We start from the raw sequence: 42,530 nt of genomic DNA on the forward strand, positions 1-42,530 counted from the left end.
GTAATGCATTTGGCGAATGTGGAGAAGGATTCATAAGAGCGTGTTATGCTTCATCTATGGATAACATAATTGAAGCTCTTAAGAGAATTGAAAGATTCATTAATACTTTAAAAAACAAAAATTCCTAAAATATTGAATTGAAACTTATAAATTTGAAACAGTTGTTACTAATGTAGCAGCTGTTTTATTTTTATAACCATATGCTGAACATTCTATAATTCATCAATGCAGTTTAAGGAAAGGTTTAATACTGGATTTTTATGAAAATTGATGAAAGTATTTAAGCTATATTTGGTTTATTTAAAAAATATATTTTATATGTGATATACTATTTAACTAAAATATTTAAAAATCATACTATTTTATCATGACAAAATACATCAATAGTTGACAATTTACATTAGCGTATATTACAATTGGGAGGTAATGATGCTTTCGCGTAAAGCGCATAAAATCTAAAATACAGTAAAATTAGTATGAAATACAAGAATATAGAAGTAGAACCGATTCGACAGAAAATTCTGTGAAATTTTTTCTATTTTTATATTATATGAGGAGAAATGTATATTAATGATATACATATTTTAATGAAAAATTCTAATACTAAGAGAGATATATTAAAATATTATAATGTTTTAAAATCAGGATTAAGTTCTATGATTTTATATATTACTAAAAGATAAAATTATAATTCTATAGGGGGAATTTGTAGTGAAAAAGAAATTACTATCATTATTAGCCGTTTCAGCAGTTACATTAAGTTTATTTGCTGGATGTGGAAGTTCATCAAATGCTGGAGATGCTGGAAGCAATGATGAAGCTATAAAAGTAGGTATGGTTACTGACTCAGGAACTATAGATGATAAGTCATTTAATCAAGGAACATGGGAAGGAATTCAAAAAGCTCAAAAGGATTTTGACCTTAAGGAACCTAAATATTCAAAGCCGACTGGTGAAACAAAAGCAGATTATTTGAAGGAAATTGGAAATCTTTATGATGCAGGTTACAGATTAATAGCTACTCCAGGCTATAAATTTGAAACAGCAATTTATGAAGCACAAGATAAATATAAAGATGCTAAATTCGTTATAATTGATGGTACTCCAAATGATGGAAACGAAAGTGATCCCAAAACAAAAGTATCAGATAATGCAGTTTCAATATTATTTGCAGAACAACAAGCAGGATTTACTGCTGGTGTAGCAGCTTCTGTTGAATTAAAAGAGGGAAGCTTAGGATTTATAGGTGGTATGAAAATTCCAGCAGTTCAAAAGTTTAACTGGGGATTCCAACAAGGTGTAGCTTATGCTAATGAAAACTTAGGAACTAAGATGACATTAGATGCGGAAAATGTAATATATCAAGGAACATTTAATGATGTAGCAGCAGGAACTCAACTTGCAAATGCAATGTATGACAGAGGTGTTAAAGCTATTTTCTGTGCAGCAGGTGGAGTTGGTAATGGTGTTATAACAGCAGCTAAGACTCAAGTTGATGCAGGAAAGAATGTATGGATGATTGGTGTTGACAGAGACCAATATGATGATGGGATATATGCAGATGGTAAATCAGTAGTTCTTACTTCAGCTATAAAGAAAGTTGATGCAGCAAGTTATGAAATGGTTAAAGAAGCATTAGATGGAAATTTCCCAGGTGGTAAGACATTAACATTTGATATAACTAAGGATGCAGTTGGTATTCCAAATGAAAATCCAAACTTAAGTGATGAAACAATGAAAGTTGTAGATGATATTTATGCAAAAATTAAAGATGGTTCAATCACAATAAAAGATAATAATAATGATGGTTCATTATTTGAATAATAAAAGATAATTAAATGTTATTAACAATGGGGCTAAATAGTTTATAGGCATTTATACATGCTTATAAACTATACTTCATTGTTAATTTTATAATGAAGAGAATAAAAACAAGGATTGACAATTGACAATGAACAACACAGACCATTATGAATAAGACATTATTGTGTTTATTGTCAATTGGCAATAAACATTGTTAATTAATAAAGGAGGACACTATTATATGGAATATGTAGTTGAGATGCTGAATATTCGTAAGGAATTTGCAGGTAATGTTGCTAATGACAATATAACCTTAAGATTAAAAAAAGGTGAAGTTCATGCATTGTTAGGCGAAAATGGAGCTGGAAAGTCTACTTTAATGTCAGTACTTTTTGGTATGTATCAGCCAGAAGCTGGAACAATAAAAGTACGTGGCAAAGAAGTTAAAATTTCTAATCCTAATGTTGCTAATGATTTAGGTATAGGTATGGTGCATCAGCACTTTAAATTGGTGCATAATTTCACAGTAACAGAAAATATAATTTTAGGATGTGAACCTAAAAAAGGACTTGTTGTAGATGTAAAAAGTGCAGCAAAGAAGGTTGAAGAATTATCAAAAAGGTATGGATTGAATGTAGACCCATATGCAAAGATTGAAGATATATCAGTTGGTATGCAGCAGAGGGTGGAAATATTAAAAATGCTTTATAGAGATGCTGAAGTTTTGATTCTTGATGAACCTACAGCTGTTCTTACACCTCAGGAAATTGATGAACTTATGAAGATAATAAAAAATTTAATAAGTGAAGGAAAATCAATAATAATAATTACTCATAAGTTAAAAGAAATTAAAGCAGTAGCTGATCAGTGTACAGTTATAAGAAGAGGTAAATATATTGGTACTATTAACGTAAAGGAAACAAGTGAAGCTAAAATGGCAGAAATGATGGTTGGAAGACCAGTAAACTTTAAAGTTGAAAAGAAGCCTAAAGAAGCTGGAGATGTAGTATTAAAAGTAGAAAATCTTTCTGTATTAAATAATAAAAAAGTACTTGGATTAAAGAATTTTTCAATCGAAGTAAAAAAAGGTGAAATACTTGGTATTGCAGGGGTAGAAGGTAATGGACAGACAGAGCTTATTGAAGCAATTACAGGTATTAGACCAGTGAAAGAAGGAAAAATAAGCCTAAAAGGTGACGATATAACTAATATGTCGATTCGCAGACGTATTGATTCTGGTATTGGTCATATTCCAGAAGATCGTCAGAAGAGAGGACTTGTACTAGATTATACACTTGAAGATAATATAGTTCTTCAGAGATACAATAAAAAGCCATTTTCTAAGATGGGATTATTACAGAGGAATGCTATACATGATTATGCTGAAAATATAATAAAGGAATTTGATGTAAGATCAGGTCATGGTGGTGCATCAATTACAAGAACAATGTCTGGTGGTAATCAACAGAAGGCTATTATAGGACGTGAAATTGGACTTGATCCAGATTTATTGATTGCAGTTCAGCCTACAAGAGGTCTTGATGTAGGATCAATTGAATACATACATAAGAGATTAGTGCAGGAAAGAGATTCTGATAAGGCTGTATTGCTTGTATCATTGGAATTAAGTGAAGTTATGAACTTGGCTGATAGAATTGCTATAGTTAATGGCGGTGAATTAATTGGTGTTGTTAATGCAGCAGACACTAATGAAAATGAAATCGGATTAATGATGGCAGGTGTTCATAAAGGAGGAACAAAGCATGACTAAAAAAGAAGCTTTAAATTCTGTTATTGCTGTTGCTTTAGGTTTGATTGCCGGAGCAATTTTAATGTTGATTATTGGAGACAATCCGGTTGATGGATATACTTATCTTTTCAAAGGCGGATTAATGAATATACAGAGAACTGGTGATACACTAGCTACAGCTACACCATTAATATTTACAGGTCTTTCAGTTGCTTTTGCATTTAAAACTGGTTTGTTTAATATAGGAACACCTGGACAAATGCTTTTTGGAGGATTCTGTGCCACAAGTGTAGCATTATTATATGGTAATAGTATGCCAAGATTCTTATTATTAATACTTATAGTTCTTGTTGGAGCTTTAGCAGGAGCATTGTGGGCATTTGTTCCTGGAATCTTAAAAGCTAAATTCAATGTTAATGAAGTTGTATCATCAATAATGATGAACTGGACAGCATACTGGATAATTTATTATGCAGTACCAGCATATTTTAAAGGTTCTACAGAAACTGAATCAAGAAATATTCCAGAAGTAGCATCTTTAAAGACTGAATGGCTTACTAAACTTTTTGATGGATCATATATAAATTTGGGATTAATAATAGCAATAATAGTAGTAATTTTAATATGGTTTATATTAAGTAAAACAGTTTTAGGATATGAATTAAAGGCAGTTGGTTTTAACAGGGATGCAGCGGAATATGCTGGTATGTCAGTTAACAAGAATATTGCATTATCAATGATGATAGCAGGAGCATTATCAGGTCTTGCAGGTGTTGCCCAATATATAGGTAATGCATCTAATATGCAGATAGGAATAATGCCTTCTCAAGGATTTGATGGTATTGCAGTATCACTTCTTGGAGCTAACAATCCATTTGGAGTTTTAGTTTCAGCAATATTCTTTGGATTGTTATATTCTGGTAAAGGATTCATGAACGTTAATACAAGTATTCCTCCAGAAATAGCTGATACAATAATTGCAATTATAATTTATTTTGCAGCTATAAGTGCAGCAGTACCTATGATTGTAAATAAATTTAAACACAGAAAAGCTGCTAAAGCTGGAGAAAGTGGCAGTGGAATTCTGCCTGATGAAAAAGATAAGAAGATAGATAAGGAGGAAAAATAATATGTGGTCAACAATAACAAATATATTTCCATATGCTATTGAATATACAATTCCTCTACTTATAACTGCACTTGGAGCACTTTATTGTGAAAGAAGTGGTGTTATTAACATAGGATTAGAAGGTTTCATGATAATCGGTTCCTTTTCAGGAGCATTGACAATATCAAAACTACAGGAAAGTATGCCAGGAAGTTCTCTTCCTTTATGGATAGGTCTTATAGTAGCTTTTATTGTTGGAGTATTGTTTTCATTATTACATGCATTTGCAAGTATAAACTTAAATGCGGATCAGACAATAAGTGGTACAGCAATTAATATGATAGCAAGTGCACTTACTATATTTTTAGCAAGAACAGTAGCAGGAAGCGGACGTATAAGAATACAGACTGGATTTTATCCTAAGGATATTCCTGGTTTGAGCAAAATTCCTGTAATAGGGCCATTATTCTTTACAAAAACTTATGTAACAACTTGGCTTGTTCTTTTAATTCTTGTTTTAAGCATATTTTTATTATATAAAACAAGTTTTGGGTTAAGACTTAGAGCATGTGGTGAGCATCCACAAGCAGCAGATGCAGCTGGTATTAATGTATTTAAGATGAGATACTTTGGAGTATTGTTATCAGGTGGACTTTCATCATTAGGAGGAGCTATAATACTCGTTACATACTCAGGAGAATTTAATGGAAGTGTTGCAGGTATCGGATTCCTTGCATTAGCAGCATTGATATTTGGTCAATGGAAACCTCTTGGAATACTTGCAGCTACAATCTTCTTTGGATTTGCTACAACAGTTGCAAATGTATCACAGGTAATTCCTTCATTAGGATCAATACCACCAGTTATATTAAAGGTATTCCCTTATGTTGTAACTTTAATTGCATTAATACTGTTCTCAAAATCTTCTCAGGCTCCAAAAGCATCTGGAGAACCATTTGATGCGGGAAAGAGATAGTAACCAAATTAAGAATAGGATTACTGTAAAATAAGCTATTACAAAAACTGTAGCAGTTTATTTACAGGAAAAATAATATTAAGAGCGAAAAAGTGAGATATAATATATAATATATAATAGATAGTAACTAATAATATATAGTGTATATATTTTGAGGGTGTAAAGATTTCATTAAGGAATGACAGTATTAAAAAAATAGGTTAATAACTTTTGTTGAAGGCAGCTAATTTATAAAAAACTGCTATAGAATGAAATGAATAAGAAGAGAGGAGAGAAGTTTATGGATTACAAAGGTATTATAAAAAAGGCAATGGAGTATAGAAAAAGAGCATATGTGCCATACTCAAAATTTCATGTAGGAGCAGCAGTTCTTTTTGAAAGTGGGAATGTTTATGGCGGATGCAATATTGAAAATGCTTCATTTGGTGCAACTAACTGTGCAGAAAGAACTGCTATATTTACAGGCATTGCAAATGGAGAGACTAAAATAAAGGCAATAGCTATAATTGGAAGTGCTGAAGAAAATACTTATCCATGTGGAATATGTCGTCAGGTTTTAAGTGAATTTGCAGATGGTGATGCAGTGGTAATTTTAGCAAAGAATGAAGATGAATATATAGTGAAAACAATGGATGAAATACTGCCAGGGGCTTTTAGAAAAGAAAATATAAGATAATAAATATTTAATATATGGAGGTTAGAAAATGAGTGTTCATATTAATGCAAAAAAGGGAGATATAGCAGAAAGCGTATTATTACCAGGAGATCCATTAAGAGCTAAGTTTATAGCTGAAACATTTCTAGAAGATGTAGTATGCTACAATGAAGTAAGAGGAATGTATGGATTTACAGGAACATATAAAGGTAAAAGAATTTCAGTTCAAGGAACAGGAATGGGAATACCTTCAATTTCAATATATGCTAATGAATTGATAACTGAATATGGTGTTAAAAATCTTATAAGAGTTGGTACTTGTGGTGGATATCATGAAGATGTTAAAGTAAGAGATTTAATAATTGCAATGTCAGCTTGCACAGATTCAAATCTTAATTTGACAAGATTCCAAGGAAGAACTTATGCTCCAACAGCTAATTTTGAGTTATTAAAGAAAGCTTATGATGTTGCAGTTGAAAAAGGAATAGAACCTAAAGTTGGACCAATATACAGTTCAGATGTTTTTTATGGAGATGATAATGAAGACTGGAAGAAATGGGCTGCATTTGGATGTTTAGGTGTTGAAATGGAAGCTGCAGGTCTTTATACAGTAGCAGCAAAGTATCATGTTAAGGCATTGGCTATAATGACAGTAAGTGATCACTTCATAACAGGAGAAGTCACAAGTTCAGAAGAAAGACAAAAGACTTTCACTGATATGATGAAAGTGGCTCTAGACACAATTGTAGGGTTAGATGCATAACTAAAAATCCAGCGTATTTCCAAGTCACTGAAAAAAGAAATTGAAAGCAGAATAAGTACTGAGGATTTAAAAGGAAAAAACTATAACAAAAGCATAATACCCAACAATGTAAATAGTAATTTTTTTTACGAGGAATAAATATGCTGTATCTTCTAATACTAAGACTATACAAAATAAAAAGGAGATGAACTGTTATGGCAAAAGCAGGTATGAAAAGACCAGACCCTAAAGATCCTCATGGAACAGAAAGCAATCACAAACAGCATTATAAAAAGAATGATGTAAGGGATATTCCTACAGAAATACAAGGAAAAGCTAAGACTGGAAATGCAAAAGCAGGAACAATAATATAAACAAAGCATTAAATCTTAGTTGAAATTCTAATAAAGGATGAAATTTATAAAAATTTCATCCTTTATTTTTAATTATTATGATATTATAAAATGAGGAAATCTATTTATATAAAGATTTATAAATAAAAATATGCAGATAAGAAGGAGAAGAGTTTATAATGTACATTATTAATTTTATAAGGGGATTCTGTATGGCACTTGCAGATAGCGTTCCAGGAGTTTCAGGAGGAACTATCGCATTTCTGCTTGGATTTTATGATAAATTTATAGGATCTCTTGATGCTCTTGTTGCAGGGAAAAAAGAAGAAAAAATAGAAGGATTGAAATTTTTAATAAAGATTGGAATTGGATGGATTGTAGGATTTATTTTATCAATGTTGTTTTTGGGATCAGTTTTTGAAAAACAGATATATAATATAAGTTCTCTGTTTTTAGGGTTCATAATTTTTGCCATACCAATAATAATAATGGAAGAAAAAGATAGTATATATGGAAAATATAAAAATATATTATTCTTATTAATAGGAATTGCCATTGTATCAGCTATAACATATTTTAATCCTGCTTCAAAAGGCGGAATGGATGTATCTATTGACAGTTTATCTTTAGGTCTTGGAATATATGTATTTGTTGCAGGAATGATTGCAATTTCAGCAATGGTTCTTCCAGGAATATCAGGTTCTACATTATTACTTATTTTTGGACTTTATGTTCCAATAGTATCAGCAATAAAAGAAGTTTTAACTTTTAATTTTGAATACCTGCCTATACTAATTATATTTGGATTTGGAGTTCTTGCAGGTATTTTTGCGACAATAAGAGGAGTAAAAGCAATGTTGAAAAACTATAGGTCTCAGACTATATATATGATATTGGGATTAATGATAGGATCATTATATGCAGTAATTATGGGGCCAGCTTCATTAAAAATACCTAAAGAGCCTATGAGTATGAACAATTTTAATATTTTGTTTTTCATAATTGGAGGAGTGTTAATTATAGGTTTGCAAAAAATGAAAAACTTTTTTGACAAAAGACGATAAATATAGAATAATATACATAAATAGAGAAAAATAGTAATAAAATATACTATAGTAAAAATATAATTCAATGGTTGGGGTGAATAATATGGGGAATAAAACATTAAATATAACATTTGCTGAATTAAAAGAGGGAATGAAGATAGCTAAAGATGTGAGTCATAATGGGAGAGTATTATTAAAAAAAGGTACAATAGTAAATAAGGATTTTGTGCAGAGAGTGCAAAAATTACTATTAGTTGGAAACTTAGAAATATATGCACCTGATGATTCGCCAAAGCAATTAACTCAGGAAGAAAAAAAATTAGAAGAATTTAATAAGATAGAAGATGATTTTAAAGAAATATCAACCAAACTTCAAAAGACATTCATAAACATAAAGAATGAAGATGGAAAGTACATAAAAGAACTTAGAGAATTTTCTCAGAAACTTCAAGAAGAATTGAAACCAACCAGCCTTATAATAAAAAATATAATTCTCCATGGAAGTGGAACGGATTCAATTTATAGACATGGTGTTAATGTTGCAGCATTAAGCGCATTGATTGGAAAATGGATTGGATATGATGAAAAACAGCTTAATCTTCTTGTATATTCAGCTATGCTTCATGATTTTGGAAAAACTAAAATAAGCAGAAAGATATTAGAGAAGAAAGAACCTTTGACTAAAGCAGAAAGCGATTTAATAAAAACACATCCAACTGAAGGATACAAGATAATTAAAGAGATACCTTTTCTTGATAAATCTGTAAGCTATGGAGTGCTTATGCATCATGAAAGAGAAGATGGTTCTGGATATCCATTGGGCTTAAAAGGAAATGCAATACATGAATTTGGGAAAATAATTGCAATTGCAGATGTGTTTGATGCTATAAATTCAAACAGAGGATATAAAAATAAAAAAGCTCCTTTTGAAGCTCTTCAGATAGTAAAAAACGAATCATTAGGAAAACTTAACTATGAATATGTAAAAATATTTTTAGAGCACATTGTCAATTATTATCTTGGAGAAGAAGTAATTTTAAATACAGGAGAAAAATGTAAGATATTACAAATGAATATAAATGATTTAGAAAAGCCATTAATTTTTAAAGATGGGGAATTTATAGATTTAGACAAGCAGAAAGAACTATATATTAAAGAGATAGTGTTATAAAACTCTTTAATATGCATTGAGAGGTGATATTATGAATGGAAGCAGCATATTGTTGAATGTATCTGAATTAAAGCCGGGAATGGTTATTTCAAAGGATGTTATGAAAAATACCAGCGTTTTATTAAAAGAAGGAACTGTAATAAATGAAGAAATAATTGCAAGATTGAATAAAGCGTATTTTTTAGAAAAGATTGAAGTAAATGTTTCTAGTGAAGTTTTAGAAAAGAACAATAAAGAAGCAGAAATAAGAAATGTTGAGGAAAGTTTTAAAAAGGTATCTAACGAATTAAAAGAAATGTTTGCAAAAATGAATACATTAAGAAAAACAGATACAGATGATTTGCGTGTGTTTGCAGAAAAAATTCAAAATCAGCTGAAATCAACAGAAGTTGTAGTGAGCAATGTTGTATTTAAAGGAAGCGGTAATGATAATATCTATAGACATGGAGTAAATGTTGCAGTTTTGAGCGCGCTTATTGGAAAGTGGCTTGGACTTAGTGAATCTAAGAGGAATCTTTTAATATATTCTGCTCTTTTACATGATTTTGGAATTACTAAACTTGAACCTAAGTATCAGAGAAAGCCTGATATTATTATGGCAAAAAATTATCCAGAAGTTAAAGAACATGCTACTATTGCATACAGATATGTAGAAGGTATTCCTTATTTAGATAAATCAGTAAGCTATGGAGTGCTTATGCATCATGAAAGAGAAGATGGCTCAGGATTTCCATTAGGAATAAAGGGAGATAAAATTCATTATTTCGCAAAGATAATAGCGATTGCAGATGAACTTGATGTGTTGAATTCATATAAAGATGATGATGGAAAAAACAGAGGACCTTTTGAAGTTCTTGAGACATTAAAAGAAAAAAGTCTTACTAAACTTGATTATGAATATACAAAAATTTTATTAGAGCATGTTTCTAATTATTATATGGGCGAAAATGTTCTATTGAGTACAGGTGAAATTGCAAAGATAATTCAAGTTGATTCAAACAACTTATCAAGACCACTTCTTTTAAAAGATGGTGAATTTCTAGACTTAAATAAAAATAAGGATATTTATATAAAAGAACTGTTATAAAGATTAATATAAAAACAGACTGTCTAAAAAAGGCAGTCTGTTTTTATAAGAATAAAAAATGTTATAGAAGAAATAATAAATGATATTTATAATATATATATTAACAATGTACAATTTGAAATTTATGATAAAAGAAGTATATTAAAATATAAAGATTTATTTTATAGGAGTATGGAATGAAATATTTGAAATTTAAAAGAAGTTACATTGATAAATCTGAGTATAATGGCTGTATATTTGAAAAATATATTTCATCTGAAAATTATATTGAAGATATGAGTAAGAAAACAGAACCATTTTTAAATAACTTTAGAGAATCTGGATATATTTTAGGAATGAATAATATAAGGCTTTATTATGAAAAATTTATATTAGAAAATGATAAGGGAAGCATAGTAATATGTCATGGAATTGGAGAATATACAGAAAAATATAATGAATTGATTTATTATTTTCTTAATTCTGGATATTCAGTTTTTATATTAGAGCATAGGGGAAATGGTCGTTCTGGCAGAATAGGAAGTGATTCAGGGCAGGTGAGTATTGAAAATTTCAATTATTATATTGATGATTTCAAGAAGTTTATTGATGAAATAGTCGTTCCTAGTAGTCATAATAATCTTTTATTGTTTGCACATTCTATGGGAGGAGGAATAGGAACATTATTTTTGGAAAGGTATCCTGAATATTTTCACAAAGCGGTTTTAAGTTCTCCAATGCATCAAGTACACACAGGAAAAACACCTCCTTTTATAGCTGATATTATATCTGCAATATTGATGTGCTTAGGCAGGAAAGGTGAATATATGATAAGCCAGAAGCCTTATAGTGGCAGAAGGAAATTTCCAGGCAGAACAACGAGTTGTAAGCAGCGTTATGAATACCAATATAATAAAATATTAAATAACCAATGTTTTCAAACAGGAGGTGCCTCTATAAAATGGTATTTTGAAACTGCAAAAGCAACGCGATATCTCAGAAATAAAAGGAATATTTCAAAAGTAAAAATACCTGTACTGCTGTTTCAAGCTGAGTATGATACACATGTTACATCAGAAGCACAATATAAGTTTGCAAAATATGCAGACAATTGTGAAATTGTTGTGGTAAAAGGAGGTAAGCATGAGACTTTTGCAGAAACTGATGAAATAGCAAAACAGGTAATAAAAAAGATAATTGATTTCTTTTGGAAATAATTATATTATAATCGCTTAAGTTGATGTTTATCTGAATATAGTATAAGATAACTAAGGAATAATTAATCAACAAATGAAATTATTTATAAGAGGTGAATATTTTGAAAGAGTTATTTGATCTTTTTTGGACCTTTGCTAAAATTGGCTCTATTACTTTTGGTGGTGGATATGCAATGCTTCCAATAATACAAAGAGAGATTGTCGAAAAGAAAAAATGGGCGACTGAAGAAGAAGTCATGGATTATTATGCAGTAGGACAATGTACCCCTGGAGTAATTGCTGTTAATACTGCAACATTTATAGGTTATAAGTTAAGAGGAATTTTTGGTGGAATATTTGCTACACTGGGAGTTGTGTTTCCATCACTAGTTATTATAATGGTTATAGCTGCATTCTTGAAAAATTTTGCAGAGTTTGAAATTGTAAAACATGCATTTGGAGGAATAAGGGTTGCTGTAGTTGCACTCATAATAAGTTCAGTAATAAAGCTTTGGAAGAGTTCAGTAAAAAATTCAATAGGATTATTTCTTGCAGCAGCAGCATTTGTTCTAGGTGCATTATTAAAATTATCACCTATATATGTTGTAATAGGTGCTGCAATAGTTGGAGTATTAACAAAGAACAAAGGAGGAGAAAAATAAAATGCTTAATTTATATTTTATGCTGTTTTTTGAATTCTTTAAGACAGGATTGTTTGCAGTAGGAGGCGGTCTTGCCACATTGCCTTTCCTGATTAACATGACATATAAATATGACTGGTTTGATCAAAGTATGCTGGCTGACATGATAGCCGTATCTGAATCGACTCCTGGTCCTATGGGAGTTAATATAGCTACATATGCAGGATTTAACTCAGGAAGTGTTTTAGGCGGAATAATTGCTACATTAGGATTGGTTACTCCATCAATAATAGTAATAATAATAATTGCTAAATTTTTAGAAAAGTTTAAGACCAATAAATATGTAGATGCGGTTTTTCAAGGTTTAAGACCTGCAAGTGTAGGACTTATTGCTGTGGCTGCTTTTGAAGTAATAAAAATTGCATTAATAAATATAGATGCTTATCTTGCAACAAAGAATATATTAGATTTAATAAATATAAAAAGCTGTATATTTTTTGCAGTTATATTTTTTGCAGTTATGAAATATAAAAAACATCCTGTAGTTTATATAGCCATAGCAGCTGTTGTTGGAGTGGTATTTAAATTATAATAAAAAGATAAAAAATATTTGTTTTTGAGGATTTTTCATGTCAGTATAGATTCAAAAATAAATCAATTCATAGTCTCTGAATATCTGTATTCAAGAAATTCAATATAGTTTCCAAAAATAAGATGTATGAAGTTTTATAAAAATAAATTTCATACATCTTTGTTTCACATTATCTTAAAAATTGTTTAAGTATATCAGCAGCACTTGTTTTATCCTTGCCTTCAATAATACATTTATAATCTTTGAATTTTTTTTCTTCTTCTTCAGAAAGTTTTGTTCCTTTATCTTTCTTATCCATTATGCATTTGAAATCTTTATATTTTTCATCACCTAATTTACCTTTGATGATGCAGTCAATCATTATTGTAATGGATTTTTTCTGATCTTCATTTAAAGGAGTACCTTTATCTTTGCATTGTCTACATTCATCCAATGTTTTTTTCTGATCAGAAGAAAGGAATTTGCAATTTTCTTCTGTAAAGATATCAAAAGATTTTTCACTATTATTTTTACATTTATCTTTATCTTTATCTTTATCTTTGTGTTTATCCTTGCACTTACAATCATCTTTTGACTTATCTTTTTCTTCATCTTTACACTTATCTTTTTTATCTTTATGAGCAATGTAAGATGAACTTTCTACAGAAAAACTAGAAGCATCAGCCATTGCCTTTTGAGGAATAAAAGACATACAGCTTAATACTGCTAAAGATGCTGCTATATAATTTATTTTTTTTCTTTTCATATTTTTACCTCCGCAAATATTAAGTTTCAGTAATAGTATGTGAATAATAAAAATTTTTATTAAAATTTTTATTATTTGGTTTATTATAAAAAATTCTCATATAACAATTTACAATACAAAAAAACTAAGCAATTTCAAATAAAAAGCCGCTGTAAATTTAAAAAAAGAACTTACAGCAGCTTTTTAAATATAATCATGAAATAGATTTTTAATGTTATTGATTCTTTGAAGAATCAGAATTATTATTTTCTAAGGATTGTGAATTATTGCTATCAGTGAGATTAGTTTCACTATTATTATTGGTATCAGTATTGTTGTCAGTGTTTTTTTCAGATGAAACACTGCTTGAATCTGATGAGGATTTATTGCTTGATTTAGTATCTTCATTTTTATCAGAAGAACTAAATAGATCTGAGAACCAGTTTTTTACTCTGCTCCAGAAACCTTCATCAGTAACTAGGTTTTTGATTGCTTCTGCATCTGTTGCATCTATTTTAACATCATTACCAAGGACACTATCATTAGTATTTTCTAGTATACCTAAATCTTTGCTTCCAGAGAATAAATCTTTAAACCAGTTTCCTATTGAAGTAAAAAATCCTTCTGAACGTTTTACATCTATTCCTGCATTTTCAAGGTTTTTATCAACAGCATCAGAAACATTTTTGAAAGTATTTTTTAATTTACTGTAATCATAATCTTGTTCTGATATTTTTTTCATCAAGTCAGCTATTTGCTGCTGCTGTTCAGAAGATAGATTTATATTATAATTGTTTGTTACATTGTTTATAGTATTAGCAATCTGAGTTTCATCAGATGTTCCATTTTTGATTACATCTGCTTTGATGTCATTCATTATACCAGCTGCTTCATCTTGTCCTATTTCGTCACCTAAATCGCTGGTAGTTATTAATTCTTCAGAGGCAATTTCTTTCTTGTCTTCATCAAGCTTTTCTCCAGTTGCATCTTCAAAGGCTTTCATGACACCTGTTAAGGCACCTGTACCAGAAACACCGCCAGTAAGAGGAGTCATAGCGATGACATTTGCATCTTCAACTCCACATGTAGCAAGTGTGCTGGCAATCATTGAGGAAGTTACATAAGTAAGATTTGCAGTTTTTACATTTATTCCATTACCTTTTTTGGCAGGTTCAACGTAAGCACAAGAAAATGTTTTTGTTCCAAGCTGAGCTTCGCTGGCAATGCCTTGTAAATATTTTCTTTCTTCAAGATTATTTACTTCAAGAATTACAGCGTCATTTTCTTTTACTCCAAAGTAATCAAGAACTGTCTGTTTCTGAGCATCTGTTAAATCTGCTCCAAGAGTAACAACCTTTGAGCTGTCTGCATGTGCTATTGTTAAATTACTGAATAGTAGAGATAAGCAAAGCACAGATGAAAGAATTTTCTTTTTTGATATCATTTTTATTATCTCCTTTTTAATAATGAATAAATTTATAATGTCTAAATGAATCTTATTAATAATTCGTTGATATTATAACATATAAACAATTAAGTTTTATTTATTAATATATTACATTTATATTAATATTACTAGATTATGACTTAATGCAATAAAGAATAGCAGAATTACTGAAAGTTGTATTTTAAATAATATAGAATAAATGTATAATTATAGTATAAGATTAAGGGTAAGCGTGACTTTTGTCACATGTATATGAAGTTTGATGAGTTTTAGAGTGAGAAATACATATATAAATTATAATTAATTATAATCAATAAGGATTATAATGCATAAAGTATAATATAAGATAAATTTTTTAATATATGTTTTCCACAAATTTGTATTTAATCTATATATGCTGTAGTAAAAAACTGCATTAATGTAAAATATATCTTGTAAACTGAAATATATACATGATGAAAAGCAGCTTATGTAAAGGGGGATAAAAATATGAATTTATGGATTAAAGATAGAGTATTTTATAATATTTTTACTTTAGGTTTTTGTGATGTTTTAGAACCAGAAAAGGTTTATGAAGAAAAAAATAGACTTGTTAAAATTGAGGAATTCATACCTCGTTTAAAAGAAATGAATGTGAATGCAATATATTTTGGACCTGTTTTTGAATCTAGTTATCATGGATATGATACACGAGATTATTTGAATATAGATAAGAGGCTTGGAACAAATGAGGATTTTAAAAAATTATGTAAAAAGCTTCATGAAAATGATATAAAAATTGTGTTAGATGGAGTGTTTAATCATGTTGGAAGAGAGTTCTGGGCGTTTAAGGATGTTCAGGAGAATGGAAGAAACTCAAAATATTGCAGCTGGTTTTCAGGCTTGAATTTTGACAGCAGAAGTCCTATGGGTGATGACTTTAATTATGAGAGCTGGAATGGATGCTATGATTTGGTTAAACTCAATTTGTGGAATAGAGAAGTTGTTGATCACTTACTTCATGCAGTGGAATTTTGGATTGATGAATTTGATATAGATGGGTTAAGATTGGATGCTGCTGATAAAATTATTCTTGAATTCTTTAAGGAATTAAAGCAGTTTACTGAAAAGAAGAAACAGGATTTCTGGCTTATGGGCGAGATAATACATGGAGATTATAATAGATGGGCAAATCCTGAATGTTTAGATTCAGTTACTAATTATGAATGTTATAAAGGAATATATTCAAGTCATAATGATAAAAATTATTTTGAAATAGCGTATTCTTTAAACAGAATGTTTGGAAATGGTGGCATATATAAAAATTTATGTCTATATAATTTTGTAGATAATCATGATGTGAATAGGCTTGCAAGCACATTAAGACTTCAGGAATATTTATACAATGTTTATACTATATTGTATACAATGCCTGGAGTACCAAGTATCTATTATGGAAGTGAATATGGAATTAAGGCAGTAAAAGGAAATGGAACAGACCTTCCATTACGTCCAGGAATAGAAGAAATAGAAAATTATGAAGATAAAAATGAAAAGTTGTTTGAGCATATTAAAAAACTTGGAAATATAAGAATCAATCAAGATGCCCTCATTAATGGAAACTATGAACAGGTATTAATAAGGAATGAACAGTATGTTTTTTCAAGAGAGAGTGCAGATGATAAGGTTTATGTGTTATTGAATTTGAGTGATAAGGAGAGTTATCTTGATTTTAATATGTCATTTGAAAAAGGAATAAATTTGCTTGCAGAAGATGAAGAGATAATTTCTGGAGGAAATGTGAGTATAAAAGTACTAGCATTTTCTTCCATGATAATAGCAAAAGCTGAGTAATCAATAATTTCTAGTCAGATATGTATCACTTCGCTGTTTTGAGCACTAACAAAAGTTAAACAAATTAAGGTTTATAGGTTTAGAAGGCTGAGTTTTTGTCTAGAATGTTTAATAAAACTAACAAAGGGGTAATACTATAATGAATTTATTAGATAACGATTATAATAATTATACAGGCATGCTTGGTGCTCAATATTCAAAAGAAGGTACTAAATTCATATTATGGGCTCCAAATGCTGATAATGTTAGATTAGCTTTGTTTGGAAATGATAATAGACAGTATGCTAATAGTCCCGAAGAAATATTAGATATGAACAGAGGAGAACAAGGTACTTGGGTAATTGAAGTGAACGGTGACCTTAATGGAGAGTTTTACAATTATCTTGTTACAAATAGCGGAAGTGAAAGAGAAGTTGTAGACCCATACGCTAAAGCACTTGGAGTTAATGGCAATAGAGGAATGGTAATAGACTTAAGGATGACAGATCCAATAGATTTTTCAATGGATAAAAAGCCTGAATTGAGCAGTGCGGCAGGTTCAATAATATATGAAATTCATGTAAGGGATTTTTCTATTAATGAAAACTCAGGAATAAAAAGAGATAAAAGAGGAAAATTTATAGCCTTTTGTGAAAAAGGAACAACACTTCAAGGAAAATATATGGAAACGGGGATTGATTATCTAAAAAAACTGGGAGTAACTCATGTACATTTACTTCCAAGTTTTGATTATGAGACAATAGATGAATCAGATCTTACCAAAGCCCAATATAATTGGGGATATGATCCCAAGAATTATTTTGCACCTGAAGGGTCATATTCAACAAATCCTTACAGTGGGGAAAAGAGAATAAAGGAATTTAAGGAAATGGTCCAGAGCTTTCATAGAAATAAAATACGTGTGATTATGGACATGGTTTACAACCATACCTATAGAACACATGATTCAAATCTGAATCTTGCAGTTCCAGGATATTACTATAGGCAGGATTTGAATGGAAATTTTTCTAATGGCTCTGGATGTGGAAATGAGCTTGCTTCAGAACGGTATATGGTCAGAAAGCTTATTGTAGATTCTGTTGTTTATTGGGCACAGGAATATCATATAGATGGATTTAGATTTGACCTTATGGGACTTCATGATATTGAGACTATGAAAATAATAAGAAAAAAGCTGGATGAAATAGATCCATCAATATTGATGTATGGAGAAGGATGGACAGGAGGAGGATCTCCGCTGAGAAGTGAAGAAGCTGCTATAAAGCAAAATATAGTAAAATTTGATAAGATGCAGATTGCTGCGTTTAGTGATGATACAAGAGATGGGGTTAAAGGTCATGTTTTTAATATAAATGAAAGAGGATATGTAAATGGAAGGCAAGGTCTTGAAGATACCATAAAATTCTGTATTGTAGGTGCAACAGGACAGCTTGGAGTAAATTATGACAATGTAATTTATTCTCACTGGTCATGGGCAAATGAACCTTATCAATGTGTAAATTATATTTCTGCCCATGATAATTATACGTTGTGGGATAAATTGTCAATGTCAAATAGAGAGGATTCCCTGGATAAACGGAAAAACATGAATAAACTCGCAGCAGCTATAGTTTTGACATCACAGGGAATACCATTTTTTCAGGCAGGAGAAGAATTTTTGAGAAGCAAAAAAAATAAAGATGGCAGTTTCAATCATGATAGTTATAATGCACCAGATGAAGTGAATAATTTAGACTGGAGTCGTGCTTATGAATTCAGGGATATTGTAGAATATTACAGAGGTCTTATAAAGCTTAGAAATAAGTATAGGGCATTTAGAATGAATTCAAGTGAAGAGATAAGAAAAAATCTTACATTTCTCTGCAAAGGTGATAGTTTTTATAAAAATAATGTTGTAGCATATAAGATAGAAGATAACAGTGGAAGAAATCTCAGCAATACAATAGTTGTAATATTCAATGCTAATGATGAAGAAGCTTTTATTGATTTAAAGGAATGTGGCTGGAGTGTTCTTGTAAATAAAGAAAAAGCAGGTGTAGATGAAATTTATGCTATTGAAGGAAACAGCATAACAGTCCAGTCTAAATGTGCACATGTGTTGATAAAAAAGTGATGTAGGAAGGTTTAAGGTGATATATATGGAAGAAAATTATCTTGTATTTTTAAATGATATAAATAAAGATAAACCAAATGAATTTGCAAATTATAATGTAAAGGGATGTCCGTTTTGTAAGAGAGATGATCTTAAGGATATTATAGAAGAAGATGGTCCATTTATATTGCTTAAAAATAAATATCCGACTTTAAAAGAGACATATCAGTTAGTGCTTGTTGAAACCTATACCTGTAGTGGCAATATGAGTGAATATAATGATGAATACATGAGAAAGCTCATAAGGTTTGGAATAAAGCATTGGCTGGATATTGAAAAAGATAGGAATTATAAATCTGTAATATTTTATAAAAATCATGGTCCACATTCGGGAGGAAGTTTGAAGCACCCTCACATGCAGATAGTAGGACTTAAAAATATAGATTATAAAGAAAAACTGAAGGACTATTATTTTGAAGGTATAGATGTGTATAAAAGTGAAAGCTGCAGAGTGAATTTATCTACTAAGCCAATGAATGGATTTAGTGAATTTAATATATTGATAAATGACAATCTATGTGGAATAGATGAACTTTCAGATTGCTTAAAAAAGATAACACACTATATTCTAAATAATTATTTTGCACCATGTGATAGTTTCAATATATTCTTTTATCATTGGAAAAATCAAATAATATGTAAGGTTACTCCAAGATTTACAACATCACCTTTGCTGTTAGGATATGAAATAAGGCAGATTCCAAGTTGTGGTGAGGTTATAGCTGAAAAGTTAAAAGAATTATATTTTTAATAAATGAAAGCATTAATTTATATGGTTATGATTAATTTTCTAAAAAATAAACAGAAAACCAATTGTTTATAAATGAAAATTATTAAAATTAGAATTATAACCTCATATAAATTTATGCTTTTTTATTTAAAGTCAACATTAAAATATGTTCTTAGATAAATGTTTTAATTAATATAATTTTTTATATAATAAAAAAGAACGTCTTGATTAGGGGGTCAAGACGTTCTTCAACCATATGTTGGTTAAGGGGTAAATAATAATGCTTTAACTATTTTACAAGTATTATTATGATGTATTTATGTGTCAAAAATGTGACAAAAACATAAAAAAATATTAACAATTATGATATAATTATTAATTAGTTTAAAAGAATATATTTTTAGGATGGTGTTTTATGAAAGAAGCAGCACTTATAGTTAAACCAGAATTTATTACAAAATATAAAAATGGATATCCTCTAATATCAAAAGAAGCAGTGGAAAATCCTCAGATTCTCAAAGAAGAAGGGCAGATAATAACTCTGCTTGATAATAAAAAATCATTTATAGGAAGAGGATATTATGGTAATCAGAACAAAGGCTGTGGCTGGATACTCAGCAATAGCAAAAACAGTAATTTTGATTACAAATTTTTCTATGATAAATTAAGAAATGCTTTATCTAAAAGGATGAAACTTTATCATTCAAGACATACAAGTGCATTTAGAGTTTTTAATGGAGAAGGAGATGGAATAGGAGGACTTACAATTGATTATTTTGATGAGTACTACCTTCTTACATGGTATAGTAAAGGAATATATACATTTAAGGATTACATAATAAAAGCTTTAAGAGCATTAGTATCAGTTGATGGAATATATGAAAAGAAAAGATTTGAAGAAAATGGAATGGTTGTAGATGAAGATAGTTATGTATGGGGAAGAAAAGCACCAGAGCCTCTTATTGTAAAAGAAAATGATGTGAATTTTGCAATATATTTAAATGATGGTGCAATGGTAGGAGTATTTTTAGATCAGAAAGATGTAAGAAAATCAATTAAAGAAAAATATTCTAAAGGAAAGACTGTATTAAATACATTTTCGTATACAGGAGCATTTTCAATGGCAGCTGCAAAAGGGGGAGCAGGCACAACAAGTGTTGATCTTGCAAGCAGAAGTCTAGAAAAGACAAGAGAAAATTTTGAAATTAATGGGATAGATTATAATAATCATAATATAATTGTAGAAGATATATTCCTATATTTTAAGCGTGCAGCAAAAGAAAACTTAAAATTTGATGTTGTAATATTAGACCCGCCAAGTTTTGCTACTTCAAAAGATAATAAATTTAGTGCAGCGAAAGACTATACTAATCTTGTCAAAAGTGCAATTGCACTTACTGAAGAAGGTGGAATTATTGTAGCTTCTACAAATTGTGCTACATTCAATATGAAAAAATTTAAGAAGTTCATTGATACTGCATTTAAAGATTGCAACAGGGAATATGAAATTTTAGAAGAACATATGCTTCCAGCAGATTTTTCTGTTACAGATAAATTTCCAGAAGGAAATTATTTAAAAGTTGTATTTGTACGAATGAAATAACATATTTCAATTGATAATTAACAATGGATAATTGAAAATGAAGGGCAAAATCTTTGCAAGATTTTTTTGAATATTTATTTAGTTTTGTTATTTAGGATATATATCCTGTGTTATAAGTTAAAAGGCTGTCGTATAAATTTAAACAGAATACGACGCCTTATTTTTAGTTAAATATAATTTCTTATAATAAAAGGTTTATTATCTTTAATATAGACTTTTGGAATTCTATGTTTGAACATACATAAAATTTCGTAATTTATAGTTCCAAGAATTTGTGCATAATCATCAGCATTTAGTTTTAAATCTCCATATTGTCCGAGTATTATTACTTCATCACCAGTTTTTACTGGTCCTGATTCAGTAACATCTATCATGCATTGATCCATACAGATTCTTCCTACTACAGGTGCAAATTTTCCGTTAACTATTACTTTGGCACCAGGAATAAGAAGTCTTGAATATCCATCAGCATATCCAATAGGAATTGTTGCTATGATACTTTTTCTTTCAGTTTTGAAAGTTCTTCCATAACTTATATACATATTTTCATCCATTTCTTTCACATGTGCTACTCTAGCTTTTATAGTCAATGCTGGTTTTAATGAAAGATTTTCTTTTTTTACTTCATCTGAAGGATAATATCCATATAATATTATTCCGGCTCTTACTGCATCAAGTTCTTCAAAAGTTTCAGGCATATCCATAATAGCGCCGCTATTTGAAACATGCTTTAATGGAATATTTATATTTAAAGCTTCAAGGCCTTTTGCAAAATTCATATATTTGTCAAACTGTTCATGAGTATAATCCTTATTTTTTTCATCTGCAGTTGAAAAATGTGTAAACATTCCAATTACATCTAATCCAGGAAGAGAACATATTTTAGAAACTTCATTCAATGATTTTTCATTTGGAAGAAATCCAATTCTGCCCATACCTGTATCAAGGGCTATGTGTATTTTAGCTTTTTTATTAAGTGAAACTGCTACTTCAGATAAGTGTTTTGCATATTCAAGACTATAAACAGTCTGTTCAATATCATAATTTATCAATTCTTCACCTAAGTATTCAGGAGTATAACCTAGAATCATGATTGGAGCTTTTATTCCAGCATTTCTAAGTTCAATACCTTCAGTTAAAACTGCAACTGCAAGTCTTGAAGCTCCATTTTCAAGAAATACAGGAGCTGTATCAACAGCGCCATGACCATAACAATCAGCTTTTACAACTGCAATAACTTCTTTATCTTTAGCTAAAGCTTTTATATTCTTCATATTGTATGCCAAAGCATCTAAATCTATTTCAGCCCAAACGGGTCTAAGTATTTTTTCCATAATTGCACCTCAAATTTATCAATGTCTGTTTTTTATAAAGTTTATTGTTTATTTTAGTTTAATATAAATAAAGTTATAATTAAAGAGCCACTCATATTGAAATTACAACATGAAGTGGCTTTTATTAAGTAAATTTTTAAATTTGTGAAAAAACAGTATACATAGTCAATTGGAAACATTGCTTTTATTTGATTTTGAAAGTTTAATAATATTTTTACCAATCAATTCAATTCCTTTTTTTATATCTGAATCACTTACACGACCGAAACCTATTCTAAAAGTATTATTAATATTGCTTGTTTTATCTTTTTCATTATAAAATATATCTCCAGGCATGAATGTTACGCCGTCTTTATAGCATAATTGAAGAAGTTCACGGCAGTCAATATTTTCTTTTAGTTTTATAAATATGTGGAGACCTCCTTCACCAGTAATATATTCATAAGGAATGTATTTATTAATCATCTGTTTTACCAGATTGAACTTTTCTTTATAATATTTACGGACATTCTTTAAATAACGATTAAAAGCACCACTTTTCAAATAATAATAAAGTGTACTTTGGTCTAAGAAGGAAGAGTGGATGTTTCGTCCTCTCTTAACGCTTTCTAAAACATCTATGAGACCTTTATCAGCAGCAATCCATCCGATTCTAAGGCCTGGAAATAGTATTTTGGATAGGCTGCCTATATAGATTACACCATTACCTTCGCCACATAATGATGCAATAGGACATATAGGAGAACTTGAATAAAGAAGTTCTTCATTGAATCCATCTTCTATTATTGGAACTTCATATTTCATAAATAATTTGTAGATTTCATTACGTCTTTCTGTTTTAGTAACAATTCCAGTAGGATTGTTGTATGAAGGTATTAAATATCCAAATTTGGCTTTATGTTTCTTTAAGGTTTTTTCAAGAAGTGAAGTTATAATTCCTTCATCATCCATTTTTATCTGTATTGTTTTAAGACCATAAGCTTTCATTATTTTTAGGGCTGTATTATGTGTTGGCTCTTCACATATTATTACATCACCAGGTTGTGTCAGTGAACTTAATATTATGTCAAAGGCCTCTGTAAATCCATTTGTTATAAGTATATCCTTATTGTTCATGTTAACTCTTTTTTCAATCATATATTGAGATAGATATTCTAAAAGGGGTTTGTATCCTTTTGCATATCCATAATTAAGAAGATTAACATTTTCATAAGTCCATGCTTCTAAAAGTGAGCGCTTAAAGTCATCAAGGTTGAATAGGCTGCTTTCAGGAGCAATAGATTTAAAGGAAATCATGTCTCTTTTTGAAGGAAGTTCATTTTTTATAATATCTAAATTCCTTAAAGAATTGCCATAATTATTTACTTTGTCTGTATAATCTATATTTAATTGAGAAATATTATTTTTACCTTGTACTATTATAAATGATCCTATGCCTCTTTTTGTCATTATTATATTTTTGCTTTCAAGTTCTTCATAAGCTGAAATGACAGAGTTACGGCTTATACCTAAAATTTTGCTTACTTCTCGTGTGGATGGAAGTTTATCATTTTTATTTATAGTTCCATTTTTTATACCATTAAGGATGTGATTTTCCAGCTGAATATGAATAGGAGTTTCTTTATTTATTATTAATGTGGAAAATATCAAAGTAATCACCTCGGCTATTAAATTCTGCAATCTAAATTATATCATATAGATTTTCTTAAAATAAATGTTTATATTTAATATGAGTTGCAAATAAAGAAGATGTCAGATATAGTTTAGTTATATTTTTAAATTAATGTTATTAAATAATATAGGTTCTGCACATAAAAATATGTTATTTGATAATGCCGCGATAAATAATTGCAAATACAGTTTTAGTATGGAACCTGAATATAAGAAAATAATATGATTAAAATAAATAATATAAAGATAATACTAAGAGGTGATAAATTGGAAAAAATAGAAAAAAAAGAAAATGTGAGATTAAAAAATGACAAAAATAAGGATAAAAAGAGAAAACCTAAGAAAAAACTTTCGCCTATGGAGAAAAAAATAAGGATAATTCCTTTAGGTGGTCTTGGGGAAATCGGAAAGAACATGACAGCTTTTGAGTATAAGAATGAAATCATAATTATTGATTGTGGTCTTGCTTTTCCTGATGAAGATTTATATGGAATAGATATGGTTATACCAGATATAACATATATTATAAAGAATAAGGACAAAGTAAAGGGAATGCTTATTACTCATGGACATGAAGATCACATTGGTGCAATTCCATATATATTAAAACAGATTAATATTCCTGTATATGCTACAAAATTAACTTTAGGTCTCATAGAAGCAAAACTGGAAGATCATGAAATGCTTAATGATTGTGTTTTGGAAGAAATAAAGCCCGGTGAATTTGTTGATTTTGAATATTTTAAAGCTGAATTTATAAGAAATAATCACAGTATAGCAGATAGCTGTTCAATTGCACTTCATACACCAATAGGAATTATTGTTCATACAGGAGATTTTAAAATTGATTTTACACCTATAGATAATGAAATGATTGATCTTCAAAGGATGGCACAGTTAGGGAAAAAAGGTGTACTGCTTCTTATGGCAGATAGTACAAATGCACTTCATAAAGGATATACAATGTCTGAAAAGACTGTAGGAGAAACCTTGGAAAATCTTTTTGGGAAAGCTTCTGGAAGGATAATAGTTTCTACTTTTGCATCAAATGTACACAGATTACAGCAGATAAGTGACTGTGCTTTTAAATATAATAGAAAGATAGCTTTCAGTGGAAGAAGCATGGAAAAGATATCAGAAGTTGCAAGAAGATTAGGTTATCTTCATATTCCAGAAGATATGATAATTGGGCTTGATGAAATCAATAAATATCCTAATGACAGAATTACAATTGTAACGACAGGAAGCCAGGGTGAATCCATGGCTGCACTTACAAGGATAGCATCATCTACTCATAAGTTTATAAAAATTGAAAAAGGAGATATGGTCATAATTTCAGCTTCACCAATACCAGGAAACGAAAAGGCTGTATCAAATGTAATAAATGATCTTACTGAAAAAGGTGCAAATGTAATATATAAATCAATAAAAGAAATACATGTTTCAGGTCATGCATGTGAACAGGAATTAAGGCTTATTCAGGCTTTATTGAAACCGAAATTTTTCATACCTGTCCATGGTGAATATAGACATCTTATGACTCATGGAAAAATAGCAGAAAGCATGGGAGTAAACAAAGATAATATATTCATGCTTGAAGTTGGAGATATATTTGAAGTTACAAGAAAACATGCAAAAATAGTTGGAAAAGTTCCTTCAGGAAGAGTTCTTATAGATGGAATGGGCGTTGGTGATGTTGGAAATATGGTACTCAGAGATAGAAAAAACCTTGCTGAACATGGAATGATAACAGTTGTTGTTGCAATAGATATACGAGGAAAAAATATTGTATGTGGTCCAGATATAATATCTAGAGGATTTGTATATGTAAGAGATTCAGAAGCATTGATGAAAGATATAAAGGATATTGTGAGAGAATCAGTGTATAATTGTCTTGAAAATAATATAACTCAATGGGCCGAAATTAAAAATTCAATAAGAAGAGAAGTTGATACATTTATATATAAGACAATGAAGAAAAAGCCAATGATTCTGCCAGTAATTGTGGAATTATAATTGTGGATATTTCATAATTATAATTTTATATGATTTGACTCAAGATATAGTATCTATATTCATTTGAGATATACTATATGTTGAGTTAGATTTTGTATTTATGCCAATATGAAAAATCCTCAATTATAAAATAAAAAATATGCTGTAAAAATAAAATTATATGCTATATTGGTTAAATATGCATATAATTTATTTTTACACTTATTTATCTTTGTGGTATAGTAGATATAGTAATTTTTATAAAAGGGACAAATTGAAAAAATAGGTTGTATGTAATATAAATACGGGAGGGAAAACAAAAATGAGAAGACGTAGGAAAAATGATGGCGGAAAAGCAGCAAAGATTATTGTAATGTCCCTTGGTCCTTTAGCAGCCATATATCTTGGTATGTCAGCATATTTTATGAATCACTTTTTCTTTGGATCAACAATATATGATATAAATGTTGCCGGTAAAACTGTTGAAGAAGCAGAAACGCTATTGTCTGAAGATATTTCAGGATATACGCTTGAACTTGATGGAAGAAATAATGTTTCAGAGCAAATTAAAGGAACAGATATTGATTTACAGTATGAAAAAAATGATAAGGTTGAAAGTTTTAAAAAAACACAGAATCCGTTTTTATGGATAACATCTCTTTTTAGTAAAAATGAACTTACAAATGCACAATTAGTAACATTTAATGAAGATTCATTAAAGAACATAGTTGATAAATCTTCATTTTTTGATGAGAAAAATATAATAAAGCCAGAAAATCCAAGTTTTGAATATTCTGGTGACAGCTTTAAAATAGTTCCTCAAGTTGAAGGAAGTAAAATTGATGAAGAAGCTTTATATGATAAAGTTTCAGATGCAATAAAGAATGGAAATAAAGTAATAGATTTAGATGCACTTGATTGTTATGAAAAACCTAAGTATAATGAAGAATCTCCGGAAGTAATAGCTGCAAAAGATTCTTTAGATAAGGTTGCAGATTCTAAAATAACATATCAATTTGGAAGCAGAAGTGAAGTATTAGATGGTTCTACAATAAGTACATGGCTTGGCGTTGATGATAATATGCAAGTAACTGTAGATGAAAATAAAGCAAGAAAGTATGTCGAAGGTCTAGCTCATGATTATAATACATATGCTAATACAAGAGATTTTAAAACTTCAACAGGTGGAAATATAAAAGTTGTTGGCGGAAATTATGGATGGATTATAGATAAAAAGAAAGAAACAGAGGATCTTATTCAAACTGTAAAAAATGGCGAAGAAGTTACAAAAGAACCTGCTTATTCTCAAGATGCTATATCAAGAGAAAAAGATGATGTTGGAAATACATATGTTGAAATTGATATGACAAAACAGCACCTGTGGTTTTATAAAAATGGAGCGCTTATTGTAGAAGGAGATGTTGTAACAGGTAATGCTGCAAATAACTGGTCAACCCCTGTTGGAACATACAGATTAAACTACAAAGAAAAGAATGCCACATTAAAAGGCGAAAATTATGAATCCAGTGTTACATATTGGATGCCATTCAACAATAATATAGGAATTCATGATGCAGGCTGGAGAAATGCATTTGGAGGGAAAATTTATCTTACAAATGGCTCACATGGATGTGTAAATGCACCATATGCAGTTGCAGAAAAGATATTTCAGAATATTGAGGCAGGTACACCAATTATATGTTATTATGAATAAGATATATACGTTGAAACATTAAGGGTGTGTATCTAAGGTTTTGTCTTTCATTGACAATTGTGAATTATTAATTTTATTAAATCAGCAGTATAGATTTTATATTTACTTGAAATCTATACTGCTGTTCTATTTTAGTTTAATAAGTTTGGAAAAAGTTTAAATTAAGCTGCTGCAATATATATTTTTTGAAAAAATTTAAATTTTGATACCAAAATGACATAAAAAAAGTGTATATTATTATATAACAGAGGAGGTGAGAAAGAATGGGAAATATAATAAAAATAAATATCTATGCAGAAAAAGAGAAAAAACTCAATAGCAAAGTAAAACTGAAAAACTTAGAGAAAAATATCCGAAGATATAATGAGTGGTTGAGAAGAACTGACAGAGAGGATAAGATAGAAAACTATGAAATGTTTTTACAAGCTAAATAAGTTTTATTAGAGGCAGATTAAACATAGAAGTTTAATTTGCCTCTATTTTTTTAGAAAATTATATGTTGAAATAATTTATGTATGATTTTTGAAAAATATAAAAAACATGCAGTTGAAGAAAGAGTTTTTATATGAAATGAAATCTGGAAAATATTTAAATCTAAAACATAAATTTTTAATAGATTAAAATAAGCTAGAAAACAAATGTATTATGCAGGAAAGATTTATGCTACAGTTATTTTTTGTATTAAATTGTTAAAAGCATGTTCTTAAATAATAGAGAAAAGTATATAAAAAAAGAGTTATAATATACATATTTAAGATTAAATGGTAAAATATATATGGAGGGTAAAAGATTTTTATAAGGGGTGGTATGATGTGAAAAGTATAAAAAGTAAAATATTTATAGCTATATTAATATGTTCAATAATGATTTCAGCTATAGTAGGAATAATAAGTATAAAGAATTCTACAAATGTTGCAAATTCAGATTCGAAAGAAAGACTATCACTTATATGTCAAGTTGAGCAGCAAGAATTGAACAAGAAAATATCTAGTATAGAAGGTTCAGTAAAGATATTAAGTGATATAGCTGTCAACAGTCTAGATGATGTGGAAAAATTTAAAACAGATCCAGAGTATGTAAAAGAATATGAACAGAAGATAGAAGGAATAGCAGAGAAAGTTGGAGATAATACAGATGGAGCATTGACTTTTTATGTGAGATTCAATCCAGAATTTTGTGAACCTACATCTGGTATTTTTTATTCAAAATCAAGTGTTGATAGGGATTTTGAAAAACTTACTCCAACAGATTTCAGTCAATATGATCCAGAGGATTTGGAACATGTTGGATGGTATTATATTCCTATAAAAGCTAAGCAAGCTACATGGATGGATCCATATCTTAATTCTAATATAGATAAATATATGGTATCATATGTCATTCCTCTATTTAAGGATGGAGAAACAATTGGAGTTGTAGGAATGGATATAGATTTTAATGAAATAACAGATATTGTAAAAGAAACGGAAATTTATGACACTGGATATGCATTTTTGGTTAATGCTGAAAACAAAATAATGTATCATCCTGAACTTGATATAAATACAGCACTGGAATCAGTGGAAGATGGAATTATGAAACCTTTAATTGATGATATAGGAAGCTTTGATGAACAATCAGAAAAACAATATATTTATAAATATAATGGTGAAGAGAAGATGTTGAGTTATTGCAAGGCATCAAATGGATGGGGGCTTCTTCTTACTGCACCACAGAATGAGATACTTAAAGAATCAAAAGATCTTACATTTAAAATAGCACTTGTTCTAGCTGGAGGAATTGTCATTGCAATGATAATATCATATTTTGTAGGAGGAATAATTGCGAAACCTATTGTCAATGTTACAGGAATTATAAAAAAAGCTGGAGAACTTGACTTTACATATAATAAGAAAAGTGATTCGCTTATAAAATATAAAGATGAAATTGGTGAATTGTCCAGAGCTTACGAAAATATGAGAAGAGAATTGGAATCGCTAATAAAATCTATTTATAAGGAATCTGAGAATATGAAAGGAAGCAGTAATGAACTAGCAATGACTGTGGATTATCTTATAGAAAAGTCAAAATATATAGAAGATGCAATTAATAAGATAACTTATGATATACAAGAAACAAGTTCTTCATCAGAAGAAATAAGTGCATCAATACAACAGGTAAGTACAAGCGTAGATGTTCTTTCAGAAAAAGCAGTGGAAGGAAGTGATAATTCAAATGGTTCTAAATTAAGAGCAGAATCAGTTAGAAAACAGGGAAGCGATTATGAGAAGAACATGAAAGAAGTCTATGCTGATAAAGAAAAAGAACAGATAAAATTTATTAAAGAAATTCAAGTGGTTGATAATATAAGAGTTATGGCAGATACAATTGCTGATATAGCAGAACAAACAAATCTTCTTTCCTTAAATGCATCAATTGAAGCTGCAAGGGCTGGAGAACATGGAAAGGGATTTGCTATAGTAGCAGAAGAAATAAGAAAACTTTCAGAACAGTCATCAGGTGAGGTTGAAAATATAAGAAATATAATTTCTGAAGTGAAAGAAAAGATTGATAATCTTTCTAATGGAAGTAAAGAAATCCTTGAATTTATGGATTCCAATATGGAAAGTCAATTTAAGATTTTGTCCGAAGTGAGCAGCAATTATTATAACGATTCAGAATTTGTAAGTGAAATGTCAGATGAAATTGCATCTATGTCACAGGAATTAGAAGCAACAGTTAGAGAAGTTACACAGGCAATTGAAGTTACAACAAGCCATGCACAGAAATCTTCTGAAAGTGCAGAAGCTATAGAATCTAGTATAGGAGAAGTTACACAGGCTGTTGATTCAGTATCAGAAACAGCAAAGAAACAGAAAGAAATATCAAATAAATTATATGATATGGTCAAAAAGTTTAAATTATAAATTTAAATCAGAATTTTCAAGAATATTTTGTCTTAATATTGCTTTAAATGAGTACATTTCCTAAGAATTCATGGGTGATTTCAAAAATTGCAAATTGTCAATTGTGCAGTGTTGATGATAAATTATAAAAAAACTTTAAATTTTCTTTATAATTTAATACAATATAATAAGAATTAATAATAAAATAATTATAAAATTTTGTTGTAGTGACAGATTATATAAACATCATAAGATATATGTTTTAATTATAAGGTTACAAAATAATTAACGGAACCTGATAAAGATTTCATTATTAATTGTATATTGTTAATTGAAACATATATGAAGGGATAAGAAGTTTTAAGGAGTGACAAAAATGGTATCAAAAGAAATGTATGAATTAGGAAGCAAAAAATCAACAATAAGGACAATATTTGAATATGGAAAAGAACGAGCTAAGGTAGTTGGTGAGGAAAATATCTATGATTTCAGTCTTGGAAATCCTAATGTTCCTACACCTAAGCCTATTACAGATACAATGATTGATATATTAAAAAATGAAGATCCATGCAGTATTCATGGATATACTGTAGCTCCTGGGGATCCAGAAGTAAGGGAAACTTTATCAAAAAGCATAAATAAAAGATTTGGAACAAACTTCTCAGGAAAGAATTTGTTTATGACAGCAGGTGCAGCTGCATCAATAACTATATGTTTTAAAGCATTGACTGAAGAAAATGATGAATTTATAGCTTTTGCGCCATATTTTCCAGAGTATAAATGTTTTGTTGAATCAACAGGTGCAAAGCTTAAAGTTGTTCCAGCTAATCTTGAAAATTTTCAGATTAATTTTTCTGAATTTGAAAAGATAATAAATAAAAATACAAAAGGTGTCATAATAAATTCACCTAATAATCCAAGCGGGGCAGTATATTCAGAAGAAACAATAATAAAACTTGCGCAGATATTAAAGGAAAAGCAAAAAGAATATAATCATCCAATATTTATAATAGCAGATGAACCTTATAGAGAAGTAGCGTACAACAATGTAAAAATACCATACATACCAAAATACTATGAAAATACTTTAGTATGCTATTCATACAGCAAATCTTTTTCACTTCCAGGAGAGAGAATTGGATATATTGTAATTCCTGATGAAGTTGCAGATTTTAATCTGGTATTTGGAAGTATTGCAGGTGCTGCAAGAGTGTTAACTCATGTAAATGCTCCAGCGTTATTCCAAAAAGTTGTAGCAAGATGTGCTGATGTTCCTTCAGATATAAGTATATATGAAAAAAACAGGGAATTATTATATAATGGATTGATTGACGCTGGTTTTGAGTGTATAAAACCAGATGGAGCATTCTATCTTTTTCCTAAAGCTTTAGAAGAGGATGAAGTGGCTTTCTGCGAAAGAGCTAAAAAATATGATTTATTATTAGTTCCAGGAGGGGATTTTGGATGTCCAGGATATTTCAGGGCATCATACTGCATAAGCACTGAAACAATAAAGAAATCTCTTCCGCTATTCAAGAAATTGGCAGAAGAATATAGAAAATAAGTATATGTAATTATGAAACAAGTGGAGATTGGCAGATTTCCACTTGTTTCATAAAAATAGAGTAATAAAGGGAGCAGATTTTTATGCAGCTGATAAAACTTCAAATAGTAAGTCTTATATTCTTAGTAAGTCTGTGGAATTATTATAAGAAAAATAGAAATTTAAGAACATCATATAATTTAGTATATAGAATATGTATTATAAATATTTTTATAAATATAATTTTTGATGTTATAACAGTGTATACAGTAAATAATCTTTCTACAGTTCCTACTTTGATAAATTCTATTGCTCATAAAATTTTTATTTTAACATTAGACTTATCTGCTTTCTATTTATATTTATACATTAGTTTATATATAAGAAATACTGAAAAATCTAAAATATTAATTAAAAATATAATAATTACCATTCCTATAATTGTCTCTTGTTTTTTTGTTATTTTTGGAACAGTAGACTATAAATATGGTGATCCCACTAATTATTTATATGGAACAGTAGCAAATACAATATATGTGAGTATTCTTTTTTATACTATAGTTATGTTTGGCTATTGTTTTAAATATAGAAAAATAATAGAAAGAAAAGTGATAAATGGTATGCTTTCAGCTATATTAGCAATATCAGCAGGAGGTATTATTCAAATGATATTTCCAACACTTTTATGTTCAAGTGCAACCCAGACATTAGTTATGTATATGTTATTTTTCTCTTTTGAAAATCCCGCAGAATTTATAGATAAGACTACAGGAATATTGAATCAATATGCGTTTTTTAAAGTCTTAAATGATAAAATATTTATACATAAAAGATTTTTTGTTGTTGTAGCTTATGTTGATGAGTGGGATAAGAAATTTAAAAGATCTATAATATCTAAACTTGATAATAAATTGAATTATAAATTCAAGACTGATCTATATAAATTGTTTACGGGATGTTTTGCAGTTATTACATATAATGAAGAAGCAGTAAAATTATTTCTGTTAGAAATGAAAGATATAGTGTATGATGATAATTCTATAATAATTTATAAATATCCAGAAAATATTGAGTGTCAGGAAATGATTTTAAAAGGCATTGAATTGCTAGACAATACATCAATAGAAAATATGATATATATAGATAAGAGTACTGGAATAAGAAATAGAAATGCATATGAAGATAGGATGAAATTGCTAAATTCAGGACTTGAAAGCATAAAAGATTTATGGGGGATAATAGTAGATGTAAATCATTTGAAAAGAGTGAATGACAATTATGGGCATCTTCAAGGAGATCATTTGATAAAAATGGCAGCAAATATAATAAAAGAAGCATTGAAAGACCAATATAAAGTATATAGAATTGGCGGAGATGAATTTGCTGTTTTTTTAGATAATTACAGTGGTTATAATTCCAAGAAAATAGTTAATGATATAAGGAAGACACAAGAAAAATATAATAAAAATGAAAATATAGAGATAGATTTTTCAATTGGATATACAAATTTTAAATATCATAAAGATGTTTATGTACAGGATATGATGAAAAGAGCTGATAGAAATATGTATGCCAATAAGAAGAGAATGCATAAAAATAGGCAGTAAAATAGAACTAAAGAAATTATAAATCAATTTTAGAATGAAATTAAAATATATAGTATAAAATTGCTGGATATTATAAGTTTTTATATTTATAAGTCTGGCAATTTTATTTTTAATATTTAAATTTATAAAAAAATTTCATATGTTGCAACACTTTTGGATTTTGGTTTGTATTGTATATGAAAAGTAATTAATATTATGAAAATGTTATTAGAAATTTTGGATTTGAATTACTATTAATAGAGGAAGAAGATGATATGATTAAAGGAGGTATGATGTATAGAAAATATTTTTAAATATTAAATAAATACTATTAAAGCCATAATCATCATGGGCGCATTAAATTATATATTTATTAAATCATATTAACGGGAAAGAATATGAGAATTGACAATATAAAATATGGACATCTTGGGAAGGATAATTTAATATTGTAGATTAGAAATTGATAAATTTTTATTAATTTATTGTGCTGCAAGGATGAAAGGATGAGTTTTATAATGAATGAAATTTCATTGAGCGTAGATGAAATTATTTCACGTGATTTAGACAATTATGGGGACATGCTGCTTAGATTTGCTTATTCATATATGAAAAATATGTATGATGCAGAAGATGTGGTACAAGAAGTCTTCATCCAGTTGCTTAAAAATATGGACAAGGTTGAGAGTGAGGAGCATAAAAAACATTGGCTTATTTATGTTGCACGAAATATATGTAGGAATAAATTGAAGTCATCATGGTTAAAAAAACATGTGGAAATGACAGATGTTCCTTATTATGACGAATATAAGGAAGACAATGTTATCAATAAAGTGTTGGGGCTTCCGCTGAAATATAGAGAAGTTATATATTTATATTATTATCAGAATTATAATACAGTGGAAATTGCACATATGATAGATAAGAAGGAAGCAACAATAAGATCATTATTGTCCAGAGGAAGGAAAATCTTAAAAAAAGAATTAAAGGAGGAGTACACTTTTGAATAAGAGGCCTAGACATGAATTTGAAAAAATAGTTATGGATGAAGAAATGAAAAAGAGAATACTCCACAATGTTTTAAACACTAATTTACAGAATGAAAATAATCATGCTCATAAAATAAAAAAGAGCAATTACATAAAAAGAAGCATGGTTGGAGTTGCAGCCTGTTTTACAGTAATTATATGTTTAAATGTAGTTAAAGAAAATCCACAGTTGTTTAATATGAATAAATTTGAAGCTCCTAAACAGGAAGAAATAAAGGATTCAAATTCAGAACCAGAGCATAGAAATAGTGAAGAAGAAATAACAGAAAATAATATTAATGATAATGAAAGTACTGTATCACAGACTGGTGAAGCAGATAATAATTACAATGAAGATTATGAACATAAAATCAATAAAAATGAACAGTCAGAAAGCCAAGAACATAATAACATAGAAAAAAATGAAAAGGAGTCAGATAAATCACACAATACTGAATATATTAAAGATAATTCAGTAGAAAATTCTGATGATTCAATTAAACCATCGTCTGAAACTTCAAATAACGTTAATACATCAGAGACAGAATTACCTAAAGGCAAAAATAATAGTGAAAATTCATTGAATTCTACTTCAGAAAGTGATAAAAATGGAATATTACAAAAAAAAGAAAAAGATTATTCAGCTGATTCGTTAGTTGAGCAGAGTGGATTTTATATTAAAGATTGTGAAACATTAGAAGAAGCAGAAAAGCTGGCAAATTTAAAAATGAACAGTATAAAAGAATTGCCTGATAAATTTGAAACTGAAAATATATGTGTTATGTCTAATGAATTAATACAGGTGACTTATGTAGATGATTCAGAAAAAAGAATCAGTTTCAGAGCTGGAAGAGGAAATGAATATGTAAGTGGAGATTATAATATATATGAATTCAAAAATACCTGTGATCTCAATGGTACAACTATAAAGCTGGAAGGAAATAGTGATAAATCAGTTAACCTTGCAAAATGGACAAAAGATGATATATCATATTCTATTTCATCAAATGAAGGCATGGATGAATCAGAAATTTTAAATATGATAGAAAGCAGCTTATAGATTGTAGAAACATGCTGTAAAGAACTGGCGGTAAGTATATTGACATATTATGTTACAATATTTTTGTTAAGTAAACTAAAGTGAGTATATTAAAAAGTAAAAATCACGATAAGATTGTTGTAAATTGAAAGTAAGACACTTTTGATGTTATGGAGGAAGATACTAATGAAAATAATTGTATTAAATGGAAGCCCACGAAGACATGGTAATACAGAAATTATGGCAGAAGCTTTTGCTGATGGAGCATCAAAGAATAATCATGATGTTAAAATTTTAAATGTAGCAGCTATGAATATACGTGGATGTCAGGCTTGTCGTTATTGTTATTCACATTCTGAAAATTGTATTATTGATGATGACATGAAGAAGATTTTTGAAGAACTGAAAGATGCTGATATGGTTGTATTTGCATCTCCAATTTACTGGTTTGATATCACATCACAATTGAAGACAGTCATTGACCGTTTATATGCAGGAGGAAGCACAGGATTTAATTTTAATAAAACAGCACTTCTTCTAGATGCTGGAGCAGATCATGTATTTGATGCAGCAATTGCACAATATAAAGCAATGACATCATATTTGAAATGGAAGGATATGGGGATTGTAACTATGCCTAATATGACTGAAAAAGGTAGTGCAAAAGACAGTCCGGTACTTTCTAATGCATATTCATTAGGAGAAAAATTAAAATGATACAAATAACTTTTCATAAAATATAATCTTGATTCCTTATACATTTATTTATGTGTATTTAAAAGGGATACAGAGTTGATTGGAAGGTAATGCTATAAATCAACAAACTATATAAATTTAAATCTATGAGGTGAAGGCAATGGTAATCAGAACAGCAGAGTTAAGTGATCTTGAGGCAATTGCAGCAGTTGAAGCAGAATGTTTTCCGCCTGAAGAAGCTGCATCTAAAGAAGAGTTTAGAGAAAGATTAAAATTCTATGGGAATCATTTCTGGCTTATGTTTGATAAAGAAAAATTAGTTGCATTTGTAGATGGATTTGTTACAAATAATCCAGATTTATCTGATGAAATGTACGAAAAAGCAGAACTGCATGATGAAAATGGCCAGTGGCAGATGATATTTGGGGTAAATACAATACCTGAAGCCAGAAAAAAAGGATATGCAGGAGAATTGATAAAAAGGGCAGTTTCTGATGCAAAGAAACAGGGAAGAAAAGGTCTGGTGCTTACATGTAAGGAAAGATTAATACCTTATTATTCTAAATTTGGATTTATGAATGAAGGAATATCTGAATCAGTTCATGGTAATGTTGTATGGAATCAGATGAGGCTCACATTCTAAGAATTTTATATAGAAATTTTATCAAAGAAATAACACATAATTAAAATCATTAAGATTAAATTATGTGTTATTTTTTGTTTAATGTGATTTTAATTGGTAAATATATATTTTTTCGAAAGTTTTGTATTGAAGAAATAGTTAATGAGATGAGTTGTTTTATCAAATATATTAGTTAGATTAATTTACATAGAGAAATATTAAGACTGTAACAGGTCTTTTTTATTTTGCATAAATTATATTATAAATAGTTTGAAAATATAATTGTGGATATTTCATAATTATAATTTTATATGATTTGACTCAAGATATAGTATCTATATTCATTTGAGATATACTATATGTTGAGTTAGATTTTGTATTTATGCCAATATGAAAAATCCTCAATTAAAAAACTTACAGCTTATAATATAAATTATATAGTGAATTTGAAACAGATAATACTAGATATTTTAAATGACATAATACAGAAAAATAATTCATATATGCATATATTATTTGTTTTAACAGAATAAGGAGGTGAAAGAATAAAATGGAAAATTTATTGAATTTTATACCGGAGAATCTGATGATTTTAATTGTTGTCATATATGTAGTAGGAATCTTTTTGAAAAAAACAGATAAAGTAAAAGATAATTATATTACAATTATACTAATGATTTTTGGAATTACTTTTGCCATATTATTAGATGTAATCAATAGTCAATATAAAGTGGCATTAGATGTAATTGTAAATGGAATATTACAAGGAATATTATGCTGGGGAGTTGCTGTAGGAGTGAATCAGACAGCTAAACAGTTAGGTAAAAAAGATTGATATACAGGCTTTAGGATAGATTAGGGTAAAATATATGAAAAAATTGGATATTATGTTAAAATAATTTTAGAAATTTTAAGTGGTGACTGATGGGAGAAAAAGTATGAGTATAAGGAAAACAGTAATTTTATTTATAGGAGCAGTATGTGTATTTACATTTTGTATGGGATGTAATGATGCAGGAATAGGAAAGCATTCACAGAATAATTCCTTTGACATTAGTGAAGAAAGTGAAATTAAAAAATTAGAAGATATGAGCAAAGATGAAAAAATTGAAATAGGACGAAATTTATTTGATGAATATATAAATGAAAATAGAACAGATTGGAAGATGGTTAAATCTCAAAATTTAAATAGACAGCCTGTAGTCTGTCTTACAGACTATAAAATTAATGATGTTGACTTTGTAAAAGAAGAAAAAGATAAATTTACTTTAGATATTTCATATGATATTCAATATACTGATGAAAGCAATTTCTGGGTTGCTGGAAATGGAGAACTTGCTGACGATAACTGGGTAGTTAATAAATGTAGTTTTGTGGACATAGAACAGGTTGGGGATAAGTACTTTATTGTTAATGTTTATACTGGATAATACATATAGAATAATTAATTATTCTAACATTTATAATTAAAAATTAAATTTTAGAAATGGAGGACAGTGTATGAAAATATTAAAAAAACAAATTTCAGTTAAATAAATTATTATTACTGGCTTTAGGACTGCTTGTATATGTAAGTGTAACATTTTTGGTTATTCGTGTTATATATAACAATGAAACAATATCTATAATAATTAAAAAAGCAGTTCAGAATTTTACATATATAATATTATTTATAATTACACTAACATTGATGAAAATTTCTACAATATCATTTAAAAAATACGGATTGTTTCTATCTAAGTTTTATATGCAGATGTTATTAGGAGTAATAGTAAGCATTATAATGCTTATTGCTCAGTTGATTTTTTTCAGAAGCATTCCACAGATTCCAAGTCAATTAATATATACATTAATCAGTCAATTTATTGTAAGTATATCTGAAGAAACATTTTGGAGAGGCTTTATTTTAGAAAATGTGGAGGAAATTATAAAATCAAATAATATGACTGTTTTTATATCAGCATTATTATTTGCTTTATATCACTATCCAATAAATCATAGCATTTCACAGGTAATAAATGCATTTTTTTTAGGTATAGTGTTTGGAGTTTTGAGGACAGAATTTAAAGAAACAATAGGAATACCAACTTTGGCAACAGCTCATGCAATAATAAATATTTTCTAAGAATTATATAATATAGGTAATAGTCTTCAACTTGCAGATCTAATTGATGATTGTATTAGTTGTGAACTATTTTATGCATTATATGGAAGGTGAAAATTTCATTATTGAATAATATAGTTCTGGAAGAATGATATAATTAATTGGAAGATAAATTACAATTGGATAGCATAAAATATGTTGTTAAAAATGATGGGAGGATTTTTGTGAATAAATTTGAAGAATACATAGGCTCTCAGTTTGGAAATCCCAGAGGTCTAATTGGAAAGTTGTGCTGCCTAATTATGAACATAATAAATAAAGCAATGTATAGAACAGTAATTTCAAATATAAATGTAGAATCCAGAAATGAAATTTTAGATATTGGATATGGAAATGGATATCTTATAAAGCAGTTATTTGAAAAGACTAAAGCAAATATACATGGAATAGATATTTCAGAAGATATGCTTAAAGCAGCATCAGACAGGAATAAAAATGGAATATATGAAGGAAAAATACATCTTTCATTAGGAGACTGCTGTAATTTGAATTTTAGTGATGGAACTTTTGATATTGTCACTTCCATAAATACTATTTACTTTTGGCCAGATGTGGAAAAGGGTTTAAAAGAAATTAAGAGGGTTTTAAAAAGTGGAGGGATATTTTATAATGCAGTTTATTCTAAAGAATGGCTTAAAAAATTGTCTTATACACAGAAAGGATTTCAATTTTTTGAAAAGGAAGATTACATAGAATTAGGAAAAAGAGCAGGTTTTTCAAAAGTTTTGATTGAAGAAATAGTCAATGGGAAGAGTTATTTTATTAAATATTATAATTAGATAAATAGATAGAGCTTAAGTTGAATTTTTTAAGTTAAATATGAAGATGTAGACTGCTGTGATTATGAAGAAGATGCAGTTGATTTAAAGGTAGAAGATTTATCAACAGATGATACTGTGGTAATTACTTGGAATGCTAAAAGCCTGTAAAGCTTGAATTTATCAAGTTCTTACAGGTTTTTGAATATATAAATATGGATATTTAAGATTCTTAATGGATATGGAGGTATAGAGAATGTCCAAAATGTATGATATTGAAGAAAATTTAATGATGTTAGCAGACTATAATGATCCTGAGCCTCATAAACACCTAGCATCTCATATTATAATTTCTTTGGGCGAGGATATGATATGGAATGTTGAAAATGAAAAAATATCATGCAGGGGAATATGCATAAATTCAGAAGTGGTTCATACAGGAAATATACCACAAAATGGAGCATTTGTATTTTTGTTTACAAAAATAAGTCCATATGGGCAGTCTGTTGATAAGGTTTATCTTAATGGGAAAAAATATCATGTATTAGATGAAAAAATAGTTGATGAAGTGCGTAGACAATACATAAAAGCAAATACTGCAATAGAAAGTAATAGTAATATTTATAACAGGTTTAAATCATATTCGTATAATAACATAGATGTGAAGGATGATGTCAATATTAATAAAAATATGATTTCAGATAAAATTCTTTATGAAAGTCTTATGAGTATATGTGGATTAAATAAAAATGATTTCTGCACTTTTGATAAGAGGGTAAGTGAAATATTGTCTTATATTAAGAAACAGAAATGTATTCAACCTTCAATGGTAGATGAATTAGGCAGAAATGTCTTTTTGTCTAAAAGTCGCTTGTCACATATTTTTAAAAAAGAAACAGGAATGACACTACATAGTTTTCTGGCATTGGAAAAACTTAAAAAGACATCAAAGTATATAAATGAGGGAATGAATATTACAGAAGCAAGCATTGCTGCTGGTTTTGACAGCCCATCACATTGTGCAGCTACATGTAAAAGAATGTTTGGAATATCACTTAGAGAAGTTTATAAAACTATAAAATAAAAATAGCAGGTAATTGAAAGTAATAGTTAAATTTTTACTGTATTATTAATGTGAAATTAGGATTAAATTTAACAGAACTTATATTTTATATACATTTCAATGGAGGGATTTATATGAATACCATATATTATTTCACAGGAACAGGGAATAGTCTTCAAATTGCGGAAGATTTAGCAGAGAATATTGGAGATTGTATTATTAAAAAAGTAACAGAATATAATGGAGAAATGATTAAAGGAGAAACTTTATGTATAGTATATCCAGTATATAACTGGGGGATGCCTCTTATAATAAGTGATTTTTTGAATAAGCTTAATTTAAGTGATGAAACTATGGTCTATGCAGTAGTAAATTGCGGAGGACTTCCTGGAAAAGCACTTGATATGGCAGATGAGGTATTGAAGAAAAAAGGTAAAAAATTAAGTGGAGGGTTTATAATAAGAATGCCTGGAAACTATATTATAAGTTATGGCGCATCAAATGAAAAAAGTCAAAAGAAGATGTTCTGTAAAGAAAAAGAAAGGATAAGATAAGTGTCAAAAAAACATGATTATGATGCAGCTTGGAAAACAATTCTTGAAGCTTTTGAAATAGAAGTGGTGGAAGTTTTATTTCCAGAGATATTTAATGATATAGACTGGGAAATTGGGACTGAAAGTCTTGATCTTGAACTTTCAGAAATACAGAGAGAAATATTTGATAAAGACAGTGCTGAAAAAATAATATCAGATAAAATAATAAAAGTAAGGTTAAAAGATAATAACAGCAAAATATTATTTATTCATGTAGAAGTGCAGAATTATAGCAGCGATGAGGATGCATT

At 28.9% G+C, this 42,530-nt stretch carries 37 protein-coding genes and 2 pseudogenes; 35 read left to right on the forward strand and 4 right to left on the reverse strand.

Features of this window, described 5'->3' with window-relative positions; translation table 11 throughout:
* From Q0F58_RS05655 to Q0F58_RS05720, 14 genes and pseudogenes are all read left to right on the forward strand, one after another.
* Window positions 1-128: pseudogene (locus Q0F58_RS05655) on the forward strand (pyridoxal phosphate-dependent aminotransferase); the annotation flags it as partial.
* 583 nt (window positions 129-711) lie between these two features.
* Window positions 712-1,824 carry a BMP family protein gene (locus tag Q0F58_RS05660; RefSeq protein WP_294373501.1) on the forward strand — a complete coding sequence of 371 codons (1,113 nt, stop codon included), beginning with the start codon at window positions 712-714 and terminating at the stop codon, window positions 1,822-1,824.
* A gap of 220 nt (window positions 1,825-2,044) precedes the next feature.
* The gene (locus Q0F58_RS05665; protein ID WP_294373504.1) at window positions 2,045-3,574 is read left to right on the forward strand and encodes an ABC transporter ATP-binding protein; all 1,530 of its coding nucleotides are present in this window, start codon (window positions 2,045-2,047) and stop codon (window positions 3,572-3,574) included.
* Window positions 3,567-4,682 (forward strand): ABC transporter permease, encoded by a 1,116-nt coding sequence (locus tag Q0F58_RS05670; RefSeq protein WP_294373506.1) that lies wholly within the window; start codon window positions 3,567-3,569, stop codon window positions 4,680-4,682. Before Q0F58_RS05665 ends, Q0F58_RS05670 begins: the two co-directional genes overlap by 8 nt.
* A gap of 1 nt (window position 4,683) precedes the next feature.
* On the forward strand, window positions 4,684-5,637 hold the full coding sequence (locus Q0F58_RS05675) for an ABC transporter permease (protein ID WP_294373508.1): 954 nt from the start codon (window positions 4,684-4,686) through the stop codon (window positions 5,635-5,637).
* A gap of 280 nt (window positions 5,638-5,917) precedes the next feature.
* The gene (locus tag Q0F58_RS05680; RefSeq protein WP_294373511.1) at window positions 5,918-6,313 is read left to right on the forward strand and encodes a cytidine deaminase; all 396 of its coding nucleotides are present in this window, start codon (window positions 5,918-5,920) and stop codon (window positions 6,311-6,313) included.
* 28 nt (window positions 6,314-6,341) lie between these two features.
* Window positions 6,342-7,055 carry a purine-nucleoside phosphorylase gene (deoD, locus tag Q0F58_RS05685; RefSeq protein WP_294373514.1) on the forward strand — a complete coding sequence of 238 codons (714 nt, stop codon included), beginning with the start codon at window positions 6,342-6,344 and terminating at the stop codon, window positions 7,053-7,055.
* Between the two features lie 194 nt (window positions 7,056-7,249).
* Window positions 7,250-7,408 (forward strand): hypothetical protein, encoded by a 159-nt coding sequence (locus tag Q0F58_RS05690; protein ID WP_294373519.1) that lies wholly within the window; start codon window positions 7,250-7,252, stop codon window positions 7,406-7,408.
* Between the two features lie 158 nt (window positions 7,409-7,566).
* A complete protein-coding gene (locus Q0F58_RS05695) occupies window positions 7,567-8,451 on the forward strand; it encodes a DUF368 domain-containing protein (RefSeq protein WP_294373521.1) in 885 nt (294 codons plus the stop codon).
* Window positions 8,452-8,536: 85 nt separating this feature from the next.
* Window positions 8,537-9,604 carry an HD-GYP domain-containing protein gene (locus Q0F58_RS05700; protein WP_294373523.1) on the forward strand — a complete coding sequence of 356 codons (1,068 nt, stop codon included), beginning with the start codon at window positions 8,537-8,539 and terminating at the stop codon, window positions 9,602-9,604.
* A gap of 28 nt (window positions 9,605-9,632) precedes the next feature.
* Window positions 9,633-10,691 carry an HD-GYP domain-containing protein gene (locus Q0F58_RS05705; RefSeq protein WP_294373578.1) on the forward strand — a complete coding sequence of 353 codons (1,059 nt, stop codon included), beginning with the start codon at window positions 9,633-9,635 and terminating at the stop codon, window positions 10,689-10,691.
* Window positions 10,692-10,867: 176 nt separating this feature from the next.
* On the forward strand, window positions 10,868-11,887 hold the full coding sequence (locus Q0F58_RS05710; protein WP_294373524.1) for an alpha/beta fold hydrolase: 1,020 nt from the start codon (window positions 10,868-10,870) through the stop codon (window positions 11,885-11,887).
* A gap of 101 nt (window positions 11,888-11,988) precedes the next feature.
* Window positions 11,989-12,528, forward strand: a complete 540-nt coding sequence (locus tag Q0F58_RS05715) for a chromate transporter (RefSeq protein ID WP_294373525.1) — start codon at window positions 11,989-11,991, stop codon at window positions 12,526-12,528.
* A gap of 1 nt (window position 12,529) precedes the next feature.
* Window positions 12,530-13,099: a chromate transporter gene (locus Q0F58_RS05720; RefSeq protein WP_294373526.1), complete on the forward strand. Its 570-nt coding sequence runs from the start codon at window positions 12,530-12,532 to the stop codon at window positions 13,097-13,099.
* Window positions 13,100-13,268: 169 nt separating this feature from the next.
* On the opposite strand, the gene Q0F58_RS05725 is transcribed toward Q0F58_RS05720, so the two are convergent.
* Together Q0F58_RS05725 and Q0F58_RS05730 are read right to left on the reverse strand one after the other, a co-directional pair.
* A complete protein-coding gene (locus Q0F58_RS05725) occupies window positions 13,269-13,844 on the reverse strand; it encodes a hypothetical protein (protein ID WP_294373527.1) in 576 nt (191 codons plus the stop codon).
* 214 nt (window positions 13,845-14,058) lie between these two features.
* Window positions 14,059-15,267, reverse strand: coding sequence for a DUF1002 domain-containing protein (locus Q0F58_RS05730; protein ID WP_294373528.1), 1,209 nt, complete (start codon window positions 15,265-15,267; stop codon window positions 14,059-14,061).
* Between the two features lie 492 nt (window positions 15,268-15,759).
* Here Q0F58_RS05730 and Q0F58_RS05735 point away from each other — a divergent pair, with 492 nt between their 5' ends.
* The 4 genes from Q0F58_RS05735 (at window position 15,760) to Q0F58_RS05750 (ending at window position 21,588) form a co-directional block, all read left to right on the forward strand.
* The gene (locus Q0F58_RS05735; RefSeq protein ID WP_294373529.1) at window positions 15,760-17,103 is read left to right on the forward strand and encodes an alpha-amylase family glycosyl hydrolase; all 1,344 of its coding nucleotides are present in this window, start codon (window positions 15,760-15,762) and stop codon (window positions 17,101-17,103) included.
* A 139-nt stretch (window positions 17,104-17,242) separates the two neighbouring features.
* Complete coding sequence (gene pulA, locus Q0F58_RS05740; protein ID WP_294373530.1) at window positions 17,243-19,216, forward strand: type I pullulanase; 1,974 nt, start codon at window positions 17,243-17,245, stop codon at window positions 19,214-19,216.
* Window positions 19,217-19,241: 25 nt separating this feature from the next.
* The gene (locus tag Q0F58_RS05745) at window positions 19,242-20,006 is read left to right on the forward strand and encodes a DUF4931 domain-containing protein (RefSeq protein WP_294373531.1); all 765 of its coding nucleotides are present in this window, start codon (window positions 19,242-19,244) and stop codon (window positions 20,004-20,006) included.
* Between the two features lie 394 nt (window positions 20,007-20,400).
* Window positions 20,401-21,588 (forward strand): class I SAM-dependent rRNA methyltransferase, encoded by a 1,188-nt coding sequence (locus tag Q0F58_RS05750; RefSeq protein ID WP_294373532.1) that lies wholly within the window; start codon window positions 20,401-20,403, stop codon window positions 21,586-21,588.
* 167 nt (window positions 21,589-21,755) lie between these two features.
* On the opposite strand, the gene alr is transcribed toward Q0F58_RS05750, so the two are convergent.
* Both alr and Q0F58_RS05760 read right to left on the reverse strand, forming a co-directional pair.
* Window positions 21,756-22,922 (reverse strand): alanine racemase, encoded by a 1,167-nt coding sequence (gene alr / locus Q0F58_RS05755; protein ID WP_294373533.1) that lies wholly within the window; start codon window positions 22,920-22,922, stop codon window positions 21,756-21,758.
* A gap of 165 nt (window positions 22,923-23,087) precedes the next feature.
* On the reverse strand, window positions 23,088-24,572 hold the full coding sequence (locus tag Q0F58_RS05760; protein WP_294373534.1) for a PLP-dependent aminotransferase family protein: 1,485 nt from the start codon (window positions 24,570-24,572) through the stop codon (window positions 23,088-23,090).
* A 378-nt stretch (window positions 24,573-24,950) separates the two neighbouring features.
* On the opposite strand from Q0F58_RS05760, the gene Q0F58_RS05765 reads away from it, so the two are divergent.
* From Q0F58_RS05765 to Q0F58_RS05845, 17 genes and pseudogenes are all read left to right on the forward strand, one after another.
* Window positions 24,951-26,609 (forward strand): ribonuclease J, encoded by a 1,659-nt coding sequence (locus Q0F58_RS05765; RefSeq protein WP_294373580.1) that lies wholly within the window; start codon window positions 24,951-24,953, stop codon window positions 26,607-26,609.
* Window positions 26,610-26,910: 301 nt separating this feature from the next.
* Entirely contained in the window at window positions 26,911-28,302 is a 1,392-nt protein-coding gene (locus Q0F58_RS05770) for a peptidoglycan binding domain-containing protein (protein ID WP_294373536.1), read from the forward strand.
* A gap of 263 nt (window positions 28,303-28,565) precedes the next feature.
* Window positions 28,566-28,736, forward strand: coding sequence for a hypothetical protein (locus Q0F58_RS05775; protein ID WP_294373538.1), 171 nt, complete (start codon window positions 28,566-28,568; stop codon window positions 28,734-28,736).
* 378 nt (window positions 28,737-29,114) lie between these two features.
* Window positions 29,115-31,208 (forward strand): methyl-accepting chemotaxis protein, encoded by a 2,094-nt coding sequence (locus tag Q0F58_RS05780; protein ID WP_294373541.1) that lies wholly within the window; start codon window positions 29,115-29,117, stop codon window positions 31,206-31,208.
* A gap of 355 nt (window positions 31,209-31,563) precedes the next feature.
* On the forward strand, window positions 31,564-32,751 hold the full coding sequence (locus Q0F58_RS05785) for a pyridoxal phosphate-dependent aminotransferase (protein ID WP_294373544.1): 1,188 nt from the start codon (window positions 31,564-31,566) through the stop codon (window positions 32,749-32,751).
* Window positions 32,752-32,834: 83 nt separating this feature from the next.
* A complete protein-coding gene (locus Q0F58_RS05790) occupies window positions 32,835-34,337 on the forward strand; it encodes a GGDEF domain-containing protein (RefSeq protein ID WP_294373547.1) in 1,503 nt (500 codons plus the stop codon).
* 497 nt (window positions 34,338-34,834) lie between these two features.
* Complete coding sequence (locus Q0F58_RS05795; protein ID WP_294373549.1) at window positions 34,835-35,326, forward strand: RNA polymerase sigma factor; 492 nt, start codon at window positions 34,835-34,837, stop codon at window positions 35,324-35,326.
* A complete protein-coding gene (locus Q0F58_RS05800; RefSeq protein ID WP_294373551.1) occupies window positions 35,319-36,404 on the forward strand; it encodes a hypothetical protein in 1,086 nt (361 codons plus the stop codon). Before Q0F58_RS05795 ends, Q0F58_RS05800 begins: the two co-directional genes overlap by 8 nt.
* A gap of 165 nt (window positions 36,405-36,569) precedes the next feature.
* The gene (locus Q0F58_RS05805; protein ID WP_294373554.1) at window positions 36,570-37,100 is read left to right on the forward strand and encodes a flavodoxin family protein; all 531 of its coding nucleotides are present in this window, start codon (window positions 36,570-36,572) and stop codon (window positions 37,098-37,100) included.
* 139 nt (window positions 37,101-37,239) lie between these two features.
* The gene (locus Q0F58_RS05810) at window positions 37,240-37,722 is read left to right on the forward strand and encodes a GNAT family N-acetyltransferase (RefSeq protein WP_294373559.1); all 483 of its coding nucleotides are present in this window, start codon (window positions 37,240-37,242) and stop codon (window positions 37,720-37,722) included.
* A gap of 529 nt (window positions 37,723-38,251) precedes the next feature.
* Window positions 38,252-38,536, forward strand: a complete 285-nt coding sequence (locus Q0F58_RS05815; protein WP_294373561.1) for a phage holin family protein — start codon at window positions 38,252-38,254, stop codon at window positions 38,534-38,536.
* Between the two features lie 103 nt (window positions 38,537-38,639).
* Complete coding sequence (locus Q0F58_RS05820; protein WP_294373564.1) at window positions 38,640-39,131, forward strand: hypothetical protein; 492 nt, start codon at window positions 38,640-38,642, stop codon at window positions 39,129-39,131.
* 155 nt (window positions 39,132-39,286) lie between these two features.
* On the forward strand, window positions 39,287-39,826 hold the full coding sequence (locus Q0F58_RS05825) for a CPBP family intramembrane glutamic endopeptidase (protein ID WP_294373566.1): 540 nt from the start codon (window positions 39,287-39,289) through the stop codon (window positions 39,824-39,826).
* A 203-nt stretch (window positions 39,827-40,029) separates the two neighbouring features.
* Window positions 40,030-40,644: a class I SAM-dependent methyltransferase gene (locus Q0F58_RS05830; RefSeq protein ID WP_294373569.1), complete on the forward strand. Its 615-nt coding sequence runs from the start codon at window positions 40,030-40,032 to the stop codon at window positions 40,642-40,644.
* A 235-nt stretch (window positions 40,645-40,879) separates the two neighbouring features.
* On the forward strand, window positions 40,880-41,707 hold the full coding sequence (locus Q0F58_RS05835) for a helix-turn-helix transcriptional regulator (RefSeq protein ID WP_294373571.1): 828 nt from the start codon (window positions 40,880-40,882) through the stop codon (window positions 41,705-41,707).
* A 113-nt stretch (window positions 41,708-41,820) separates the two neighbouring features.
* Window positions 41,821-42,240: an EFR1 family ferrodoxin gene (locus tag Q0F58_RS05840; RefSeq protein ID WP_294373574.1), complete on the forward strand. Its 420-nt coding sequence runs from the start codon at window positions 41,821-41,823 to the stop codon at window positions 42,238-42,240.
* Window positions 42,241-42,530: pseudogene (locus Q0F58_RS05845) on the forward strand (hypothetical protein); the annotation flags it as partial.

The sequence above is a fragment of the uncultured Clostridium sp. genome (assembly GCF_934754915.1).
Taxonomy (GTDB): domain Bacteria; phylum Bacillota; class Clostridia; order Clostridiales; family Clostridiaceae; genus Clostridium.

Coding starts and splice junctions, on each gene's coding strand:
- Q0F58_RS05770 (WP_294373536.1), top strand. CDS start 26,911: ATGAGAAGACGTAGGAAAAATGATGGCGGAAAAGCAGCAAAGATTATT.
- Q0F58_RS05670 (WP_294373506.1), top strand. CDS start 3,567: ATGACTAAAAAAGAAGCTTTAAATTCTGTTATTGCTGTTGCTTTAGGT.
- Q0F58_RS05790 (WP_294373547.1), top strand. CDS start 32,835: ATGCAGCTGATAAAACTTCAAATAGTAAGTCTTATATTCTTAGTAAGT.
- Q0F58_RS05690 (WP_294373519.1), top strand. CDS start 7,250: ATGGCAAAAGCAGGTATGAAAAGACCAGACCCTAAAGATCCTCATGGA.
- Q0F58_RS05665 (WP_294373504.1), top strand. CDS start 2,045: ATGGAATATGTAGTTGAGATGCTGAATATTCGTAAGGAATTTGCAGGT.
- Q0F58_RS05675 (WP_294373508.1), top strand. CDS start 4,684: ATGTGGTCAACAATAACAAATATATTTCCATATGCTATTGAATATACA.
- Q0F58_RS05700 (WP_294373523.1), top strand. CDS start 8,537: ATGGGGAATAAAACATTAAATATAACATTTGCTGAATTAAAAGAGGGA.
- alr (WP_294373533.1), bottom strand. CDS start 22,922: ATGGAAAAAATACTTAGACCCGTTTGGGCTGAAATAGATTTAGATGCT.
- Q0F58_RS05720 (WP_294373526.1), top strand. CDS start 12,530: ATGCTTAATTTATATTTTATGCTGTTTTTTGAATTCTTTAAGACAGGA.
- Q0F58_RS05725 (WP_294373527.1), bottom strand. CDS start 13,844: ATGAAAAGAAAAAAAATAAATTATATAGCAGCATCTTTAGCAGTATTA.
- pulA (WP_294373530.1), top strand. CDS start 17,243: ATGAATTTATTAGATAACGATTATAATAATTATACAGGCATGCTTGGT.
- Q0F58_RS05840 (WP_294373574.1), top strand. CDS start 41,821: ATGAATACCATATATTATTTCACAGGAACAGGGAATAGTCTTCAAATT.
- Q0F58_RS05820 (WP_294373564.1), top strand. CDS start 38,640: ATGAGTATAAGGAAAACAGTAATTTTATTTATAGGAGCAGTATGTGTA.
- Q0F58_RS05765 (WP_294373580.1), top strand. CDS start 24,951: ATGGAGAAAAAAATAAGGATAATTCCTTTAGGTGGTCTTGGGGAAATC.
- Q0F58_RS05795 (WP_294373549.1), top strand. CDS start 34,835: ATGAATGAAATTTCATTGAGCGTAGATGAAATTATTTCACGTGATTTA.
- Q0F58_RS05785 (WP_294373544.1), top strand. CDS start 31,564: ATGGTATCAAAAGAAATGTATGAATTAGGAAGCAAAAAATCAACAATA.
- deoD (WP_294373514.1), top strand. CDS start 6,342: ATGAGTGTTCATATTAATGCAAAAAAGGGAGATATAGCAGAAAGCGTA.
- Q0F58_RS05750 (WP_294373532.1), top strand. CDS start 20,401: ATGAAAGAAGCAGCACTTATAGTTAAACCAGAATTTATTACAAAATAT.
- Q0F58_RS05810 (WP_294373559.1), top strand. CDS start 37,240: ATGGTAATCAGAACAGCAGAGTTAAGTGATCTTGAGGCAATTGCAGCA.
- Q0F58_RS05680 (WP_294373511.1), top strand. CDS start 5,918: ATGGATTACAAAGGTATTATAAAAAAGGCAATGGAGTATAGAAAAAGA.
- Q0F58_RS05835 (WP_294373571.1), top strand. CDS start 40,880: ATGTCCAAAATGTATGATATTGAAGAAAATTTAATGATGTTAGCAGAC.
- Q0F58_RS05775 (WP_294373538.1), top strand. CDS start 28,566: ATGGGAAATATAATAAAAATAAATATCTATGCAGAAAAAGAGAAAAAA.
- Q0F58_RS05745 (WP_294373531.1), top strand. CDS start 19,242: ATGGAAGAAAATTATCTTGTATTTTTAAATGATATAAATAAAGATAAA.
- Q0F58_RS05805 (WP_294373554.1), top strand. CDS start 36,570: ATGAAAATAATTGTATTAAATGGAAGCCCACGAAGACATGGTAATACA.
- Q0F58_RS05735 (WP_294373529.1), top strand. CDS start 15,760: ATGAATTTATGGATTAAAGATAGAGTATTTTATAATATTTTTACTTTA.
- Q0F58_RS05695 (WP_294373521.1), top strand. CDS start 7,567: ATGTACATTATTAATTTTATAAGGGGATTCTGTATGGCACTTGCAGAT.
- Q0F58_RS05730 (WP_294373528.1), bottom strand. CDS start 15,267: ATGATATCAAAAAAGAAAATTCTTTCATCTGTGCTTTGCTTATCTCTA.
- Q0F58_RS05710 (WP_294373524.1), top strand. CDS start 10,868: ATGAAATATTTGAAATTTAAAAGAAGTTACATTGATAAATCTGAGTAT.
- Q0F58_RS05815 (WP_294373561.1), top strand. CDS start 38,252: ATGGAAAATTTATTGAATTTTATACCGGAGAATCTGATGATTTTAATT.